Source organism: Rhizobium sp. P1_B8, from assembly GCF_056406515.1.
The window spans coordinates 165,812-220,113 of sequence record NZ_JBFTZZ010000003.1 but is presented as its reverse complement, the minus strand read 5'-3'; the positions used below and the strand labels follow the sequence as shown (position 1 = coordinate 220,113).

The following is a 54,302-nucleotide window of genomic DNA, read 5'->3' as shown; positions in this document are numbered from 1 at the left end:
TCCGAGCATTGGCTGAAGTACGAAGCTTGCTGACACCGGTTGACGGCTGGAGCCATCTGTATTGAGAGTAGCTCTCATCTTGCAGGAGGTCCCGATGGATGGAAGCGGCACGACGATCAGGCATATCCAGGCAGACGAAGTGGAGGCTTTCCGGCGCATCCGTCTGGAAGCGCTTCGCACCGAACCGTCTCTCTTTGCAAGCCGCTACGAAGACTGGGCGGCTCTTTCTCTCGAGGAGTGGCGCAACCGCCTGAACGAACCGGTTTTCATCGCCTTTCAGGATGGCGAACCCGTCGGCATAACGGGCCTGCTTCGGCAGCGGTCGAGCAAGATGGTTCATCGCGCGACGATCATCATGGTTTACGTCAGACGGAGCCTGCGTGGAACGGGGCTTGCCGCGAGGCTGCTCAGCGCGGCTGCCCACCATGCGCGCGATATCGGCATCCTGCAGCTGGAGCTCTTTGTCAGCGCGGAGAACCCGGCGGCAATACGGTTCTATCAGCGGGAAGGCTTTTCCGAGATCGGCAGAATTCCCGGCGGGGTTCTGGAGGAGGGCAGAGAGATCGACGACGTTATGATGGCTCGCCGTCTGGTCGGTTAGCTCTCACGCGATGTTTCGGCGCATATCGGTTTGCCTGAGCTATTGACCTCAAGCGGGGTTGGGGTTGCAGGATGCCGGTATGGGCTGGAGGGTTGGCTGTGACGAAAATCCTGAAAGACGAGGATCTTGTCGGTAGCGGGTTGATGGCGGTCGCGATCGATGCGCTCGAGACAGCTTTTCTCGCGAGAGCCGGCAATCGGCTGATCTCTCCGCCCCGGCATCATGTCTCGTTTCCCGATCGGGGCGATCTCGTCTTCACCGTCGGTGGCATCCTTGGCGAGAAACCGCTCGCGGGCTTTCGGGTCTATGAAACATTCGACGGGGTGGAGCATTCGCAGATCGTCGCTGTGTGGTCGGCCGACGACGCCAGGCTCAAAGGCATCGTTCTCGGAGCGCGCCTCGGTAGCCTCAGAACCGGTGCGATCGGAGGTCTCGCCATCCGCCACCTCAGCGCGCCGGATGCCAGGACCGTCGGGATCCTCGGTAGCGGAGCCCAAGCGCGAACCCAGCTTGCCGCCGCTGCCACCGTTCGGAAACTGGACCGCGCTCGCGTCTATAGCCGCGACGCAAAAAATCGCGCCGCCTTCGCAGCTGAGATGCAGCAGGCCTTGGGCATTGAGGTGGAGCCTGCCGGCAGCGCCTCTGAAGCCGTTGATGACGCCGACATCGTCATCTGCGCGACGACGAGCCAAACACCGGTCATCCATGCGCGGGATTTGAAGCCCGGGATGCACGTCAACACCGTTGGCCCGAAAACACATCAGGGATACGAACTGGGCCTGGATATCGCCGATGTCGCAGCCGTGATCGCGACGGACTCTCCCGAACAGACGCGCGCCTACGCTTCGCCCTTTTTCCTCGCCGGCTCCGGCAATGAGCATCGCATGGCCGATCTTGCCGATATCATTGCCGGGAAAGCGGCCGGTCGGGGATCGCCGGGGGATACGACCCTGTTCTGCTCCGTCGGGCTGGCTGGAACCGAAGTCGTCGTCGCCTCGGCAATCCTTGATAGCTTATAGGCCAGTTTCTCGGGCCAGCCCGAGAACATCTCCCATTGTGTATTCGCCGGGTGCGCGCCCTGCGACCCAGCGGGCGGCGGCAAGTGCGCCGCGGGCGAACATGCCGCGATCGAGAGCCGAATGGGAGAGCGTCACGACTTCCTCGGCGGCGGCAAACAGGACGCTGTGTTCTCCGACGATCCCGCCGGCGCGCAAGACGGCGAAGCCGATTTCGCCGGTCGGGCGCTCACCGGTGATGCCGTCACGCCCGCGCCGCTCGACGGATGCTAGGGAAACCCCGCGGCCCTCGGCGGCGGCTTCGCCGAGCATCAGCGCCGTACCGGACGGCGCGTCGATCTTCCTGTTGTGATGGGCTTCGAGGATTTCGATATCCCAGGCATGCGCGGGAAGGGCGCGGGCCGCCTGGGCGACGAGGCCGACCAGCATGTTGACGCCGATGGAGAAATTGCCGGAGCGCAGGATCGGAATCGTGCGAGCAGCCTCTGCGATCCGTTCGAGTTCATCCGGCTCGAAACCCGTCGCCCCGATCACCAGGGCCGGTCCACCGGCCAAAGCGCACAAGCCGGCAAGTTCGGCGACCGCACTTCCCGTCGTGAAATCCAGGATCACGTCGTCCGCTCCGATCGCGGCCGACCGGTCGATCAGCCCGGCGCCGATGGCGCCCTCACGGCCGATGCCGCCGGCGAACGCAAAATCCGGATCGGCCGCCAGCAGCGGCAGGATGGCGCGCCCCATGCGGCCGTTCGCGCCGGCGACGGCTATTTTGATTGGTGAGGTCACGGTCTTTCCTTGGCTCGCGATGTTTTCGGCTGAGCGGCTATTTACATCCAGCATTCGTGCCGGAGAAGGCGACCTGCAACTATTGCATTCCGCTCCCGGCGCAAAACCGTATCTCCTGTGGTCCGTTTGGTCGTCTGCCGCTTACCAGTTGCCGGGATCGGCTGTGTGATCGATGCTGGCGAATTCGTCGGCCTTGTGCCGGTCCAGCTTCACCTCCGTTGTCGCCTTCGTCTCGTCGGTGACGGAGTAGCGGTCAGGGATCGGTCCCGTTGATAGTTCCTGATACATGAGCAAGGCGGCCTCCTCGGCGGTATCGGCCTCGATCTCTCGAGTGATTGATACGGTGAACTTGTGCATGGCTTCGGCCCTCTCGATCGATGCGGCGGCGTGCGCAGTTTGCATAGTCTGACACGAGTTTTGTGTCGATGACACTAAAACTGCTCGCTTAGAATTTGATTCATGCGATGGCTTCAGGTCTTTGTTTTTATGAATGTCGTGGTGCCCGGCCGCCAGACAGTTTCGGGCGAAGTCAGCTGAGGGGGGGATAGGTCATGCGCCTAAATCAAGTAACCGTTACGATGCCTGACCTTGATGCGGGCTGGAACTTCTACTGCATTCTCGGTCTCAGGCCCGTCGTCGACGCCCGTCCCCGGTATGCGCGCTTTGTCTGCCCGGACGGAAACAGCACCTTCTCCTTGCATCAGGGCGTAAGTGGTGGTGGCGGAACCACGGTGTATTTCGAGTGCGAGAACCTGGACGAGACGGTCGGCAGTCTCAGCGAAGCCGGTCTTCGTTTCGTGAGCGGGCCGGAGGACAAGAGTTGGCTCTGGCGTGAAGCGGAGCTGTTCGACCCCGGCGGCAACCGCATCATTCTCTATTTCGCCGGTTCGAACCGCCTCGATCCGCCGTGGCGGGTGGATCAAGGTCGGCCCGCTTGAGGTAGGTGCTCGGCCGTCCCCGAATTGACGAATCGCGGCCGCCTCGGCATCTTTGGCTCGGCGTGGCCTAACGCCGAACCTCTCCAGACCTTCCCCAGCAGGGTCTTCAACCGGAGGCAAAGGGACTCTCGTCTCGGGTCGTGATCCTGGTCCTGATGTTTCGGGCCTGTTGCTGGGGAGCGATGTCCGGAACGTGAGAGGCCCTGATATGACTGAGAATGGAAATTTCAAACGGCGGGTGCGTGCGCGCGCCGCCAAGACGGGTGAATCCTACACCACCGCCCGCATGCATGTTTTCCCCAAGTCGGCGAACGACGCAGCGCCTGAGGCAAGACGCCTGCGTCTGGCCGTGGCGCAGACCACCTATGCGGACGATCCCCGCGATATCGACAAGCTTCGCTGGAGCGGCCAGGAGATGCGCCTGCTGATGCGGCAGGCGCGGGAGGCGGGCGCGCGGCTCATCCATTTTCCCGAAGGAGCGACATCATCGCCCAACAAGCGCATCATGTCGGAAATCGGGCCGCGAGAGATCGGGCCCTCCGATTGGCGGCGGTTCGAATGGGCCGTGCTTCGCGAGGAGTTGGATTCAACGCGCAGGCTGGCGCGCGAGTTGGGGCTCTGGGCGGTCATCGGCTCGGTGCATCCGCTGACGGCGCCGCACCGGCCGCACAACAGCCTCTATGTCGTCTCCGACCGCGGCGAACTGGTGACGCGCTACGACGAGCGCCTACTGTCGAACACCAAGATCTCTTTCATGTACACGCCGGGTTCGATCCCCGTGACCTTCGAGGTCGACGGCATCCGCTTTGGTTGTTCGCTCGGTATGGAGTGCAACTTTCCCGAAATTTTCACTGAATACGAGCGGCTCGATGTCCACTGCGTGCTGTTTTCGTCGACTGGGGGGACGCCGGCCAACGATACCTCCTTCGCCGCCGAGGTGCAGGGGTATGCGGCGAGCAACAGGTACTGGGTGAGTTTTTCCATACTCGCACATCCCGGTTTAGCTGATCCGGTGTCTTCCGGGATCGTCGCGCCCGGCGGCCGGTGGGCGGCGCAATGCCCTGCGGATGGAACGGCGGCGCTATCGCTTGCCGATATCGACGACAATCCCGGCGATCTCGCCCGGCCGTGGCGGCGCAAGGCGCGGAGCGGCCTCTACGAGCCGCACCGCGTGGCCGGCGACCCACGCAGCGATGCGCGGGATAGGTTTTAGAGCCGTATCGACCCTCATCCATGCGACGCGCTTGCCCAGATTTTCCTGTGGCTCAGGCGCGTTAAATTTTATCACCGGTGGCGCGTCTCCACCGTGATGTAGCACAAAAAGAGCGGCATTCTGAAGGGTCCGAAGGTCGATGGTCGCAAGTCGAGGCGTCAATCTCTGGCATTGAGCCGCGTTATAATCAGCAATGACGTTTGGCGACCGGAGCCGTCACTCAGGGATGAACCCTTCCTAAGCGACAACGCCGGATATCATATCAGCCGAAGCGCTTACCAGGCTGAACTCACCGTCACAAAGACGATAAAACCCGTCTTGGGGAACGGGCAATTCCAGCATTTCCTGCCTCGAAAGGCCGGCATATACACCACGAACCAATCTGCCAAACAGCCCGTGAGAAATCGCAACTGTCGGCCCATGTATGCCTGCGATCCAGTCCTTTGCTCGCGCACAGGCAGCATCGAAGCTCTCCCCGTCTGGAGATTTGAAATACCAATCAAAAGCGTTGGACCCGTCCAGCATTCCCGGAAACTCGTTGTCGATCTCGAACTTGGTCATGCCGTCCCAAGAACCGACGGTCACCTCCATTAGCCGCGATTCCGGGCGAGCCGTCAGCGGCAATACACGTTCGATGCGAGCCGCAGTCTCCTGCGTTCTGCCGAGGGGGCTGACGTGAAGTTGGAACGATCGCTCGCTGTCCGCAATTTCCTTCTTCAGAAGTTTTGCCATTTGTTCGGCTTGTACGATGCCGCGCTCCGTCAGCGGTGAATCCATTTGGCCCTGGAACCGACCTAAGGTGTTCCAAATGGTCTCGCCGTGGCGAAGCAGGTAAATCATTGGTGTGTCCTAGATGTATGCAACAATTCGATGAACTACGGGCCGAAGGGGTGCTTGTAGCAGCTAAGTGATGCGACAGATTAATGATGACCGCAATTGATGCGATTCAGATGAGCCTGGTCTTCTGCTGCCGGCCGAAGCGGGCACTTCGACCACTTAGCAGCGTTCGGCAGTGCCGGCGTGAAATCGCTCGGACTGGGCTGGAGAAAGACGGTTTGCCTCTTATTTCATTGAAAAATGCGAAACGAAGAGCGAGAGGACCGCGCAATGGCAAAGAACACGATCTGCGTATGGTACGACAAGGATGCTGAGGCGGCTGCCCGCTTCTATGCCGCGACTTTTCCCGATAGCGCCGTGGGTGCCGTTATTCGTGCACCGGGAGATTATCCTGACGGCAAGCAGGGAGACGTACTGGTCGTGGAATTCACCGTTGCGGGCATTCCTTGCATCGGCCTGAATGGCGGCCCTGTATTCAAACACAACGAAGCCTTCTCATTTCAGATCGCGACCGACGATCAGGAGGAAACCGATCGCTATTGGAACGCCATCGTCGGCAATGGCGGCCAGGAAAGTGAGTGCGGCTGGTGTAAAGACAAGTGGGGCGTGTCCTGGCAGATTACGCCGCGCGTCCTCTCCGAAGCGCTCTCGGCAGGCGGTGGCCAGGCAAAGCGCGCTTTTGACGCGATGATGACCATGAGGAAGATCGACATTGCGGCGATCGAGGCGGCGCGGCGCGGCTGAGGCAGCTTCGCGCAGAACGATCCTTTGCCAGGGCTCGGATCTGGTGTGATCCGGCCCGATGTCGATCTTCGCAGTCGGCTCAGAACCAGAGGTCGCGTACGCAGCGCCCTTTGGAAGGCAGGTCCTCAAACGTGTCCAGGCCGTCGAAATGATCGATCGGCAGGTCCTGAACGAGATCGGCCGGCGCAAGCCGCATGTTGACGGCCATACGCCGACGGCCATCCTTTCGAAGCCGCAGGCCGCGCCAGCTCAAGACACAGGCGCAAGATGGGCAGAACAAGATCTCGAGAGACGGCTCGTCCCTGTCGGCGCGGGTGTAGGAGGCGGTCTCACCGGTGAGAGCGATGCGCTCTCCTTCGTAGTCATAAGCCCACAGTGTGCCGTAGCGTCTGCAGAGCGTGCAGTTGCAGGCGGTGATCGAGCCGGGATCACCCTCAAGTGTCCAGCCCGCCTTGCCGCAATGACATGAGCCCGTCAGCATGAGCGTAGGTTCCGTCCTGTACCATACAGCGATCGCAATCTGCCCCAATCCCGTGACGACCGCAATTGGCGCTTTTCGCCGCCGCCTGCTTCCAACGCTTGCGAACCGATACCTCCAGGCGGCAGATTTTCTGAAATTTCTAATTGAGATTGCAGCCGGAAGATGTTTTTCTGCGACCCAGCGTAGCTGAGTCCACGCCTCCTCCCGATTTTTGATCCGAGTGGCCCATGTCGATTTCAGATGCGATCTATCGTCCCTTCGAAACCTTGATCCGGCCGCTCGACATCCCCTACCGGCCGATGCCCACCAAAGGGCCCGTGGCAGTCCTCATACACTTCATCGCGATGTTTCGGGGCGTCATCATCACCATGGCGCTAACCTCGATGGCCATCGAAGCCATCAACCTTACGATCATCTGGGGTCTTTCGGTCATTGTCGACGGCGTGACGACACAAGGCGTAGAACTCTTCGTCGACAGTAATTTCCGGCTGCTGGCAGTCCTTGCCTTTCTGCTTTTTCCGGTGATGCCCATTCTCTTCTACATCACCAATATTCTCAATTCGCACACGATCGGCATCAGCCTGCCCGTTGCGATTCAATGGCAGGGGCACAAGGCCGTCGAGCGGCAGGACCTCGCCTTCTTCCATGATCTTTTCGCCGGCCAGGTCGCATCCCGGCTCGGTCAGGTCGCCAATGCCGTTCAGCAACAGATCCTGATCGCATTCCAGACGGCACCGCGCTTTCTGCTTCAGATCATCGGCTCCGTTGTTCTTCTGCTCGCGCTCTCCTGGCAGCTTGCGCTGCCAGTCATCGTCTGGGTTGCCTTCAACGTGCTCTTTGCGATCAAGGTCGTTCCGGATTTTACTGAGCGCGCCCGCCGCTCGGCAAAGCAGAACAGCCTCATCTCCGGTGCCCTGACGGACATCTACGGCAACATCCAGATGGTCAAGCAGTTTGCAGCTGAAGACAGCGAGGCAGGTGCGCTAAGAAAGATCATGTCCAAGGGGGTCGATACGCTTCACCACGAACAGCGCATCTACCGGACAACCGAACTCGTCGTCATCAGCCTTAACATGGTGCTCTGGCTTGTCATGCTCGGCATTGGTTTCTGGGGGCTGTTTGACCGATTCCTGACCGTGGGCGATTTCGCCGCAACGGTTTACATCCTCCAACGCCTCTCGGCAGGGTCCTTCACCTTCCTGCAAATGGGACAGCAGATCTTCCGCGCGCTCGGCACGATCAAGGATGCCATGCCGGTCATGACAACACCGCCCACCATCACCGACCGGCCGGATGCGGCCGAACTGACGGTCAGACGTGGGGAACTCCATTTCGAGAACGTCCGCTTCGCCTACAAGTCCGGCAAACCTGTCATCGATGACCTGTCGCTGACGGTTCGGCCCGGCGAAAAGGTAGGGCTCGTCGGCCTCTCAGGTGCCGGCAAGACGACGCTGGTCAGCCTGCTGCTGCGTTTTTACGATATAGAGGACGGCGCGATCCTGATCGACGGGCAGGACATCCGCGCTGTCACGCAGGCAAGCCTTCGCCGCGCCATCGGCGTCATCGCGCAGGACGTCGCGCTGCTGCATCGTTCGGTCGGCGACAATATCCGCTACGGCCGGCCGGAGGCGACGACGGACGAGATCGAAGCGGTGGCGAAGATGGCCAGCGCCGATGTCTTCATCGCCGATCTTTCCGACGGCGAAGGCCGCAGCGGCTATGATGCCTTCGTCGGCGACCGCGGGATCAAACTCTCGGGCGGCCAGCGCCAGCGTGTGGCGATCGCCCGCGTTCTCCTGAAGGACGCGCCGATCCTGGTGCTGGACGAGGCGACCTCTGCCCTTGACAGCGAATCCGAAGCCGCCATCCAGGAAAGGCTGAACCTCGTCATGGAGGGAAAGACGGTGATCGCCATCGCCCACCGCCTGTCGACCATTGCCAGGATGGACCGGATCGTCGTGCTCGATCACGGGCGCATCGTGGAGGAGGGCAGGCCGGACGAACTGGTCGAGCGCGACGGCTTGTTTGCCCGCCTGTGGAAACGCCAGACCGGCGGCTTCATTCCCGAAGACATCGACGAACCCTTGCCGGTCTCGCCTGCGACCTGACCGAGCGGCTGGCACTCCCGCAAGCTGGGGTGACATCAGCGAACTAAGAGCAAGCGGCCGCCGATCAAAATGAGCTCGGCGCCCATCACGCATTTGATGTTAGCCTTGAACCGCAGGAGGCTGGCGGATACGCGCCGCCATTCCGTAGCGAAGGCGCATGCCGACGAAATCGCCCATTTTGCCGCGGCAGACTGAGCAGGCCGGCGCCGAAAGCGTACGGGATCGTCACTTTATCGGTCGCCGCACCCTTGACGACCGCGGCGAGCGTCCTGCCTATTGCTGGCAAGGGAACCGAGGGGAAGGGCGGTCGTGAGCAATCCGTCGAGCAGGTCGGGCAGACGCGACCCCGATGTCACCATCCGTCGTATTCTGAAGGTCAACCATGCGGGCGAGTTCGGCGCTATCAGGATCTATGGCGCCCAGATCCTGGTGGCCCGGCGGCTGTTCCCGGACATCGTGCCGACGCTTGAAGAGATGCGTCGGGATGAGATCGACCATTGCCGCCTGTTTCGCGAGGCAATGCCCGCAAGGGGCGCCAAGCCCTGCCGCGTCATGTCATTCTGGAGCCTCGGTGGTTCTGTGCTCGGCCTCCTGACGGCGCTTAGTGGGCGCAACATGATCTGGATCTGTACCGAGGCGGTCGAAAGCACGGTCCATCGCCATCTCGAAGACCAATTGGCTTTCCTTCAGAAGCGCGATTCCGAGCTTCATGGCCTCATCGGGTCAATTCAGGAACAGGAACTGGCGCACCTCAGGAAGGCCGAAAACAGCCAGACAAGGCGGGGCTTGAGCCACGCGCTGTTCCTGCCCGTCGTTGGTGCCCTTACCGACGTGATGATCTGGCTCTCGACTTGGGGAGACTCGAGCTGGATGCGCGCCGAAATGGCGCGTGTGAGGAGAGGCTAGTCTCGCCGCGCAAACGACGATTGCTGCTGTCGGGCCTTTGGCCAAATGCGAGTGCGCTATTCGGCAAGCCCGAAGATAGGGCCGTAGCCGCCGTGCCAGGACCAGTCGTTGCGGCCCATTGCCGGATTGTAAAGTCCGACACCCCGTCCGCCATCGAGAAACAAGGCATCCGCGCATTTCAGATGGTCGCGGAAGAGCCGTGCGAAATCATGGAAATTCACTCCGTCTTCGCTGATCGCGAAACGAACCGCGCCGCGCTCGCAGGTTCCGACACCGCTGCGGCGGGTCCGGTCTGTCGAGCCGACGATGAAGATCGGGTTTAGCTTGTTGGCGATGACAAGCATCGGGCCGGACTGGGTGGCGAACCGCGCCTTGGGCCGGCGTTTCAGAAATTCATCGGTCGGGAGTATCCCGGCACTTGCTTCGCCCAGAAAGAACACGCCGTTCGGCTTCTTATAAAAATTCGGCACCTGACCCGAGGAGCTTTTGGCCTCCGTCGTATTGGCGGGGTTCAATTCCCTGCTGTTCTCGACATAAAGTCCTATCGGCGAAAAATCGGCCCGGTACATCCCGGCGTTGACGGCAAAAGTCAGCGTTCGCCCCTTGGCGCGAACGGCTTCGGCTAGGCTTGAAAAAGCGCGGTATGGCGCGCCATCGACGTTCTTCCAGAACAATCGCAGGTCGGCGTTGCCCGGTTCCAGAGTGCAAATGACGTATTTCGCCTCTTCGAAGCTTTCCTGCTCGCATGGTTGCGCATGCGCCTGATGCAGGGATGTCATCGTTGCTGCCAGCATGATGGCGGCGGCGAGCACGCTGTGTTTGAGATAGGTCATCGGTGCCGCGTCCAATCTTTCAAATCCATCAAGCCCCTTACCATGTTCCAGTGAATGCCGTGCAGGCGAGCAGCACCCCCGTCAGGATGTTCGTCAGGAACAGGCGATAATTCATGTCCGGGCGGGCAAGATTGATCCGCCGGGTCTGCCAGGCAAGATGGACGGCGATCACCAGCATTCCGATCGTATAAGGCGGCGACATTTCCAACAGCCAGCCCCCGAGCGACCACGCGCCGACCGCCAGAGCATAGAATAGGCCGATAAAGGTCTTGCCGTGCCGGCCGAACAGAATTGCTGTCGATTTCAGGCCAAGACGGGTGTCATCCTTCAGATCGACATAGGCATAGATCGTATCATAGCCGATCTGCCAGGCGATGGCCCCGGCCCACATCAGCACGGCGCCGACAGGGATATGTCCGGCAGCCTCGGCCCATGCCATCAGCATCCCCCAATTGAACGCCGCGCCCAGGACGGCCTGCGGCCAGTGGGTGAAGCGCTTGCAGAGCGGATAGACAAAGACGAGCGGCAGCACATATATCGCGATGAGGCGGGTGTGAGGCGTCAGGAAAAACAGAAGCGAAGCTGCCAGTGCGAGTTCAACGGTCAGGAAGATAAAGGCCGGCAGCGTGGCGATCTCTCCGCTTGCCAAGGGCCGAAAGCGGGTCCGCTCGACATGGCCGTCAAACTTCCGATCAGCGATGTCGTTGACCGTGGAACCGGCGCTTCTCATCAGAAGAGCGCCGAGAGAGAAGATCGCCAATTGCCTGAGGTCTGGGAGACCGTGGGATGCTTGGATAAGGGCGGCCCAGCACGGGAAGAGCGTCAGCCATATTCCGACCGGGCGATCCAGCCGCGCCAACCGCGTATATGGCCGCCATGCGATGGGCAGCCGGCGATCCACCCAGTCGCCACGGTGGATATCGCTGAGATCGGGGCGGCTCAGAGTCGTCATGATGTGATCCAAATTTCCTGTCGCAAATAGCCGTGAAGCCTCAGGTTTTAGTCGCCATCGGCGTTGCCCGGAATAGGAATTTTTGCAGACTCGGCAATAACCGTCCGTTTGCGATTGGTCGCTGACCTTCTGCGGAAAACGCAGCTATATGTTCTTGTTGTGTTCACATGCTTGCGATATGAATTCTCCCGATCTTGGAGCAGCGAAAGGGAAGATCATGAGTGTCTACGCAACCGTCGGCGCAATCGATTCCGTCAAATCGAATGGCTTCTATGATGCGAGCTTGGCAACGATCGGATGGAGCAAACATCGAGAGTTTCCCGGGTGGAGCGCCTATTCCGAAGGCGGGAAGGGTGAAGGTTTCGTTCTATGGGTTTGCACGCCGTTCGACGGCGAACCGGCGAGCGCCGGAAATGGCTCGATGGTTGGTTTCATGGCCAAGTCCCGCGCCGAGGTGGACGCTTTTTACGACGCTGCCATGACCAACGGCGGAACGGACGAGGGCGCGCCTGGTCTACGTCCGCACTACGGACCGAACTGGTATTCCGCTTACGTGCGTGACCCCGCCGGAAACAAGATTGCTGTCGTCTACGACGGCTGAGGCCAGCTCGATTGCCGTAACTCGACATCTCGGGGATTTCCCTATTTCCCGGCGAATATGACGTGGGGACCGGCGCCGCGACCCGGCGCATCCCTGGGGAGGCCGAAGAAGCGTTTTGCCATTTCGGTCGGACCGATATCCTCCAGGGATGTGAAGCCCAAGCTCAGCAATCGGTTCGCAAGGTCCTCGGGATCGAAGTGCGTCAGCCATGGCTCGCCGGCCGCGGCTGTGCGCGCTCCCATTTCCGCGGCGCGGGCACGGCGTTCGGGCGAATAGTTTTCGAGGGGTTCGCTATAGTCGAAGACGATGGATGCGCTCGGCAGGCCGACGACGAAGCGTAGCAAGGCAAAGACCGACGCCTCCCTGAGATAGGGCACGACGCCAAGCCAGATGAAGAAGGACGGCGTCACGGGCTCGAGGCCGGAATCGATGAGACGCGCTTTCAAATCCTCATGTTCGAAATCGACAGGAACGAATGTTGGTAGGCTCTGCGTCAGTCCGGTCTCGTCAAGCCGCATCTGCTTCCAGCTTTGCGTGGCGGGATGATCGACTTCGAAGACCTTCAGGCCGGCATGGGGATTGCGCAGCGCAAAGGTGTCGAGCCCGGCGCCGAGGATGACGGCTTGCCTGACTCCCCTTGTAAAGGAGAGGGCAAGGCAATCTTCGGCATATCGGCTTCGCGCCGCCATAAACAGGCGAAAGGATCGTGTAGAGGGGTCCTGGGCTTTCAGGTCTGCCTCGGCGCAGGCCTCCTCGCCGAGGATCCGGCGGGCATAGGGGTCTAAGAAGATGGCGCCGCCATCCACGCTCTGGTGCGCTGCTCGATAGGCGGCCGCGCCGATCGCGGTGCGGCTTGGTTCCGATGCTCGCATGAAAGCCTCTTTCTCTGTAAATCTGCCGCTGGCGCGGGCAGGAAGCTTGCCGGAACCCGAACCGCGGCGGATACCTTGTCATCGCGGGAAGGCTAGGGCATGATTTTAACGATGTAAAGATTAGATCGAGACATGGCCACGCACGACGGATCGACCCGCTACCATCATGGCAACCTACGCCCCACGCTGCTGTCCGTGGCGAGGGCGCTGCTGGAGGAGGGAGGCCCGGCTGCGCTGAGCATACGGGAGATCGGTCGCCGCTCCGGCGTCTCGGCTCCGGCGGCGTATCACTATTTCAACAGCCTGGATGCCATCGCGGCAGCACTCGCCGAACAAGGGTTTGTCGAACTCAGCGAAAGCATCGATGCCGCCCTAGCCGGTCCTCGGCGCAATCTGCTTGCCGGCGGCATCGCCTATGTCGCCTTTGCCCGCGCGAATCCCGGTCTCTACCGGCTGATGTTCGGGGAGGGTTTTCAGGCCTATTCCAAGGGAAACGAGGCAATACGCGCCCTGCGAATGCAGGTCTACCGGCAGATGAAGGACGACCTGGAAAAGCGCCTGACGCCCGAGGACGTGCCGAACGCCGCGCTCTTTCTCTGGTCTCTGACGCATGGCCTTGCCTTGCTGATGATAGACGGCCAGGTCGAACCCGGCGCCGATCCCGACGCAAAGGTCGAGGATATCCTGAAGCTCGCCGGCATGGGGCTGCCTGCCGCGAGATAAGCTGTCGACGCGCTCGGCTTCATCCATCTCCGCGTGGGCGATCCAGCCAGGATTGCTTCGATCCTATTGTCGACGGCGATGCGGCGACATTAATCCCTACCAGGCGGTACGGGCGGTGCCGAGCGCTGTTGTATGAGAGGATGAGACCTGGGCGACGTGCGCCTTGAGCGACACGACGCAGTTTCCCGGAAAGCTGAGATTGTGCAACGTCAAGTGTTTCAGCAATGTCTCCGCATCGCGCTTTTCGGTTAGCGGAAATGTCACAGTCATGTGAGTTCTCCAACGAATAAACTGAGCATCCGAAAAAATTAATGTCTAAATTCTTGTGCGCCGCAACAAGAAAATTTTAACGATAAAATTAAAATCGATTAGCTTGCCGAGCTGCTTTTTTAAAATCGTTTGAAATTGGATTCGCGCTTCTCCGTGGATGCCTTGACTGCCCGGTCAGCCACGAAAGGAAGGTGCCGTCAATGGGGGCATTAGTCGTGAGCGTTAGTGCGCTGAAGATCGAGCGGTCATCTGCTGTTGCGGGCCGCCCAGCTCCTGAGCCGCAATCCGTTGAGCCTGATGAAGCCTTCGGCATCATGATGATCGTAGGCGATGGCGCTTTCCTCGAAGGTGACGAGGTCGGCGGAGTAGAGTGACAAGGGGGAGGTGCGCGAGATGACCGAAGCGCTTCCCTTGTAGAGCCTTACCATCACTTCGCCGCTGACGAAGGTTTGGCTTTGGTCGATCAAGGCTTGCAGCATTTCCCGCTCGGGCGCGAACCAGAAGCCGTTATAGATCAGCTCGGCGTAGCGGGGCATGATCTCGTCCTTTAGATGCGCTGCGGCACGATCGAGCGTGATCGATTCAATGCCGCGATGCGCAGCGAGCAGGATCGTCCCTCCCGGCGTTTCGTAAATTCCCCTCGACTTCATGCCGATGAAACGGTTTTCGACCAGATCGAGCCGCCCGATGCCATGCCGGCCGCCCAGTCCATTGAGTTCGGTCAGCAATGCGGCCGGTGTCATGGACTTGCCGTTCACCGAAACCGGATCGCCCCTCTCGAAACCGATGGTGATGATCTCGGGCGTGTCGGGAGCGTCGACGGGATCGACCGTGCGCTGATAGACATGATCGGGCACGACCTCCGCCGGATTTTCGAGAATCTTGCCCTCGGTCGAGGTATGCAGCAGGTTGGCGTCGATCGAGAACGGCGCCTCGCCGCGCTTGTCACTCGGCACCGGGATATGATGCTTCTCGGCATATTCCAGAAGCTGCATGCGGGAGCGGATGTTCCATTGGCGCCATGGAGCAATGATCTTAATCGACGGGTCGAGCGCATTGACGGCCAGCTCGAACCGGACCTGATCATTGCCCTTGCCTGTCGCACCGTGGGCAACTGCATGCGCGCCAACCTCCCGGGCTATGCCGACCAGATGCTTGGCAATTAGCGGCCGTGCGATGGAACTGCCCAGCAGATATTGCCCCTCATAGAGCGCGTTCGCCCGCAGCATTGGAAAGACGAAATCGCTGACGAACTCCTCACGCAGATCAACGATACGGATGTCCTTGACCCCTGACATCTCCGCTTTGGCGCGTGCCGGCTCGAGCTCCTCGCCCTGGCCGAGATCGGCGGTGAAAGTCACCACCTCGCATCCGTAGGTTTCCTGCAACCATTTGAGGATGATCGAGGTATCCAGCCCGCCCGAATAAGAAAGCACAATTTTTTCTATTTTCGTCATTTACCCATCTCCATCTCAATGCTGGAACGATAGGCCAAGTCCTGCGCAATGAGCTTGCGAAGCATCCGTAAAATTGCGAAAGTTTGGCATATTATGCCATTGTGGAATCAATAGGAGCTATAAAATGCCAGTCATCCTGGACCCGATCGACCGTCATATCCTGCGCGTGCTTCAGCGTGACGGACGTATTTCGAACGTCGATCTGGCGAAGGAGGTAGGCCTATCGCCTTCGCCCTGCCTGCGTCGCGTCCGGCTGCTGGAAGAGGCCGGAATCATCGATCGCTACGTCGCCGTGCTGGATCCTGCAAAGGTCGGGGCGGGGCTGACGGTTTTTGCTCGCGTGTGGTTCAAGACCCAGGACGCCGAGGTGACGCTCCGGTTCGCCGAAGCCGTCAGGCGGTTTCCCGAGGTGATGGAATGCTACCTGACGACAGGGGAATGCGATGCCGTGCTTCGGATTGTCACCGCCGACCTGCACAGCTACTGGCGTTTTCAGGCCGATCACCTGACGCGCATCCCGAGCGTCCTCAGCGTCAAGACCGACGTGCCGATGGAAACGCTGAAGCGAAGCTTCGAGCTGCCGTTGGGATAGGCGTCGTGGCTTGATCCCTATCCTAGGGGAGAGGCGTTCCGGTTCCTTGCCAGCCAGGCGAGGCCGGTGACCAGGAGCAGGATCATCACGGCATGGGTTATATAGTCGAGCGTGGTTCGCGGGCCGACGCCGACGGCGATGGTGAAGGCGCCAACGAGGGTGCCGAGGAGGGCGAAGGACTGGGCCGAGATCGCAGCCATTCGGCTCCACGGTCGGTCAAGATTGAGCGAGATCAGGCCGAGGAGAAGGACGGCTGATATCACCGCTTCGGCGATCATCGCCTGCCGATGTTCGTGGCCTTCGAGGACGAACCCGGCATGGGTGAGGGAGGCAACGGCATAAAGACAGGTTTCGATCAGGAAGAGGATCGCGATGGCTGAACGCATGGCATGGCTCCTTAGCAAGGTGGAAGCGCAATGGGCTTTCCGGGGGAAGTCGCCAATAAGATTTGATTGATACGATAATTTGAGTAATAAAACTACTTTTCAAGTGCGCTTACGAGGATATTTGATGCCTTCCGCCCCCGACCGTCATGCCAGAGCCGCCGCCTCGGTGTGGCGGATGATGTTCGATCTGTTGATGAAATCGGCGCCGCAGCGGCTGGAAAGCCTTCAGAGAAGGGGGCTGACGCCAAACGATTCCAGGGCGCTGTTCACTTTGCACGACGAGGGGGAGCCGATCAGCGCGCTTGCCCGCCGATGGGGGTGCGACGCCTCGACCGCGACGTGGCTGGTCGATCGACTGGAGCGGGCGGGCCTTGCCGAACGGGTGACGCCGGCACGCGACCGCCGCGTCAAGTTGGTGCGACTGACCGGGAAGGGTGCGGCCACCAAGGACGAGCTGTTGACGGAGCATTATCGCCCGCCGGCCGAACTTCGGCACCTTTCGGCCGGAGAGCTCGAAGAGCTGGCCAGGCTGCTTGCCAAGACCGAAGGAGAGGGGTGACGGGGTTTTCGGGACCGATTGCCGTTTCCCGTGCTCTGGACGATCGCATAGAGATGAGGGCTGTTCATTGGAGTGCTTTGAATTGACAGGATCAATTACCTGACTAAAGTCAGATAATATGACCTACGATCCTGTCTCTCGTGTCCGTCGCTTCAACCGTGCCGTTACCTCCGAAGTCGGCGCTCTCGATACGTCTTTCCTCGGACGCGGCCGTCCGCTGGGTGTTGCCCGCGTCCTCAATTCGATCGGCCGGGGGCAATCGGATGTTGCGGTGATCCGCGATTATCTCGGTCTTCACTCTGGCTTGATGAGCCGTCTGCTGCGCAGTCTGGAAGAGGAGGGGCTTATCGAGACGGTGTCGAACCCGCAGGACGCGCGTCGCCGCGTTGCCAGGCTGACTGAAACCGGCCGTTCCGAGTTTCTGGCTTATGAAGCGCTTTCCAATGCGCAGGCGAAATCGCTTCTGGCGCGCCATCGTCGCCCGGACGAACTGCTGCGCGCCATGGATATCGTCGCTTCCTCGCTGAGACGTGAGCAGATCGTGCTCGAGGAGAAAGACCCTCGGCACGAGGACGCCAGCTATTGTCTTAACGAATACTACGGCGAACTTGCACGCCGCTTCGAGAAGGGTTTCGATGTGGCGCTTTCTCGCGATCCCGACGCCAAGGATATGATCCGTCCGCACGGTGCGTTCCTGGTGGCCATGTCGGATGGCCTGCCGATCGGCTGTGTCGGGCTGAAGGGCAATGGCGGTGAAGTCGCGGAGATCAAAAGGCTCTGGGTCGCCCCATCCGCGCGTGGCCTTGAGCTCGCAACGCGCCTTATGACGGCCGCCGAGAACATCGCGCGCGAGCTGTCCATCAAGCTCCTGCGTCTGGATACGAATAGCGCTCTGCCCGAGGCAACACGGCTTTATCGCGGAACTGGCTGGAGCGAGATCGACCGTTTCAATGATGACCCATACCCGGACACGTTCTTTGAGAAGCGCCTTTAAGCGAAGGTCACTTTGTGCTGCCCAAATGTCGATCGTGCGAACATCCGTGTTTTTGGCCCTTCGGCAATTTGAAACGGAACACCAGTCAAGGTGATAGCAGATGTTCCCCATTCTCCTCCCTCCTTCCTGTCGCGAGCACAGGAAGGAGGGAGGAAGGCGCCGCTGCCTGGCCCTTCGCATGGCTCAGGGCGTTCGGCTCTGCGATCGATTCACTGGATCGATCGCTCCTGCTTCGCAGGACCGGGCCTCGCCCCCTGAGGATCAGGCGGCGAAGCGCTCTGTTATCGGGCGGCGGCGCAGGTTGGGCTGCGTTACCGCAGGCGGGTTGTAGGCTGCCTCCAGCGGGCCGGTGTCGGTGCCGGGCGGGACGATCGCGTCGATCCGGTCGAGGATTTCGTCCGTCAGGCTCACCCCGGCGCCGGCAAGCAGATCGTCGAAGTGCTCCATCGTGCGCGGGCCGATGATTGCCGAGGTGACGGCGGGATGGGCGATAGCGAAGGCCATCGCCATGTGTGCCAGCGAAAGCCCTGCCTGCTGCGCGAGCGGGATGAGCCGTTCGACCGCGTCCAGCCGGCGCTCGTCGTTCATCTGCCTGGGGAAGCGTTTGGCGCGGGCGCTTTCGGGTTGCGGTGCACCCTTGCGATACTTGCCGGTGAGCATGCCCATCGCCAGCGGGCTCCACACCATCGCACCCATTCCGTAACGCTCGCAGGCGGGCAGAACCTCGCGTTCGATACCGCGGTTGAGGATCGAATAGGGCGGCTGCTCGACGCGGAAGCGGGCCAGCCCGCGGCGCTCGGAAACCCATTGCGCCTCGACGATTTCCGAAACGGGAAAGGTCGACGATCCCAGCGCCCGCACCTTTCCCGCCCGCATGAGGTCGGTGAGTGCAGACAGCGTCTCCTCGATGTCGGTATCGGGGGCTGGCCGGTGGATCAGGTAGAGATCGATATGGTCGGTCTGCAGGCGGCGGAGCGAATCCTCGACCGCGCGAGTCAGCCAGCGGCGTGAATTGCCCTGCCGGTTCGGGTCGTCGCCCATCGGCAGATGCGCCTTGGTGGCGAGCACAACGTCGTCGCGCCGTCCCTTGAGCGCCTTGCCGACGATCTCCTCGGATTCGCCGCGGCTGTAGATATCGGCGGTGTCGATGAAGTTTATGCCGGCATCGAGCGCCTTGTGGATGATCCGGATCGAATCCTCGTGGTCGGGATTGCCAGCGGCGCCGAACATCATCGCGCCGAGGCAATAGGGGCTGACCTTGATGCCGGTTCTTCCAAGCGTGCGGTATTGCATGGTCTGTTCCTTTTATTGGGGAGGCGGACTTCGTGCGCGTCGATGTGGCCAACACCGTCACGCCATGTTACATAAGCGGAACCGCATTCCGTTTATATACGGAACAATGTTCCGTTTCGCAAGTGAGTGAATGATGAGCGACGAGAGAAAAGAGCAGGAGGACGGCCGGCGAGCTGGGGAAAGAGCGGAGAAGCCCGTGCGCGCCGACGCCAAACGCAATCTCGACGGACTGCTTCAGGCGGCAATGGCGGTATTTGCGACCTCTGGCGTCGACGCCCCAGTGCGCGAGATTGCGGAGAAGGCCGGCGTCGGCATCGGCACCGTCTACCGGCATTTCCCCGAGCGTTCCGATCTTGTCGTCGCTGTCTTCCGCCGCGAAATCGATGCCTGCGCCGACGCCGCGCCGATCCTTGCAGCCGAACATGCGCCGGGCGAGGCACTGGCCAGATGGATGCAGCGGTTCGTGGATTTCATCGCGGCCAAGCGCGGGCTTGCGGCGGCCCTGCACTCCGGCAACCCGGCCTTCGATCCCTTACCCGCCTACTTCCAGCAGCGACTGCATCCCGCCCTTCGCTCGCTTCTCGACGCCGCCGCTGCCGCCGGCGAGGTGCGCACCGATATCGCTGCCGAGGATCTTCTGAATGCGGCTGCGAGCCTCAGCATGCACGCCTACGCCCAAGGGCCTGAACATGCCCGGCTCATGGTTTCCCTGCTGGTCGATGGGCTGCGCTACGGCGCGGTTCCGAGATGAAGATGCGCCGATGAAACGGGCTGTCGCCCGCCGCCGCTATGCGTTGGGGCGGGCGACAGCCTGGGATCATCAGGTCCGCATCGACAGCTCAATATCTTCTTCGAATGGCGTCGAGAGGTAGCCGGCTGCGGGCGAGCGTACGCGGGCGAGGTATTCCGGGCAGAGGTCGGCATTGTCGGCGACGATAAGGGCGCCTGGCCTCAGGCGGTCTTCGACCAGTTCCAGGATATCGCGATAGAGCGCCTTGGCGCCATCGAGGAAGAGCAGGTCGATCGTCTCCGGGAGATCGGTGCTCAGGGTCTTAAGGGCATCGCCTTCGCGGATCTCGACGAGGTCGATGAGGCCGCCGGCCGTCAGGTTGGCGCGGGCGCGGACCAGCTTCGACGGCTCGAACTCGCTGGTGATCAGCCGGCCGCCGCCATTGTCGCGCAGCGCGGCTGCGAGATGGAGGGTCGAGATGCCGAAGGATGTGCCGAATTCGACGATCGTACGTGCGCGGCTGCTTCGCGCCAGCATGTAGAGCAGCGCGCCGGCCTCCCTGGAGACGGGAAGCCAGAGATCCCTGAGGCGCCCGTAAAGGTCGAGATATTCGGTCTTGCTGCCGATCAGGCGCATTCGCTCATCACCTGACAGGGCCGACATTGCCGGGCTCGTCGCCGTGGCGGCCTCTTCGAATAGGCCATCGAGCAGGGGCGCCAGCGGGGCGGTGGTCAGTGTCGTCATGTCATATCTCCTTGGTGACAGGTTCTTGTGTGGAGTGAAAAATACGAGTAATTCGTCGCATCTGCTATTCGCATTGCGGAGCGCTGCCATGACCGATCGCCCAAGAGCCCGGATTTCCTCGCGAAAACAGCCCAAGCAGGCCCGCTCGGCGGAACTCGTGGCGGCGATCCTGGATGCCGCTGCTCAGGTTTTGGCGCGGGAAGGCGCGCAACGCTTCACCACGGCGCGGGTGGCCGAAAGGGCGGGCGTCAGCATCGGATCGCTCTACCAGTATTTCCCCAACAAGGCGGCGATCCTCTTCCGGCTGCAGAGCGACGAATGGCGGCAGACAACGGACATGCTCGGCGGCATCCTCGCCGATGCGCAAAGGCCGCCGCTCGAACGGCTGCGCCGCCTCGTCCATGCCTTCCTCCGCTCGGAGTGCGAGGAGGCGGCGATGCGTGTGGCGCTCCATGACGCAGCACCCCTTTATCGCGATGCGCCGGAGGCGCAGGCGGCGAGGGCATCGGGGGACCGCATCGTCGAGCTATTCATGCAGGAGGCTTTACCCTACGCGCCGGAGGCGACCCGGACCCTTGCCGGCGACCTGATCACCACGACGCTCGGCACGGTGGGCAAGCAGTTCTCGGAGGCACCCCGAAGCGCTGCCGAGATCGACGCCTATGCCGACGCCATGGCCGATATGTTCTGTGCCTACCTCGAACAGCTTGGGGCTGGCCGGGACGGGGCATGATGTTCCGGCTGCGCTCCATTGGGCCCGGTGCTCCCAACACCCTGGTACTCCGGGGCGCTGGCGCGAGGTGGCGGTGTGAGGGGATGGCAAGCGAAAGCGCTGCATTCCAGCGCCTGTCATCGCAGAATGCTATGGTGCCTCAATGGATGGAGTAGGTCCTACTGGTGGTCCAGTTGCTTCGACAGCGCGGCAAAAAGCCTGTCGCAGTCGGTGTTCATCTGGACGAGATCGACGGCGACGGTGATGGCGTGGCGTCCTTCGATGCTGTCGATGTCGAGCTTCCTCTCGCAGCACCATTGCCGAACGGCATCGGTGACGATGGTTATTTCATCATCATTGAGCGAGATGAGCGACAGGAGCATCTTCGTACCCTCCATGAAGCGGCAAGAGCACCTATGGTCTCTCAAGCGGTCGTGTCGATGTTCCGATGGCGTTTACTCTACGCTCATTCCGCGGCAATACCACGGCCATTTTGACACGGCTTGGTGACAGCCGAACGATCCCGGCAGGCGGCCGTGAGCGGGTCACCTGCCAGGATTGTTTGATCTTCTGCAATGGGATTTTCGTCTTGATGTTGCGGACGCCTTCGATGCGGCCGAGGTATTCCATCTGGACGCGCCTAGGATACCGACCGGGGCGCGTTTATTTCGCGAGCACGATATGCGTGGCGTGTTCGGTTGCGACATGCTCGGCAACACGGAAGCCGAGGGCCGGTAGGTCGATGCCCGTGAACATCGCTTCGCCCTTGCCGAGGACGACCGGCGAGATGGCGAAATGCAATTCGTCGATCAGGCCAGCCTGCAGATATTGGCGGACGGTGCTGACGCCGCCACCGATTTTCACGTCCTTGTCGCCGGCCGCAGCCACCGCCTTGTCAAGCGCTTCCTCGATGCCGCCGGTGACGAAGTGAAACGTCGTGCCGCCCTCCATGACGATCGGTTCGCGGGGATAATGCGACAGGATATAGGTCGGCGCGTGATAGGGCGGGTTCGGTCCCCACCAGCCTTTCCAGGCGTCATCCGGCCACTCGCCGCGGATGGGGCCGAACATGTTGCGCCCGAGAATGAAGGCGCCGAAATTGGCCATGCCGCGAGCCGCATAATCCTCGTCAACGCCTTCAGAACCGCCGTCCTTTCCGATCATCGCGCGGAAGGTGCGGGTGCGGAAAAACCATTCGAACATCTCCGTCCCCCGCTTGCCCAGCGGATCGCTCATGCTTTGCTCCGGCCCGGCGCCGAAACCATCTACGGAAAGGGAAAATGCTGCGACACGAACCTTGGGCATGCTCTCCTCCATATGATTGCAATTTGAAACTGGTTGCGTTGTCGCATAAGTGATCCTATATTGCAACCAGTTTTTAATAGGAGAATATCGTGGATATCGAACTGCGGTCGGGTTGCCCGATCAACCTGACGATGGAAGTGCTGGGCGATCGGTGGAGCCTCATCATCATCAGGGACATCATGTTTGGCAATCGCCGCCATTTCCGCGATCTTCTGACTCATTCGGAGGAGGGGATCGCCTCCAACATTCTCGCCGCCAGGCTGAAGCGTCTGCTTTCGCTAGGGTTCATCAGCAAGCGGGACGATCCGAGCCACAGTCAGAAAGCGATCTACAGCCTCCTGGAGCCGGCGATTCAGCTCGTTCCCGTCTTCGCCATGATCGGCGCTTGGGGGCGGCGCCATCTACCTGTGAGCGAGGAACTGAGCATCCGCGCGCAGCTTCTCGAAGAAGGCGGGCCGCCGCTCTGGGACGAGTTCATGGACGATCTCAGGCAGATCCACATCGTCGATCCGATCGGTGGCGCCAACGGAACATGCATCTCGCCCGTACTGGCGAAGCTGACGGCGGCATTCCTAGAGGTTCGCGCGAGATCGTTGTCACAGGCATTCTGAATATACAGGAAAGTAGTCAGCCCGATCAGCCTCCGGCGCCCTGGTATTTGCCTGTGGCGTAGCGCCAATGAGCGATTGCTATCAACACCCAAATTGGGCCGGCCACAAGAGATGCTGGCCCGGCCCAATTCCCGAGGATCGGGATGGGCTTGCCGAGCAGGGCGCCGACAGGGACGGAACTGGTCAGGGCGAGCGGAACCGCGGTTATGAGGATGGTTTGTATGCCGCCGGGGAAAATGTTGAGCGGGTAGCGCGTCAATTCCCAAAAGCCGAAGAAGATCGAGAACAGGTGGTTGGAGCGTACCCAGATCAGCGCCGTGGCGCCGATCATGGTAATAAGGGCAGCGGTCAGCAGCGTTGCGCTGATGAGCGCAGCAACGAGGAACGACACGGACCAGACCGACCAGGCGAAGTCGACGGACAGGACCGCCCAGCCCATCAGCACCACCGCGAGGATGACGTGGCCGGTATAGCCGATATTGAGGCCGGAAAAGACCAGATAGGCCCAGGGGCTGAAAGGCTTGACCAACAGTGTGTCGAAAGTGCCGAGCCGCACCAGTTCTTCGAGATCGCGCAGTTGCACGAAACTCATCGCGGCGCCGAGCGAATAAGCCAGCAACTGGAAGCTGAACAGCAGCGCAAGCTCCGGCCAGGTCCAGCCGCCAAGCGTGTCGAAGCGGGCGAGCAGGATGCCGATGGTGGCGAAGACGCTGCCATAGGAAAGGATCTGCGCAAGACGGTCGAGCCAGAAGGCGCCGCGATATTCCATCTGGGAGCGGACATGCATCCGGACCAGCAGCGGAAGGACGCGCAGGTGATGTATGAGCACGATCAACCTCCCTGCACGGTGATGCGGCCGGAGGCCCGGCGCCACAGCCAGAGGACGCCGGCAAGGAACAACGCGGCCCAGGCAAGGCCCAGGCCGAGATGGAGCCAGACATCGGCGGTAGAAAGCCTGCCGAGATAGACGGCATTGGGATAATAGACCACCCAGGCGAAGGGCAGGTGGCGGGCAATCGCAGCCAGCGGTTCGGGGAAGAACCAGAACGGTATCAGCAGGCCCGAGAACAATTGCAGAAGGGCGCCCAGGATCCAGTCCAGCGAGAAGCTTGTCATCAGCCAGAAGGCGACGAGGCCGAAGAGCGCCGACATCAGGAACAGCAGCGTAAAGGATAGCGCCCAGAAGGCGATGAACATCAGGCCATCGAACAGGCTTGCCGGCGGCAGCATGCCGTAAAACAACGCGGTGAAGGCGACGGTCGGAATGACCTGGGTCATCAGGCGATAACCAAAGCTGCCGCATTCGTTGGCGAAGAGATAGAGCGGATAGGATAAGGGCTTGAGCAGCCAGACTGCGACATCGCCTGTTTTGAGCGACCGGCCGATCTCGCCGATGATCCTTTCGGGGCGGGTTGCGCCCATCACAGCGCCGCCGAGCAGCGCATAGGTCACCATCTGCTGCAGGGAGACCCCGTCGACCACGATTGCGCCGACGCCGGAATAGGCCGCCTGCCAGATGGCGACACGCGCGAAAACCTGCACGAGTTTGCCGAAGATATTGGCCCATACTCCGTTGCGGTAGGCGAGTTGCGAATGGAAGGAACTGCGTGCGAAGGCGAAATAGGCGCTCATGATGCCTGGGCCTTGGCATTGCTACGCTGGGCGGCGTTGCGGCGCTGGTAGAAGGTGCGGATGACCTCTTCGATGTCGGGCTCGTGCAGCGCCACGTCCTTGAGGTCGCGGCCGCTGCCGACCTCCGACAGGACTGCGACCAGCGAGATGTCTTCACGCTCGATGAGATAGTTCTTGCGCAAGCCCTCGTCGCTGACGAGAGCCGCGGTGCGCAATGGCAGCGGTCCAGGGTCACTGGCAAATTCGAGTGTCAGCCGCCGGGCAGAGCCCAATGCCGCGCGCAGGCTCTTCAACTCGCCGTCGAAGATAAGCCTGCTGTGATCGACCATGATCAGCCGCGGGCAGATGGTCTCGATGTCCTGCAGGTCATGGGTGGTGAGAATGATGGTGACGCCGCGCTCGCGGTTGATCTCGGCGAGAAAGCGCCGAACCGCATCCTTGGCGACCACATCAAGACCGATGGTCGGTTCGTCCAGAAAGAGGATCTTGGGGTCGTGCAGCAGTGACATCACTATCTCGGCGCGCATGCGCTGACCGAGGCTCAGCTGGCGCACCGCGCGGTCGAGAAAGGGCGTCAAGTCGAGCAATTCGCTGAATCGCCGGAGATTATCCGCATAACGCGCGACGGGGATATCATAGATGCGCTGGTGCAAGGTAAAACTGTCGACCAACGGCAGGTCCCACCACAGCTGGCTGCGTTGGCCGAAGACAACGCCGATCTCGCGCGCATTGTCCATCCGCTTGAGATGCGGCGTCCGGCCGAGCACCGAGAGCGTGCCGGCGCTCGGCACCAGGATGCCAGTCATCATCTTGATCATCGTGGATTTGCCGGCGCCATTGGGGCCGAGATAGCCAACGGCTTCGCCCGCCGCGATGTCGAAACCAATGTCGGAAACGGCCAGGACTTCCGTATATTCGTTGGTCACCAACGTCTTCAGCGCGCCCAGCAAGCCCGGAAATCGCTTGTGCTGCCGGAAGCGTTTGCTGACGCCCCGTGCCTCGATCAAAGCCGTCATGTGTATTTCCTCGAGGGTAATTCCAGCCGATTCGGCAGCAGCATCCAGGCTAACGCGGGGTTCGGCCAGTTCAAGCAAAAGTCGCTTTTTTCGCGTTACTCAATCGAACCTGGCCTTTTGCGTTGACAGACATGATCAATCGATTCCTGTTAAGATCATGAGGATTCTCGCAATATCCGGCAGCGCCCGGCTCAATTCCACCAATACGGCTATGCTGCGGGCGATCCGTGCCATAGCGCCCAGTGATATCGAGCTTTCGATCTTCGATGGCGTCGGACGGTTGCCGGTATTCTCGCCTGACCTCGAGGGAGAATCTCTACCGGAGGCGGTGCGGGATTTCATAGATGTGATCGCCAAGAGCGACGGGGTGATCATTGCCAGCCCGGAATATGTGCGATCCATACCCGGCGGCCTCAAGAATGCGATCGACTGGCTCGTATCGGGAGATGAGATCGTTCATAAGCCGATCGCCTTGCTGCACGCCTCGCATCGAGGTGATGACATGCTGGCAGGTCTTCGCACCGTTCTTGCGACCATCACCGACCGTTTCGCGGAGGATATCTTCCTCCGGCTCCCTTTGATGAAACTGGATCCAGCCGAGGTGCTTCGAAGCATCGAGACAGCGGAGAACCGTTCCAGGGTGCAGGCCTATCTTCACGCATTCTCGGCCTATTGCAGGGCAGACGCCGAGACTGCCTGAGGCTCGCCTCTCCATCATCGAACCTCCATCAGAAGGCCGCTCTCGAACGCCGATTTGTCGTGAAGCGTGTGCAGAATGACGAGTGGGGCTGCGAGCAGTGCGGCGAGGATGAAGGCGGAGAGGAAGTGTCTCGTCAGGAGACGAAGGATAGGTCGGATCATCTTGATCTCCAGCTGCCGCGAATATTCTTTGTGCTGGACCTCAACAATTGCAGCAGCATGACCGGCTGCCTTGCAAGCTCCGCAATGCTGCCGCAACCCTTGTGGCGGACAGAGGGGGAGAGCGAAACAATGGACGGGCGATGCGGATACTAATGATAGAGGATGAGAGGGAGCTGGCCGAGGCGCTGTCGGCCGCGCTCGGCAAACATGGGATCGTCACCGACCACACGATGCATCTGGCAGACGCCGTCGAGTTGACGCGGCAGAACCTCTACGATGCGATCCTGCTTGACCGGCGCCTGCCTGACGGGGAGGGGCTGAGCTTCATTCCGGAACTCAGGCGGACGGGCAAGGATACGCCGATCATCGTGCTGACGGCGCGCAACGAACCGAAGGAGCGGATTGAAGGCCTCGACCTCGGGGCCGACGACTATCTCGGCAAGCCGTTCCTGGTCGAGGAGCTGATGGCGCGGTTGAGAGCCGTGCTGCGGCGATCGCCTGAACTGGCCGAACTCAAGATCACTGCCGGACGGATGGTGATCGACCCGCTGCATCTGAGCGTCACCGTCGATGCCGTGCCGCTGGACCTGCCCCGGCGCGAACTTCTGGTGCTGGCGGCACTCGCAAGGCGCAAGGAGAAGACCGTGCTGCGCTCGACGCTGGAAGCGGCTGTCTACAACTACGAAGAGGAAATCCAGTCGAACGCGCTCGACGCGCATATATCGCGGCTGCGCAAGCGGCTGATCGATGCCGGCGCCGGCGTCGCGATCCATAATATTCGCGGCGTCGGTTACCTCATGAAGGAAGAATGATGACCAAGGCGCAATTCACCAATCCGTCGCTTTGGTGGCGGCTGAGCTGGCAACTCAGCATTGTCTTCGTCGCCGTGGTGGCGGCGGTGATCTTCGGTCTCTGTGTTTATGGTGCGACGATCCTTTCTCCCAACGTCGCGCTGGAGGATCATGTCACCGCGGTACTGGCCCGGGCCGTCGCGCTCGATGCGCAGGGCCAGCTTGAAATACGAGATACGCCAGAGCTGGCGTCGCTCAAGGAGCAGTATGACGGGCTTTGGTATGTCGCCGCCACGACGAACGGTTCTTCGGTATCCTATGGCGCCATTCCTGCAGCCTATAGTGAACTTGCGCATCTCACCCATTTGTTCCAGGGCGCAGACATCAGGGGATCGGTCGGCACCAACGAGATCGCGTCCGTTGAAAACGTGGAGACTGCCATAGGCGAGCTCCGAGTTCTGTTTGGCGGCGTCGCCGACAAGGGTTGGCCCGTTCTTGTCCTTATGGGCGCCGTCTATCCGATCTATGTCTCGCTGCTCACCGTCGCCTTGCCGGCGGTTTTTCTTGCCGTTCCGCGAATTGTCAGGCGTGCCCTGGCCAGTGTCAGCGAGGTTGCCCGCAAGGCATCGGAGATCGAACCTCGCCGCTACGATGCACGCCTGCCTCTGGACGGCATCCCCAAGGAGGTGGCCCCGCTGGTGATTGCCTTCAACGAGGCGCTTGACCGGCTGGAAAATGAATTCCGCAAACGGCAACACTTCCTTATCGATGCCGCGCATGAACTCAGGACGCCGATCGCGATCATGCAGACGCGGATCGACGGAACACCCGAGGGCCAGGACCGCAGGCGATTGCTCGAGGACGTCGCGCGCCTCGCCGAGACTGCCGAACAACTGCTCGATTTCGAGCGTAACAATCAGGCGATCGATCTGCACGAAACGATCGATCTCGTCGAAGTCGCCCGAACGGTCGTTGCCGATCTCGCGCCGCTGGCGATTGCCGACGGCTATCAAATCTCATTTCTATGCGAGGCGGAGAGCCTTGAACGCCGGGGCAGCCCTTCCGCCCTGCCGCGGGCGATGAGCAACTTGGTGCGCAACGCCATCGACCACGGCGGCAACAGGGGGATGATCACGGTTTCGGTATCGCGCTCGCCTTCCGGCGGCGGCCGGATCAGTGTCGCCGACGAAGGGCCGGGTATTCCGGCCGAAAATCGAGAGCTGGTGTTCGAGCCCTTTTATCGCGTCACCCCGAAAAGCAGGGGCGCCGGTCTCGGCCTCAGCCTCGTCAAACAGGTCGCCGCAAACCATGGCGGCGAGGTCAGCATCGAGAGCAGTGCTGCCGGAACGCGGGTGACGATCGAACTCGCATAGGTCAGGCCTGCTTGAGTAGAATCCACCTTGGTTCTGATCAGGAAAGGCTCTAGGAAGCGATCTGTAATGTTGCGGCAATTGTCGACCGCCACTTTCGCCCGACACTAGAGCGCCGCGCGTCCGACAAGACGCGCTAGGACGCTCTAGCACTTTAAACTGCGCATGATCCTTTCCGAAAATCGATTTCGATTTTCGGGGTTATGCGCTATCGGCGACGGAGGCCAGACAGCGTGCGCAGCAATCCATTCCCATTTTCCTTCCCATTGGCGTCGAGAGGCTTGTCTCTCGCACTGCCCTTGGCGCTCGCCATGGCCGCGGCCGGTTGCAGCTCGGTGCCACTGAAGGAGGCCGGCACGCTTTCTTCCTATGGCAATCTCGGCGCGCCGAAGGGCAAGCTGTCGAAATCGCGCGTCTATGTCGATGGGACGCGCCTTAGCCCGGCAAAGACGGTGAGCATCGTGCCGACGACCTTCGCCTTCAACGCCGCGACCCGCGTCAAATCGGACGCCGACCGCGTGATGGTGGCGAACGCGCTGGACCGGGCGCTCTGCATTTCGCTCAGCGACAAATATCAGCTGGTCTCAGCCGGCCAGCCGGCGGACCTGACAATCCGCTCGGTCGTCACCGACATTGTGCCGACCAACAAGGCGATGGCCGGTGTTTCGACCGTCGTGACCGTCGGCACCGGTTTCGTGCTGCCGGTCGGCGTGCCGCGGCTGCCGGCCGGCCTGGGCGGACTGGCGGTCGAGGCGGAAGCCGTCGACAGCGGTGGCGTGCAGCGGGCGGCCATCGTCTGGTCGCGCGGGGCAAACTCGCTGCAGAACAACCCCCGCGTTTCCGAAGTCGGCGACGCCTATAGCCTGGCTTCGAAATTCAGCAGCGAGTTTTCCCGCATGCTGATCAAAGGCAAGGAGCCGAAGGGATTGGATATCTCGCTGCCATCGGGGCAGCGGATGAAATCGTGGCTCGGCGGAAAACCGAAATACGCCGCCTGCGACGCCTTCGGCCGACCGCCCGGACTGATGGGGGCTGTGGCTGCCAAATACGGCGCGCCGCCGCAATGGACCGAGAAGAAGCCGAAACCGGCCGCGACCTATTGAGAGACGATGTGCGGCGGCGCCGACTGCCCCGCGACCAGCACTCAGCCCGCCCCAGGCTGACGGGACGGACGGAGCAAAGGCGGGCAAGGCCTGTGCTCCGTCCGTCTGGAATTCCGTCGCGCTTCATTTCAGCTGGCGGTTCCGGGCCTCAGCCAGAAATACAGTTTGATCTGATCGGGCCTGTCGGAGGGATGCGGGCCGCGTATGAACAATTCGCCGCCATTGCGCTCGATCACCCGCCGCGAGGCGTCGTTGTCCTCGTTGCAGAGGACGACCAGGCGGTCGAGGCCTTCCTTCGATGCCACAGCCATCAGAAGGCTCAGCGCGGTGGTCGCGTGGCCATTGCGCTGTTTCCACGGTACGACGGAATATCCCACATGGCCAGACACCTCGGGCGGCAGCTCCTCGGTGCCCGCTTGAAAGCGGAGGCTGATGCTGCCGCAGAATTCGCCGTCCCAGATCCAGAACAGACGGGTGGTGAGAGGCGGCGATCCGGATCCAGCCCGCTGTCTACCATCAGGAATGAGATCGTGGAGAAACCCTAATCTGTTCTGGCGCAGCCGCTGAAGCTCGCCGTGAACATGGGCCTCATCGCCCGCGCGGCGCGGATCGGGAGACCAGCCGGCGGCAAGCGCCGCTTCGAAACCCGACAGGTTTTCCAGATCCGGCTGCAGCAGGACGACGCGGCCGGCGGACTTTGCTGTTTCTCCAGACGTCATCTAGCACCTAGGTTCGCGTCGCCTAACCAAGTGTGCGCCCCCCACTCGCGCAGACAAACACGCCCCACTGGCGATTGGAAGCCGTGCAACGGGCTTTCGGCCATCAAAAAAGCCCCGCATTTCATGCGAGGCTTGCTCTGATGGATAGGTCAGACTAGCGGCACTGGCGGCGCGGGCCGTAGTTCGGCTGGTAGGTATTGTCATAGGCGCGGTAGGACCGATAGCGGGAGTAGCAATAATCGGCATGTGAGCTGTACCCTTGCGAGGTATAGGCCCGCGGCTGCGAGGCAATGATGCCGTCGATGAGGGCGCCGGCCGCCAGACCGCCTATGATGGCGCCGGTGTTGTCATTATGGCGCCAGCCGCGATCGTAGCGTCGATACGAGCCGTAACGGTCGTCGCGATAATAATCCCGGTCGCGGTAGTGGTGACGGTTGCGATACCACCTGCGATTATTACCGAACTGACCCGGGCAGTTTGTGAAGTTATTGCAGCCGACGGTCATGATGCGGGCACCGGTATTTCCTGGTACCGGCTGCGCCGCCGATTGGACCGGGCTCGGCACGAAGGCCGGGCCTGCCGAGGCCGGCATTCCGGAGAAGGCCGTCGCTATCGACAGGGCAATGATGGCGAATCTGTTCATTTTACTCACCTTGGGTCAACGGATGTATCGAGGGGGTAACGCAGCGGAAGGGAATAGGTTTCATTTTGGGATGGAATGAGGCGGCGTATGTGCGTTTTTGCTAACATAATAGGCCTGTGCACCACTACCGGACGTCAGGAACCGACCGGTCCTAAAACGCTGGACAGCTTCGCCACCGCCAATGGGCGGGAATGTCTGAGAAGATCGCACCGACGACGCGGCGCAGACGAACTTTACTCTTATCGGAGCTCAATGTCGGACGGCTCGTTCGGGGGGCGGCATGTGCGTCGAAAGCGCGACATTGATGGCACCAGCGTGCGACACCATCCGTCGGGCATACGCCTGGCCCTTCGGCTATCCGATCATGCGGCAGCCAGCCGGCTCGTCAGCCTTTTCGACCAAGCCATCACTGGGCGCTCCACCATGATCCACGATACCAAAGCGGTGAGTACGGATAACGATCCAGCGACGAGCATCGTAAGCGGGCCGCGCGAGAAGAAGTCACCGACGCCAAAACGGGCGCTCAATGCAAAAAGAACCGCCCAGACCGGAAGATGGAAGAGATAGGCGCCGTAGCTGATCCGGCCCAAGCCGCTGAGAGATCTGTTCGCAAGGATTTTGAGAAACTGCCCTTTTGAGGCCACTGCCACGATTGCGGCCAGCGGCAAGACGAGGGCGGCCTCGAGGACGACCCATTGAACGAGGTTTCCCAAGTCAAAAGCGATTTGCATGATAGATCCAGCCAAACCGACCGGTACTGACAACCAGAGGAGCCATCGCGGAGCGCTCCACCCTTCTGCAGACAGGAACGACAAAGCGGCACCGGCCGCCAAAGCATCGATTGAATCGAAAGGCAGCGCATTGGCTTCATCAACCTTGCCGAGGGCAAATGCGCAAACGCGGTAGAGTACGGTGCAGGAAACAAGTGCGCCGCATAATTTCAGAAAATGACGGGACGGCAACGCCAGGATCACAAAAGGCCAAATCAGGTAGAATTGCTCTTCGACTGCAAGTGTCCAAAGGTGCCCTAGCGCCCAAGGCTCGGACCCGTGCGTTGCATACCAGATGTTGGAGAGGAACAATGCATGCCACGGCAACGACTCCTGCATCATCGGGAGACGTAACGGGCCTGCTGCCAGCCAACAAAATCCCAGCGTCAGGAAGTAGGGTGGCCAAATTCTCGCTGCTCTTCGCGCGAAGAACACAGTTATACCAGCCGTGTGATTATCGTGTCCCTTGACGTCTAACAGAATGTTTGTGATGAGGAATCCGCTCAACACAAAGAAGAACCGAACTCCGATGTGGCCAAGGTTCGAGCTTTCTTGCCAGAAATGAGAATAAAACACTGACAGAAGTGCAATCGCTCGTAATCCGTCTAGCTGAGGCTCCCGCAATCGACACCCCGATGCTTAAATCTCACAAAAGATACAGGACGTTTCCTTGGTGGCGATAATAAAGCTCTTCGAAAATTGCAATGTCAAATTACTCCTGCAGCGCATCGCTACCGGCTGATTTGCTAGAGCTACACAGCAGGCCGCTGGCGCAGCACTACTCGCTCTATAACGACAGGGGAAATCAACGGGCTGGGAGGCGCTGAGCGAGAGGCTGGCGCGGGCCGGGGTCTGACACGGGTGCCAGGGATATCGTCATTGGATGTCATCGAAGGACGTTGACGCCATAGCAATCTCTCTTGAAATCATAGAGCGGTTTCCGATGTTCAATATTAATACGGCGGTCAACCTCATGTGTAACGAAGTCTTAACTTCGTTTGGTAACCAGATATTAAGACTTTCCTTGAGCCGTGTTGCTGTTTCTGTTTTCGTACGCCGGCAAATACTCTGAGATAAGGGTCTTCCACATGGCGCAACCGACGCAATACATCATCATGGAGCCGCTGGGTGGCATGACCGATCTCGACTCCATACGCATGAGGCTTGCCGAGATCGGGCTGGCCCGCGAGGCGTTCTCCCTGGATTCGGATGTAGGCCGGCTCAGGCTGACCTTCTGGGAGCCGGATCGAATTGAGGCATTGCGCATATTGGCGCGGCTGGATCATTCCAATCCATGTTGATCGGGCACCCTCCGGGAAGAGAGAAACGTGACGTGCGCGATCGGCAGAGAATAATTTTGAAGGGGAGCAAAGACAAAATGACAACGATCAGTTTTCAACGTCCGAAGCCATCGGTGTGGAGCCGCGTGGTCGAGGCGCTTCGTGCGCTGTTTTTCGCTGGCGTATCCGGAGAATGGCATTGGCACGGCAATGTCATGCGTCGCCGGCTTTCCGACGGCACGATTGTGACCAGAGAGCCGACTCCGGGGGAGATTTACAACAGGGACAGAGGTCTGGCTTCGTAGGGCCTTCCCCGCGGCGCGCTTTTCACCTTGCCACCATCGCCCGCTACCATCGCCCTCTCTTCGAGGGCACGATCACCAATGGCAGAACTGACGCCGAAGCAGCGCCTGTATGTGGCGGAATATCTGAAGGATTTGAATGCGAAGCACGCGGCGGTGCGGACGGGGTATAGCGGAAAGTCGCGTGCCAATGGCAATCGCTTGATGCGAATGAGGCTGTGCGGGCGGAGATTGAGAGAGCCTTAGCGCCACGTCTTGCCGAGATGGAGACTTCCGCCGAGTGGGTGCTTGTCGCCATTGCCTACGTCGCGTTTGGTGATGTCCGTGACGTGTTCGATGACCAGGCGCCGCTGAAGGCGCCTTCGGAGTGGGATGAGCGGACGGCGGTAAGCGTTGTGGGGCTGGAGATCGGCACCTCGGCCAAGGGCAAGGGGGAGGTGGTGCATGCGGCGAAGATCAAGCGGGCGGACCGGTTGCGGGCGCTGGATATGCTGGCGCGGCATCACTCGCTCTGTAACGACGGGATATTTTTACAATCATTCGCGATCCCGCAACGCGGTTTCAGCCGCTGCAGATTGCGGTCGCATCCGACCACGGCATCGGCAAATCGGCCCTCATGGGCGATGTCCTGCTGGAATGAGGCGACGCTGGCGACGGACGGCCAATACCGACACGCAGATGCACCAAGACGGCCGGAGATATCGGCAAATGGGTTCCGCTCTTCGATCGCGTGCAGGCGACCTCGGTCTGCGCCCGGGAAAAGGCGGTGTCGAACTCGCAGCTAGCTCGACGTCTCGCGCTATCAGGCTCACGTTCCGCCGGCCAGCAATCGGAGCTGGCTTTCGTCGTGCACACCCTGGCGGTAAAGCTCGATGATGAGGGCGCCCAGACGGTCGGCTTCCTTGCTTGATCTGTCGATCTTTGACCCGCTACAGAGAGCTTCATGAACACGCCTGCACACATCCAGATCTTCGGAGGCGAGCGGTTCGTCCCGTGTGCTGAACAGCTTGTCTGACATCGCAATTTGCCCTTTTTGGATGCCGTGAATCGCTTTCGTGAAAAAAAGATAATTTCGCGATGTTTGCTCTGCAAGATGGGCGAAGGTCCGAAATTCAAAAAGAATTCGGGGCACGCACGGAAAGACGCGGGCGTGGGCGGCAGGGCATGGATATGAGATCGATCGGCGTGCCGATCGGATAGTGCGAGTGTGGGATCTACTTGGTTGCGGGGTCCTTGGCGCCCTGCTGTGACAGGCGCAGCTCTTTCAGCCGCTTGGTTTTTTCCCGGCGGGCTCGCTGCTCCGCCTCGATGGTTTCCTTGGCGGCTCGCTCGGTGTTTTCGAAACGATCCTGCCGGTAAGCCTTTGATGAGGGTTCACGTTCTCTTTTCATGGCCGCTAAACGCAAAGCGGCGAAAACGGTTTCATGGGAAATGCGTAACTGGCCGTCAATCGATCGACGTGGCCCGGCGGCCTGGGTGTGGGACGGCAAACAGCCAGTCACCATTTATAATTCACTCTGCCGGTCGTATCCGTCACGTGCGTTCGCACCTTCCCCCGCTGCAGCTTGCTGTTTTGGCCGATCGACCTCTGCTGCACCGATTTGGCCGGGCATTTGACGGCGTGGCCAGCTGCGTTCCTGCAGGGTGCGGCGGAGGCGGGGTTGGCGGAGATCATGGCGATGGCGATTGCCGCATGCAGGTTGATACGGAGCATCGGAATTCACCCAGTTTAGCCGCGTGGAGATTAAATTTGGTCATGCCGATGTCAAGCCGTTCATGGCAACCGGGCGCCTCGTCAGCGCCCGGTAACATCACGGATCAACCTTTGATGAAGGCAAGGATGTCGGGATTTATGATGTCGGCATGAGTGGTGCACATGCCGTGCGGGAATTTCTCGTAGACCTTCAGCGTGGCGTTCTGCAGCAGCTTGGCCGAGAGCAGGGCGGAGTCGGCGATCGGCACGATCTGATCGTCGTCGCCGTGCATGACGAGGGTCGGTACGGTGATGATCTTCAGGTCTTCTGTGAAGTCGGTTTCCGAAAAGGCCTTGATGCCGTCGTAATGCGCTTTGGCGCCGCCGATCATGCCCTGGCGCCACCAATTGTTGATGACCGGTTCCAGGACCTTCGCGCCCGGGCGGTTGAAGCTGTAGAACGGGCCGGCCGGCAGATCGTAATAAAACTGCGCGCGATTCGCGGCGAGCTGCTTGCGCAGGCCATCGAAGACTTCGATCGGCAAACCGCCGGGATTGGCATCCGTCTTCACCATGATGGGCGGCACGGCGCCGATGATGACGAGCTTGGCGACACGGCCCTGCGGCTGGCCGTGGCGGGCGACATAATGGGTCGCTTCGCCGCCGCCGGTGGAGTGGCCGACATGGACGGTGTTCCTGAGATCGAGATGCTCGACGACGGTTGCGGCATCGGCGGCGTAGTGATCCATGTCGTGACCGTCGCCCACCTGGGTGGAGCGGCCGTGGCCGCGCCGGTCATGGGCGACGACGCGGTAGCCCTTCTCAAGGAAGAACAGCATCTGGGTATCCCAGTCGTCGGAGCATAGCGGCCAGCCGTGATGGAACATGATCGGCTGGGCGGTCTTCGGCCCCCAATCCTTGTAGAAGATCTCGATGCCGTCCTTGGTTGTGATTGTGCTCATCTTTCGGCTCCATTAGTTGGGGTTGGAATAATGCGGTCAGAAGTTTGCGCCGTTGCCGGCAGAATTGGCAAGGCCACGAGCGCCATTGCGCCGGAGGCTTTGGCAAGAAGGTCGCGCCTTAGGGGATAAGTCGGCCCTGAATATGCTGATGTGCTAATTGAATGGCTCTTTCTATTCTATTGATATGACAGACGTTTGTATGTCTCTGCGCGATGGGCGCACAGCACCGCCCATCTCGTATGAAGGGACGGGGATTTTGGCGATCCTCGCCTGGCTGCTTCGTGCAGCGAACATTCTTTTGATCCGCGGTATGTCGGCCTGTTGCACTCCTCAGGCAGGTTGGTCATGGGTAGCGAAGGTAGCTGATTTGACGGGCGAATGTCTGCAATGAGCCAATTTTTGGCCGTGCGTTCAAGATATCTATTCGAGTGGTTCAGCATATCTATCCGGGTAGGCGTGTTGGCATTCTCTGCGTTGCGCGCATTGCAGACCGCCGCCGGCGCTCACTTGAACGCGGGTCTAAGCCCAACCATCTAATCTTCACACAACAGCACAATGGCGAACCTTCGCAATCGCGACCGCTTCGCCGGCGGCGGGACGGCCGTTATTGCCGCCTGAGGATCAAATAATGGGTTACATGGATAAGGACATAGCGCCTCAGAATGATGGGGCGCTGATCGATGCCTATTCGCAATCGATCGCTGCAGCAGTCGATATCGTCGGGCCGGCAGTCAGCCGGATCGAGAGGGTGGGTGGCCGGCAAGGGCACGGGTCGGGCTTCGCTGTCTCGCCTGACGGTCTGATCATCACCAACAACCACGTCGTCGACGACTCCAAGGTGGTTCGCGTCACCACGCCTGACGGCTTCGTTACCGAGGGCCGAGTGCTTGGCCGGGATGTGGATACCGATATCGCCCTCATTCGCGCCAATACAAGCACCGGCGCCTGGGCGAAGCTCGGAGACTCCCAGCACCTGCGCAGGGGGCATATCGCAATCGCGATCGGAAACCCGCTCGGCTTCGAATGGACGGTTACCGCCGGTATCGTCTCGGCGCTCGGCCGGTCGATGCGGGCAGCCAGCGGCCGGCTGATGGACGACGTCATCCAGACCGATGCGGCGCTCAATCCCGGCAACTCAGGCGGGCCGCTGGTGTCTTCGGGCGGAGAGGTCATCGGCGTCAATACCGCCGTGATCCAAGGTGCGCAGAGCATCGCCTTTGCTGTGGCGTCGAATACGGCCAATTTCGTGGTTTCGGAGATTCTCCGTTATGGCCAGGTCAGGCGTGCCTTCATCGGCATATCAGGCGATACGATTGTGCTGCCGCGCCGGGTGGCACTAGCCGCTGGCACGGCACAAACGACCTCCGTTCGCATCCGGCGCGTCGAAGCCGATGGGGCCTGCGGCAAAGGGAGGGCTGCAGGAGGGCGATTATATCCTCGTCATCGACGGCAGCCCGGTCGGCGGCGTCGACGATATCGTCCGATTGATGGATGGCAGCAGGATCGGCAGGGATACGGAGATCCTGGTGTTCTCGGTGGCGGGCCGGATCGAGAAGAAGATCTTGCTGCCGATGGCCCGCTCGTGACGCCGTGCTTCGGCGCCGTGACAAGATATCACGTAACGTCAGGCGCTGACTGCCTCCTGCTCCGTCCCTGAAAAATCCACCGCCGCAAAGGCCGCCGCCAGCACTTCCGGCCCGGCGCCGGCTTTTGCCGCGTCGGTCGACAGGATCTGGCGGTAACGGCGGGCGCCGGGCAGGCCGGTGAAGAGGCCGACCATGTGGCGCGCCACGTGCTGCAGCCGGCCGCCGCTGGCGATGTGGCGTTCGGCATAGGCCATCATCCGATCGCGCAACGCTTCCCAGTCCGGTTCGGCCGCAGGCGCACCGAAGAAGCGCTGGTCGATGTCGGCAAGGATCGCGGCATTCTGATAGGCGGCGCGGCCGAGCATGACGCCATCGACATGGGCAAGATGGGTTGCCGCCTCGTCGAGCGTGCGGATGCCGCCGTTGATGCCGATGAAGACATCGGGCCAGCGTTGTTTCATCCGGTAGACGATGTCGTAGTCGAGCGGCGGGATTTCGCGGTTTTCCTTGGGGCTCAGGCCCTTCAGCCAGGCCTTGCGCGCATGGATCCAGATCGCATCGGCGCCGGCATCCAGAACGCGGGTGATCAGCTCGGGCAGCGCCTGTTCCGGCTCCTGCTCGTCGACGCCGATCCGGCATTTCATCGTCACCGGCGCGGTCGCAACCCTCTTCATCGCCGCGATGCATTCGGCCACTGTCTCCGGCGTCAACATCAGGCAGGCGCCGAAGGTGCCCGACTGCACACGGTCGGAGGGGCAGCCGACATTGAGGTTGATCTCGTCATAGCCATAGGGTTCGGCGATCTGCACCGCGTCGGCAAGCTTTGCCGGGTCCGATCCGCCGAGTTGCAGCGCCAGCGGATGCTCGGTGGCGTCATGACCGAGCAGCCGCTCGCGCGGGCCGTGGATGATCGCATCGGCCACCACCATCTCGGTATAGAGCAGCGCCTCGCGGCTGATCTGCCGGTGGAAATAGCGGCAATGCCGATCCGTCCAATCGATCATCGGGGCGACCGCAAAAATTGGCCTCTTCTGCGTCATAGATGTTCCATCGTTCGTTGTTCCCGGGCGCCGCACTGCGGTGCCCCGCTGCCTCGATGCAGCGCCGTATGGGCGGGATCATCCATAAGCGCGCATATAACATTTGCCGATGCGATCGACAAATCGAACGCCAAAAACAGAAACAGCGCCCCTTGCGGAGCGCCGTTCATGCCGCGTGAGCGGAAGTCTGACTTACGAAGCCGAGATGTTGACGGCCTTCGGGCCCTTGCCCATGCGGTCCGGCTCGGTGTCGAAGGTAACCTGCTGGCCTTCGCGCAGCGACTGGATGCCAGAAGCCTGCAGCGCAGAGATATGGACGAAAACGTCCTTTGCGCCGCCATCCGGCGTGATGAAACCAAAACCCTTGTCCTGGTTGAAGAATTTTACGGTGCCCTTGGTGGCCATTGGGATCGTCCTTTTCCCTTAGTCTGTGTAGTATCCGCGCCCCCGAGAGGAAGCGGACGGCTTTAGCTTTCGCCCCGATCGATTGGGACGAAGGGTCAGTCGGAGAAGTCACGTACGGGGAAAGAACGTCTACGTAGGCGGGTATTCCCGCGCCGCCTTCCAAACGGAAGGGATTACCACATCAGTCCAGTCACCGGCATGCAAATGCCCGAGTAAGTCAATTCGTGCCAGCATTTCGGGCAAAAAGCAAGCGGGATTCTTTTGGCATACCTGCATCGATGTCGGGAAATGCCGAAGATTCAGATACTTGACGGTGGGTTAACGGATTCTTGCCCGACTGTGCCATCGTGGGATTCCGTGCCGAAACGGGATGACGGGCGGATTCGATAGCGGGCAGGGATTTTACGTTGGGTAGCTTGGGGCAAGGCGGGGTCGGGCGAACAAGATTGGGGGCACACCTGGGAGTGGTTGTGGCGGGTGCTGACATGGTCCACTCTGCCCCAAGGCGGGCTCTGGGTACGGAAAATTCGGATATGTCTCCGCAACGTTTGAATGACCGATACAAGATTGAATCCATATGCCTTGATCCCGAAAAGAATGATCGGCATCGAGCGTCAGCTTCTGGCTGCCTCGGGGCGAACAGGACGCGCAGGAATTCGATGTGGAAGTCTCAAGTTTCAGAGATTATCGGAACGCGATCGGGCAGGGGGCCGGATGGGATCAGGCTGGATCGAGCGGCCGAAGCCGCACGAGAATTGATTGGAGTTCGGCCAGGCTAGAGTGCCGGCTAGCCAAGCAGTCGGGCCGCGCGTTGTAGAGGGAAATCATGCGGCGCTATGGGCTGGTGGCAAGACACTTATGAGCCCTATCCGACAGCTCTTGACTTCGCATGATTCAACTTGAGATTAAACGCTGTGGTTCGCACTAGCGAGACGCGATTCATCAAGATCGGTGATCCGGGGAAAATCGAATGGATTTGCGGCAAATGATCATCACCTTCGCGCTGATCGGCATCGTTTATGCGCTGGGTTTGCATATCCCGCTTCCCGGGATCGATTTGGAGGCTTTTGCTAGCCTGAAATACAGTGTCGATTCCGATATGCTCTCTCGCATATCGATCCTAGCCCTTGGACTGACACCCCTCTTCGCCGCGCTGGGACTTGCGGAAATTGCACGATTGATTGCTTTCCCTTGGCTCAAGCAGAAGGACGAGCAAGATCGAAACACCGTCCTGGGAGCTGCGATCGTCATAGTGATCGCGCTGGCTGTTGCCGCTATGCAGGCTTACGCCATATCAGGTGGCCTGGGCGCGACACCTCTCGTCGCTGATAATATGACTGGCTTCACCATGCTCACGATCGCATCCTGCGTGGGCGCGACGGCGTTCACGATCTTCCTCTCCGATCGCATAAGGATCGCAGGCCTGCGCGACGGCCTCTGGCCGTTATACTCGATCCCGATCCTATTGAGCCTGCCAAACAATGTGATCGCTTCAGTCGAAATGACAAGAACTGGCGCCGTGCCTTCGACGCAATGGCTGATTGTCGCGGTTTATCTCGTCTTGTCGGTTGCTGCAGTGGTCGTCACGGCTTTCCTGTGGAGGTCGGCATGTCACGAGGCCGGCACCATTGCAGAAGAGACGATCGAGCCAAGGGAAATTCTCATCTGGCCGCCTGTGCTGGCAATCACCGCTGCAGGTTATGTGCTGGCCTTTTTCGCCTTCATTGCTCCAAATGTTATTGCTACGGTGCAAGGGTTGCCTCTGCAAATCATCGCTCTCGCAATGGCATCGATCCTGATCCCGCTGATCGTTTTCGCCTATATCAGGCGACTTGAGGTCAAGAATGGGGCGAATATTCGTCTGATTGCGATCGCAAGCATTATCGCCTTCATCCAGATCCTGCTGCTTGTCTCCGGCGCCCTCGTAAGTGCATTCATTCAGCTTCCGGTCAGCCCAGGCTCCATCGGCATCATCGTTTTGACGATAACAGCTCTGGGGTTTCTGAACTGGGATACAGTTGAAGTGGAAGGTTCATTGGAACCTCATGTCTCGGCCCAGACTGCCTCGTGAGCTTCTGAGTGACGGCCGAAGGCTATGCCGCTTGCTCTTTGGCACTATGCGTGCCCCCCAGCTCGGTGGTTGCGACGGGTGACGGCTGTTTGATCCGGCCGTATACAATGTTCACCTTGAACGGAGTCGAGCCAGCGAACCGGCGTAGGATCCGTAGTGGCCATCGCTGTACAGTGCATCCAGGTCCCTAGGCCTTGGGCGCGGGGAGTGACCTCGTTGCAAGAAAGCTATTCACGGCGCCGACGCGCCGTGGCTGGATTCCTGTGACGGGCACAGGAATGACGGAAGAGAGGTCGGCACCGCCTCGTTCGCCTTGTCCCAACCACCTACTGCGCGTCACCCAGCAACGCGCTCAGGCTCCATGGATTATCACCCTTCTGATTAGCGATGTCGTCGACCTTCCAGCCGCCATGTTCACGCACCAGGGTGTAGAAGAGCGTCACCTCCTCGCCGTTTTCGAACTGCACCTCCACCTCGGCCTTATCATCCAGCAGGATCGGTTGGCCGATCCTGACGTCGCTCGCGGCGCCATCCTGGCCAGCGATGACGGGATCGAAGTCGATCGCGCCGACATCGCCCTCCGCCGTGTTGTCGAGATCGGTCTGGAGGAGTTCGTTCAGGTGGTCAGAGAAGAAGGCGGAATAGGGCGAGGGCGCCTCGGCGTCGCTGTTGTCGGTGTCGTAGCTATAGAGCGCCTTGAGCAGCGCCTTCGGCGTCTTGTAGGCCGCCGCTGATGCGGGCAAGGCGGCAAGCACCGCCACGGCGAAGGCGAGGATGATTGTGGGCAGGCGCATACGGGCTCTCCTCGGATGAGCGGGAAATCATAGCCGAATCGGGTGCGAAGGGGGAGCCGCAATTTGGACCGGGCGGTCAGCCGAACTCCCTCTTCTACCCAGTGGGGACAAGAGATTCGGTGGGGTACCTTGTTCCGCCTGATCGACACGGGGGCTTGCTGACCGCAAGTCCCCCGTTCTGAAGGCCATTGGCGACGCATTTCTGCGTCGCCTGGAATCCAGTCGCAGTTAGATCAACGCCTCATGCGACAAGCTCGAAACCGACGCCTCGAAGACGTCCTTCACGGCGAGTGTGAAATCGTGGCTCGTGACGTTTCCGGCCGCGTCGTAGGCTTCGGCGGTGAAGGTCAGGCTATGGGTGCTTTCATAATCGATCGCCGCCTTTGTCTGAATCTTGTTGCCGACCAGCTTGAAGATGCCGTCGGCATCGTCCGTCAGACGCCATTTCACGGAGTCGCCTTCCGGATCCTTTGCCGTGAGCAGGCCGACGGAGGTGCCGATCGCGACATTCTCGGAGATCGAGTTGCGCGAGAAGGCGAGATTGGTCGGCGCCTTGTTGACGGGGGCCTCGTTGACGTCGAGCACGTTGATCGTGATGTCCTTTTCGACCGTGACCTTGCCATCCGAAACAGCGACCTTGATCGTGTGCGACTTGGTGGTCTCGTAGTCCAGAGCCTTCGAGGTGACGATGCGGTTGCCATTGATCCGGAAGTGGTCGTTGGCTCCGTCGAGCAGCGAATAGGTCAGCGTGTCGCCATCGGCGTCCTTGGCGCTGAGCAGGCCGACCGTGGTCCAGATCGGGGTACTTTCCAACAGGGAGGTTTTCGAAAGCTGGATATTGGTGGGAGCGCTGTTGCTACCGTCGGGCGTGAATTTTTCCTTGGCGAAATCGTAGACGCCGTCGGCAAAGCGGGCGAATTCAACGTCGGTCAGCGTATCCTTGCCCTCCAGGGCGCTCGTCAGGATGTGGCTGCCATTGTTCAACGCGAAGGAGTATTTGGCGAAATTGCCGGAGAAGACCGCCGTATCGATGCCTGCACCGCCAAGGAGCACGTCGTTGCCGGCGCCGCCTTCGAACCTGTCGTTGCCGTCGGTCCCGAAGAAGTAGTCGTCGCCGCCGCCGGTCTTGACGTCGATGCCGAAGGCGGTGCCGAAGATGTCGACGTGGCGGTTTGCCAGTTCGTCGGAGAGGTCGGCATGGGCGCTGTCCGTCAATGTCAACGCCAGGACATCATTCTCGTAGCCCGGCTTGTCGTATTTGACGATCTTGTCGAAGCTTTCGAATTGGGCGGCCGAAGCGAGAACCTCGGCTCCTGCCGTTTCGAGGATTTCGACGCTCTTGATCGTGAAACCGGCAAGCCCGATGGATTCCTGCCCAGGGCCTAAAGTAGGTTTGATGACCTGTAGCGTGTCCGTGCCGGCGCCGCCATCGATTACTCCGGAAAGCGCGGAAGAGTGTGACTGCAAGTTGATGGCATCATTGCCATCGCCGGCATCAATATCGAAGGCCTCAGGGGCGGTGGACATATTATCGCCATCGGTGATTTTATCGTCGCCCGCTCCGCCTTTGATGACGTCATTTCCGACGCCGCCGAAGATCTGATCGTTGCCATCGCCGCCGGTCAATTTGTCGTTGCCGGCATTGCCGTTGATCGTGTCGTTGCCGCCGCTACCATCGAAAATATCGTTGCCGTCGGTTCCCGTAAATATGTCGTCACCGGCGCCAGTCTTGACGTCAATACCGGAGACCGTGCCAAATATACTAGCCCGACTGTTTCCAAGCTCGTCGGAAAGATCGACATGGGCCTTGTCCGTCAATCTCAAGATGGCGATGGAGGAGCCGAAAGCGTCCTTCGTTCCCGAGATTTTGTCAAAGCTTTCTAACTGCGCGGATGAACCGGTAAAGCCATACTCATTCGTTTCAAGAATTTCGAAATTCTTGATCGTCAGCCCGGCTAGCCTGGATACGCGCAGTGTATCAATGCCGGTACCGCCATCGATCGTGCCGGAAAGGCCCTGAGACTGTGTCTGGAGGGTTACGATATCGTTTCCGTCGCCGGCATCGATATTGAAGACTTCTGATGAAAGACTCGAAACATCACCATCGACGATTACGTCGTCGCCCTTGCCACCGATCAACCGGTCATTTCCACCATTGCCGTTGATGTAGTCGTTACCGTCGCCGGCGTCGAAGATGTCGTTGCCGGCAGTTCCGGTGAGAAGGTCGCGAGCGCTCCCGGTCGTGACGTCGATGCCGGAAACGTTAGGGCCGCCAAAGATGTAGTTTAGCTTGCCTGCCAACTCGTCGGAAAGATCGACATGGACGCCGTCTGTCAAGACCAACTGCACGGAAGAATCGGAGCCGGTACCGATGATTTTATCGAAGGATTCGAATTGTGCCGTCGATGCGGTCACGCTGGATGTCGCAGGCTGGAGAATCTCGACGTTCTTGATCGTCAGGCCTGTCAGATCATTGGCTTGCAGCGTGTCGGTGCCGGCCCCGCCGTCTATCGTTCCCGATATCTTGGCGAAAGAGCCGGTGAACAAAATCACTTTGTCGTTGCCATCGCCGGCATCGATATTGAAGGTTTCAGCGACATCGGAAAAATAATCTCCGTCGCTAATCGTGTCATTACCCGCGCCGCCCTTGAGGACGTCATTGCCGACGCCGCCGTAAATCTCGTCATTGCCATCGCCGCCATTCAGCGTGTCATTGCCTGCTTCACCATTGAGCAAGTCGTTACCGGCGCCGCCGCTCAGCGTGTCTGCGCCACCACCACTCACTATGGTGTCGTTGCCGGCGCCCGTCGTGATCGTATTGGGGCCGCTCGAGCCCCTGACGCTCGCGGAAACCGAGCCCAACTCGTCGGCGAGGTCTGCCACGCTGGAATCTGAGACGGTGAGGGCGACGGCGGAGAGAGGATTAGCGGCGGAGTAGCGGATAACGTCGTAAGCTTCGAACTCAGCGCCGGTCTTGGTAACTGTGGCGCCGTTCGTGTCCAGAATATTCAAGGCCATATATATCTTTCCCCAAAAGATGCGTTGTACTCGGCAATACGAGACATCCCCGAAACAACTGTTTTATTGCTCGGCGGACGACAACCCCTGGGGATCTATGCCAATCCCCGATTAAGTTTTCAATGCAAAATTGTGTCTTTTCATTGCTTTTTTAATGAAAAACTAAGGATGAAATACTGGGGAAACGAATTTTAATTTGAGAACTCAACGTCATACTTTGGTTTCGTAAATAGTATTATCTTTCATTTTCGGGCAGGATACTCTCGCAAAAATTGTGCTTTCAGCGGGTTCGTCGGTAGTGCTGCGCCGCGCGACCATTCGCGTCACTATCGCAGGTTGGTGTTGGCTTCGACTTGTGCAGGCTTCCCGCGCGGGGAACTACACGAGCTTGATGAGTCCTGCCTTCGTTGGCCTGAATCCGCAGGCGCGGTAGAAGCCGGTCAGATGCGGTTCGAAATCGACATGCAGCCACGCAGCGCCCCGCTCCCGCGCAATCCGCGTCGCTTCCCTGACCAGCCGCGTCGCGATCCCCTGCCTTCGCATATCAGGGTGAACCGAGGTGTCGAGGATGAAGGCATGGATGCCGCCGTCCCATGCGACGTTGACGAAGCCGACGAGCTGGTTGTCGTGGTAGGCGCCGATATGGGCGAGGCTGCGGGACAGGATGGGGGTGAATTCGCGCGGGGCGGGCGCGCCCCAGGCGGCGGACCAGAGGGCGTTGAATTCGCCAGCGGAGGGGAAGGGGTCGATGCGGAGTTCTGGCATTGGCGGTTCCCTTCATTCAGCGGAGCATGGCGCGGAGGCCTTCCCGATAACGGGCCACGTCGGCGTCGCGAGCTCATTCCGTCACAGTGACGAGCCGGCCGTCGCGTCGCTCGAATATCCTGTCGCAGAGAAAGTCGATGCCGCGCTGGGCTGGAGCTCGTGGAGGGCCATGTCCGTCTTGTCATAGGCCGGTGGCGAACTTCATCTGTCGCTACGAAGCTGCTCCTTACAATGCGCTGCTGACCGGCCGATACGATGAACCATTTGATCGACGACCAACTGAGTGGCAGACGTTTGGCAGCCTCACCGTCCCGGCCGCCCGGTCTTCCCCTTCGTCCGCCCCTTGCGCTTCTGCTCGCCCTGGTCCTCATAACTGCCCACGCCCGTCTTCCCGCGCACGACCGGCCGCACGTCATCGCGCTCCGGCTGGCCTTCAAGCAGCGGTGAAAACCGCTTCGTGCCCTTGGCGGCTTCCGGCTTTTCCGGCAGCGCCCCAATGACCGGTTTTTCCGTTCGGCCGACCGTCATTTCGTCGAGGTCGTTCTTGCGGAAGAGGGTCTTCTTTGCAGGTTCGGCGATGTCGCGGCCCATCTCATCCAGGGCGGGTTTGCGGAAGAGAGGGGTGGTGGTGTCGGTGCCTGGGCCCATGTCGTCGATTGAGGGTTTGGCGAAGTAGGAGGGGGCGGCCCCCTCATCCGCCCCGCGAGCACCTTCTCCCCGCTGGGGAGAAGGGGACTCGCGGCCCGCTTTTCCGTTCCTTTTGCCGCCTTCCATTGCCTTCGCTTCTTCGCGCGCCATCGGGTCGTCCATAGCGGCGAGTTCCACGGCCTTGAGGCGTTTGATTTCGTCGCGGAGGCGGGCAGCTTTTTCGAAGTCGAGGTCGGCGGCGGCGTCGCGCATGCTCTTTTCGAGCGCGTTGAGATGGGTCTGCAGGTTGTTGCCGACGAGGTTGCCGCCATCGGCGAAGCCCTTGCCCGAAACGCCTGATATATCGGCGCGGACGTGGTCGCGTTCGTAGACGGAGTCGAGGATGTCGGAGATCCTGGCCTTGACCGATTCCGGGGTAATGCCGTGTTCCTGGTTATAGATCATCTGCTTTTCGCGGCGGCGGCCGGTTTCCTCCATCGCCCGCTTCATCGAGCCGGTGACCTGGTCGGCATAGAGGATGACCTTGCCGTCGACGTTGCGCGCGGCGCGGCCGATCGTCTGGATCAGCGAGGTCTCCGAGCGCAGGAAACCTTCCTTGTCGGCGTCGAGGATGGCGACGAAGCCGCATTCGGGAATGTCGAGGCCTTCGCGCAGAAGGTTGATCCCGACCAGCACGTCGAAGGCGCCGAGGCGGAGATCGCGGAGGATCTCGATACGTTCAAGCGTGTCGATGTCCGAGTGCATGTAGCGTACGCGCACGCCCTGCTCATGCAGATATTCGGTCAGGTCCTCGGCCATGCGCTTGGTCAGCACGGTGCAGAGGGTGCGGTAGCCCTTGGCCGCGGTTTCGCGGATTTCGCCGAGCACGTCGTCGACCTGGGTGCGGGCCGAGCGGACCTCGACTGGCGGGTCGATCAGGCCGGTCGGGCGGATCACCTGTTCGGCGAAGACGCCGCCCGACTGCTCCATCTCCCAGCCGCCGGGGGTGGCCGAAACAGCGATGGTGTCGGGGCGCATGGCGTCCCATTCCTCGAAGCGCAGCGGCCGATTGTCCATGCAGGAGGGCAGGCGGAAGCCGTATTCGGCCAGCGTCGCCTTGCGCCTGAAGTCGCCCCGGTACATGCCGCCGATCTGCGGCACGGTGACATGGCTTTCATCGATGAAGACGAGGGCGTTGTCGGGGATATATTCGAACAACGTCGGCGGCGGATCGCCGGGGTCGCGGCCGGTGAGGTAACGCGAATAGTTCTCGATGCCCTGGCAGGAGCCGGTCGCCTCGAGCATTTCGATATCGTAGCGGGTGCGCTGCTCCAGGCGCTGGGCCTCCAGCAGGCGGCCGGCCTTCTCCAGCTCGGCCAGGCGCAGCCTGAGTTCCTCCTTGATCGACTTGATGGCGCCGTTCAGCGTCGGGCGCGGGGTGACATAGTGCGAATTGGCGTAGATCTTCACCGATTTCAGGTCGCCGACCTTCTGGCCGGTGAGCGGGTCGAACTCGGTGATGGCGTCGATCTCGTCGCCGAACATCGAGATGCGCCACGCGGCATCCTCCAAGTGGGCGGGGAAGAGCTCGATCGTGTCGCCGCGCACCCGGAAGGAGCCGCGCGTGAAATCCATGTCGCGGCGCTTATATTGCTGGGCCACGAGGTCGGCCAGCAACTGGCGCTGGTCGAGCCGATCGCCGACCGACATCTGGAAGGTCATTGCCGTATAGGTCTCGACCGAGCCGATACCATAGATGCAGGAGACCGAGGCGACGATGATGCAGTCGTCGCGTTCGAGCAGAGAGCGCGTCGCCGAGTGGCGCATGCGGTCGATCTGCTCGTTGATCGAGGATTCCTTCTCGATATAGGTGTCGGAGCGCGGCACATAGGCTTCCGGCTGGTAATAATCGTAGTAGGAAACGAAATATTCCACTGCATTGTCGGGGAAAAAGTTCTTGAATTCGGAATAGAGCTGGGCGGCCAGCGTCTTGTTCGGCGCCAGGATGACGGCCGGGCGCTGCGTCGCCTCGATCACCTTGGCCATGGTGAAGGTCTTGCCGGAGCCGGTGACACCGAGCAGCACCTGGCTGCGGTCGCCATTCTCCAGCCCCTCGACGAGGTCGCGGATGGCGGTCGGCTGGTCGCCGGCCGGCTCATAATCCGACTGCATGCGGATGGCGATGCCGCCTTCGGATTTGTCGGGCCGGGCAGGGCGATGCGGGGTCCAGATCTTGCCGTTCTTGTGCAGCGGATTGCCACTCTCGATCAGCGCCGACAGCGCCTCGACCGTGGCGGTGACGGCGGTGCCGGCCTGCAGCGACGAGGCCTCCTCCAGCGTCGTATCCATGCCGGAGACGGGATTGAGGCCGGCGGCCGCGCGCGTCTTCGGATCGGTCGAGCCGCCCATGGAGGTGCCGCGCGCCGATTTCGACGCGCTGACGCCGCCGTCGCTGGTTTTCGTCCTGGCGGCGATTTCCACCTTCTTGCGATGTTTGCCGGCCTTGGAGGCAATCTGGCGCTGGGTCTCGACGCCCGAGGTTTCGGCATCGGCCTCCAGCTGCTTCACCCAATCGGCAACCGAGCCTGAGAGGGGGGCTCCCTCAAAAGACGATTGAGGGGCTTCCTCGAAGCCATTCGGGGCGGGGGATTTCTTCGGAGATTTGGCCATGGCGCGAATATGGAGAGAGTCAGCGCGAAAGTGAAGAGGGAAAGAGTACAAAAGGGAAACGAATGAATCGTTCGGATTTTTGAATAGTGGGGTGGTGTCTCTTAAGGGCGCTAACCTTGCCTTGGGCAGTGACGGCGACGGCAGCTTCCCCCATTCCTGTGACAAAGTACAGGAATGGGGGTGGAGGGATGTCGCCGCCGCTGCCTCACCACTACGCCAAGTGTTCTTCCGCCGGTCTCCCATTAACCAAGCAGAGCATATCATCAAGCCGAACGCTGGTCCGCCGGCCCCTCCAGCCGCGCGAGGTTCAACGCACTGTTGATCAACCCGACATGGCTGAAGGCCTGCGGGAAGTTGCCGAGCATGCGGCGGGCGGCGGGATCATATTCTTCCGCCAGAAGCCCGACATCGTTGCAGATAGAAAGCAGCCGCTCGAACAGGCGCAGCGCATCGTCGCGGCGGCCGATCATGCCGAGGGCGTCGACGAGCCAGAAGCTGCAAGCGAGGAACGCGCCTTCGCCTGGCGGCAGGCCGTCGTCCACCTCCTGCGTCTCGTAGCGCAGCAGCAGGCCATCGCGCAGTAGCTTGCGCTCGATCGCCTCGACTGTCGCGACATAGCGCGGATCATCAGGCGGGATGAAGCCGACCATGCCGAGATGCAGCAGGCTGGCATCAAGCGCCTTGGAGCCGTAGGCCTGCACGAAACAGCCGAGTTCGGGATCGAAAGCCTTCTCGCAAACCTCGGCATGGATGTGATCTGCGAGCGTGCGCCAACGTGCGGCGGCCTCGGGCTCGCCGTCCGCCTCGGCAATCTGGACGGCGCGGTCGAAGGCCACCCAGGCCATGACCTTCGAATAGGTGAAATGCTGGCGCTGGCCGCGCACCTCCCAGATGCCTTCATCGGGCTCCACCCAGATTTTTTCGAGAAAGGGCAGAATGGCCGCCGCCAGTTCGCGTTCGCGGTGATGCGGCGGAAGCCCGCCCTTGCGGGCCTGCAGTATGGCGTCGGCCACCTCGCCATAGACATCGAGCTGCACCTGTTCGGCAGCGGCATTGCCGATGCGTACGGGTGTCGAGCCCTCGTAGCCACTCAGCCAGGGAACCTGCCATTCCAGCAGATTGCGCTCGCCAGCGACGCCATACATGATCTGCATCTGCGCCGGGGCGCCGGCGACCGCCCGCAGCAACCACTTGCGCCAGGCGCTGGCTTCCTCGTAATAGCCGAGTTTCATCAGGGCGAGCAGGGTCAGCGTCGCGTCGCGCAGCCAGCAATAGCGGTAGTCCCAGTTGCGCGGCCCGCCGATCTTTTCCGGCAGGGAGGTTGTCGCCGCGGCGACGATGCCGCCGGTCGGCATGTAGGTCAGTGCCTTGAGCGTGATGAGCGAGCGTTTGACCTGTTCCGTCCACCGGCCTACTTTCGGGCAGGTCGCGGCAAAGGATTGCCAGAATTCCTCCGTGTCCGGCAGCGCATATTCCACCTGCCGCTGAGCCGGCTGCGGCATATGCGAGGGGGACCAGGTCAGGGTGAAGATCTGGCTCTCGCCAGCGGCAACCTGGAAGGAGCCGACCGTGCTCAGGCCGCGGCCTTCGAGCGGGACGGCGCAATTCAGGGTTAGCCTGTCCGGGCCGGCAATGGCGGTGATGCCGCCATCCTCGCCATGCGTGACCCAGGGAACGGTTCGGCCGTAATCGAAGCGAAGGTTGAGCTCCATATCGAAGGCGACAGTGCCGCTCTTGCCCTCGACGATGCGCATCAGATTGCTCGTGCCATCGCGAAGCGGCATGAAGTCGATGAGAACGGCGGTGCCGGTCTCTGTCTGAAACTCGGTTTCGAGAATGAGCGTATCGTTGCGGTAGCGGCGCGTGACGTGGACATTTTCACCTGACGGTGACAGCGACCAGAAGCCGTTATCCTCGGCGCCGAGCAGGGCGGCAAAACAGGCGGGGGAATCGAAGCGCGGAAAACAGAGCCAGTCGATCGAGCCGTTCTTCGAGACGAGTGCGGCGGTTTCGCAATCGCCGATGAGCGCGTAGTCCTCAATGGGTACCGACACCGGAGCCTCCTTTGCATAGCAGTCGGGCTTTTAGGTAGAGGCCGTGCGCGGAGGTCAAGCGCGGAAACTACCGGGGCGGTAGGCGTAGCGGCTATCATGGAAACTCCGGATATCAATTGTGGGAAGATCTCCGACCGCAGCTTTGACTGCCGCGCTCTGACGGATGATATCTGCACGGAGAGCGCGTTTCCCTTGTTCGCCATTGCCCAGGTGAATTCCGACGACCGCCGCGCGTCCGGTCGCCGTCGTGGTCAAGAGCGGACCTCCACTAGCGTCACTGCCGGAATCGCAAAGGTGGCGAAGCTCCGGACCACCCGACGGATTGACCTGACACAGGCTGAGGACGAATTGGTTACGGTCGCTTACGAAGCCGGTAAACCGAGCCGAAAAGCGGCGCGGACTCGTCTGCCGGGACTCGCTTGTCCTTCTCGTTCCACTCGAAGGGCGTCCCGGTGAAGGACGATTGAGGGGCTTCCTCGAAGCCATTCGGGGCGGGGGATTTCTTCGGAGATCTGGCCATGGCGGGAATATGGAGAGAGTCAGCGCGAAGGGGAAGTTTCTTCGCCGAGGTCGACGGCATTCGTGAAATGCCGCGCGGCAATCGTCCGACCCTCGTCTCGGAACCGGAATCGGCCTTCCGCAGTTAGTTTCCTGTCACTGCAGCTTCAGGTGCTACTGCCATTAGCGATCATTCTGCCTTCTGGGAAAACCCCATCTCGATCGACCTCGATACCGGCGAACGGTTGGTTCTTCGCTCACCGCAGGATGCTCTGCATGCACTCGTCTCCGACTGGCCGGTCAATGGCGGCGTTCATCAGCAGAGGGCGATTGATTTCTGCCGCGCCTGGCTTGCCGGGCGGATGCCGGCCGAGACGGTGCGGCAGGCCTTCATCCTTGCCGCGCTGGAAGCCGGCGTGTCGATCAACGATGATGAAGACGGGGCCGAAGCCGCGGTACCCGTTTCCTGATCTGTCGGAAGCGTCGTCCATCGGTTCGGGGACGGGCACCGGTTTACTGCCAAGCGATGTCTGCCTTTGGAAGTGCATTGCGGAAGCAGCCATGCAGCGGCTGCATCCGCCATCAGCGCAATGACGCTAAGCAGTACCCCGCACTGCGAAGGCCACGCTCTCAAACCCCCGAGGACCATCCTCACACTCGCCGGCGAGATAGGCTGCTCTCAGCGCATCCCGAAGGCGATCGCGCCTCGGCTCGGACAACCCGTCAAAAAAGGCTGCGAAGGTTCCTTGCCCGTAGACTTTCGGAAGCCAGAAATCTTCGAAATTGGCGTAGTCCATGATGATCGTGAGCGTGGTTTCGGCAATATCCTGGAAGCCGGCAGTCTCGAAGAGCTCGCGTAATTCGCCTTCGGCCGTCAGCGGCCGCCTGCCGGAGGGCACCCCATTGCCGGCGGCCTCGGGCTCCAGCGCAAGGATCGTATCCCAGAACAGGCGCCAGCTCGGCATGCCTTCGTAGGACCAGACTGCGGCGGCGGCAGCAGCACCCGGTCGCAGGACGCGGCGCATTTCCCGCGCTGCCTTATGTGCGTCGGAGACGAAGTGCAGCACCAGCAGGGAATAAGCAGCGTCGAAGGTCTGGCTTTCGAAGGGTAGGGCGCAGACATCGCCTTGTTGCACCCTTATCCTCGCATCATCCGTGCGCGAACGCAGGGCCGCCACGAAATTCTCCTCGAAATCAAGGGCTTCGATGGCTTCCAGTTCAGGGTGAGCGGAGAGGGAAAGCGTCAGGCTGCCGGTGCCACAGCCCGCGTCGAGGACACGGCCGCCGGATGGTACGCCGGCGAAATCAAGGAAGGGTGCAGCCAGCCGCAGGCTCCAGCGCCCCATGCTGGCTTCATAGGCCTCGGCACCCTTGGCGACGAAGGTGGATGGCATGGGCTCCGGAACCTCCCGATCACTTCCCGTGACGCGATAAACTCGTTGCACTGATATAGCGCTGTTCCGCGCGCTTGGCATCGGCAAGTCAATGCCGCCGTGCCCATCGCCGAATTGCCGAACTGGGGACTATGTGGCTGCCACTTTGAGGGCGGGATGATGCTCCGAATAAGGACGTGGCGCATCGCTCAGCGCTTGGCCAGCACCCGTGCCTGCACCGGCTGCTCGATGCCCTTCAGGGCAAGCATGCGCGTTTCAGCGCCTGCGGCGAGATCGGGAGCCTTCGCCGCCGTTTCGGCCGAGATCAGGATCTCGCCGGCTGCGGCCTGGGATTCCAGCCTTGCGGCCTGGTTGACGACGCCGCCGATGGCGGTGAAATCGCTGCGGAAGCTCGAGAATTCGCCGATCTGGACCTCGCCGGAATGGATGCCTACGCCGACGCCGAGGGTGCGGCCGGGCAATGCCTCGAGCGCCAGACTGGTCAGCGCGGCGGCGCAGTTTTGCTGGATCTCCTGCGCGGCCAGGACGGCGGCCCCGGCGTGATCCTTTCTGACGATCGGAAAATTGAAAATCGCCATCAGGCCGTCGCCCATCTGCTTGTTGACGATGCCGTCATGCGCCCAGATCGCCTGCGCGCAGCGATCCTGGAATAGGCTGACGATCTCGCTCAGCTGTACCGCCTCGATGCGTTCCGACAGATCCGTGAAGCCCCTGATATCGGCAAAGAGAATGGTGGCGTCGACGGTGATCTGGCGCTGCTTCTTGACATATTGGAAGGAGCGTTCGCAGATCGTGCAGATATCGGGGTTCATCTTGCTGCGGGTGATGCCGAAGGCGCGGAAGGGCAAGGCGAGGGGGCCGCCGATCGGGATCGGCATATGCATCTGGTCCCAGCAGCCGCGGCAGATCCTGGCGCTGCCATGCCTGGTTGGCTCCGTGGAAGAGGCTGCCGTCATATCTCCAAATCCATCGCTTGA

At 60.8% G+C, this 54,302-nt stretch carries 57 protein-coding genes and 2 pseudogenes; 25 read left to right on the top strand and 34 right to left on the bottom strand.

Annotated elements, in window-relative coordinates; translation table 11 throughout:
• Positions 1-94: 94 nt before the first annotated feature.
• Positions 95-601, top strand: coding sequence for a GNAT family N-acetyltransferase (locus tag AC1D2N_RS06750; RefSeq protein ID WP_113543587.1), 507 nt, complete (start codon positions 95-97; stop codon positions 599-601).
• A 98-nt stretch (positions 602-699) separates the two neighbouring features.
• A complete protein-coding gene (locus AC1D2N_RS06745; RefSeq protein ID WP_130729142.1) occupies positions 700-1,620 on the top strand; it encodes an ornithine cyclodeaminase family protein in 921 nt (306 codons plus the stop codon).
• Here the strand turns inward: AC1D2N_RS06745 and dapB are convergent.
• Together dapB and AC1D2N_RS06735 are read right to left on the bottom strand one after the other, a co-directional pair.
• The gene (dapB, locus tag AC1D2N_RS06740) at positions 1,615-2,454 is read right to left on the bottom strand and encodes a 4-hydroxy-tetrahydrodipicolinate reductase (protein WP_477980973.1); all 840 of its coding nucleotides are present in this window, start codon (positions 2,452-2,454) and stop codon (positions 1,615-1,617) included. The two genes, AC1D2N_RS06745 and dapB, sit on opposite strands and share 6 nt — an antisense overlap.
• 87 nt (positions 2,455-2,541) lie before the next feature.
• Positions 2,542-2,757 (bottom strand): hypothetical protein, encoded by a 216-nt coding sequence (locus AC1D2N_RS06735; RefSeq protein ID WP_028733211.1) that lies wholly within the window; start codon positions 2,755-2,757, stop codon positions 2,542-2,544.
• Between the two features lie 194 nt (positions 2,758-2,951).
• On the opposite strand from AC1D2N_RS06735, the gene AC1D2N_RS06730 reads away from it, so the two are divergent.
• Together AC1D2N_RS06730 and AC1D2N_RS06725 are read left to right on the top strand one after the other, a co-directional pair.
• Positions 2,952-3,338: a VOC family protein gene (locus AC1D2N_RS06730; protein ID WP_130748859.1), complete on the top strand. Its 387-nt coding sequence runs from the start codon at positions 2,952-2,954 to the stop codon at positions 3,336-3,338.
• Positions 3,339-3,546: 208 nt separating this feature from the next.
• Complete coding sequence (locus AC1D2N_RS06725; protein WP_130729139.1) at positions 3,547-4,551, top strand: carbon-nitrogen hydrolase family protein; 1,005 nt, start codon at positions 3,547-3,549, stop codon at positions 4,549-4,551.
• A 237-nt stretch (positions 4,552-4,788) separates the two neighbouring features.
• Here AC1D2N_RS06725 and AC1D2N_RS06720 read toward each other — a convergent pair whose 3' ends face one another.
• Positions 4,789-5,391: a histidine phosphatase family protein gene (locus AC1D2N_RS06720; RefSeq protein WP_130729138.1), complete on the bottom strand. Its 603-nt coding sequence runs from the start codon at positions 5,389-5,391 to the stop codon at positions 4,789-4,791.
• Positions 5,392-5,658: 267 nt separating this feature from the next.
• Here AC1D2N_RS06720 and AC1D2N_RS06715 point away from each other — a divergent pair, with 267 nt between their 5' ends.
• Complete coding sequence (locus AC1D2N_RS06715; protein WP_047621109.1) at positions 5,659-6,132, top strand: VOC family protein; 474 nt, start codon at positions 5,659-5,661, stop codon at positions 6,130-6,132.
• 79 nt (positions 6,133-6,211) lie between these two features.
• Here AC1D2N_RS06715 and AC1D2N_RS06710 read toward each other — a convergent pair whose 3' ends face one another.
• The gene (locus tag AC1D2N_RS06710) at positions 6,212-6,613 is read right to left on the bottom strand and encodes a GFA family protein (protein ID WP_047621108.1); all 402 of its coding nucleotides are present in this window, start codon (positions 6,611-6,613) and stop codon (positions 6,212-6,214) included.
• Between the two features lie 227 nt (positions 6,614-6,840).
• Here AC1D2N_RS06710 and AC1D2N_RS06705 point away from each other — a divergent pair, with 227 nt between their 5' ends.
• Positions 6,841-8,721, top strand: a complete 1,881-nt coding sequence (locus AC1D2N_RS06705) for an ABC transporter ATP-binding protein (protein WP_130729137.1) — start codon at positions 6,841-6,843, stop codon at positions 8,719-8,721.
• Between the two features lie 309 nt (positions 8,722-9,030).
• A complete protein-coding gene (locus AC1D2N_RS06700) occupies positions 9,031-9,627 on the top strand; it encodes a demethoxyubiquinone hydroxylase family protein (protein ID WP_047621106.1) in 597 nt (198 codons plus the stop codon).
• Positions 9,628-9,683: 56 nt separating this feature from the next.
• Here AC1D2N_RS06700 and AC1D2N_RS06695 read toward each other — a convergent pair whose 3' ends face one another.
• Both AC1D2N_RS06695 and ubiA read right to left on the bottom strand, forming a co-directional pair.
• Positions 9,684-10,460: a phosphodiester glycosidase family protein gene (locus tag AC1D2N_RS06695; RefSeq protein ID WP_047621105.1), complete on the bottom strand. Its 777-nt coding sequence runs from the start codon at positions 10,458-10,460 to the stop codon at positions 9,684-9,686.
• A 37-nt stretch (positions 10,461-10,497) separates the two neighbouring features.
• The gene (ubiA, locus tag AC1D2N_RS06690; protein WP_047621103.1) at positions 10,498-11,412 is read right to left on the bottom strand and encodes a 4-hydroxybenzoate octaprenyltransferase; all 915 of its coding nucleotides are present in this window, start codon (positions 11,410-11,412) and stop codon (positions 10,498-10,500) included.
• A 217-nt stretch (positions 11,413-11,629) separates the two neighbouring features.
• On the opposite strand from ubiA, the gene AC1D2N_RS06685 reads away from it, so the two are divergent.
• Positions 11,630-12,013: a VOC family protein gene (locus AC1D2N_RS06685; RefSeq protein WP_047621102.1), complete on the top strand. Its 384-nt coding sequence runs from the start codon at positions 11,630-11,632 to the stop codon at positions 12,011-12,013.
• A 41-nt stretch (positions 12,014-12,054) separates the two neighbouring features.
• Here the strand turns inward: AC1D2N_RS06685 and AC1D2N_RS06680 are convergent, their stop codons facing one another.
• A complete protein-coding gene (locus AC1D2N_RS06680) occupies positions 12,055-12,885 on the bottom strand; it encodes a class I SAM-dependent methyltransferase (RefSeq protein ID WP_130729136.1) in 831 nt (276 codons plus the stop codon).
• 132 nt (positions 12,886-13,017) lie between these two features.
• Here AC1D2N_RS06680 and AC1D2N_RS06675 point away from each other — a divergent pair, with 132 nt between their 5' ends.
• Positions 13,018-13,608, top strand: a complete 591-nt coding sequence (locus AC1D2N_RS06675; protein ID WP_047621099.1) for a TetR/AcrR family transcriptional regulator — start codon at positions 13,018-13,020, stop codon at positions 13,606-13,608.
• Positions 13,609-13,704: 96 nt separating this feature from the next.
• On the opposite strand, the gene AC1D2N_RS06670 is transcribed toward AC1D2N_RS06675, so the two are convergent.
• Both AC1D2N_RS06670 and AC1D2N_RS06665 read right to left on the bottom strand, forming a co-directional pair.
• A complete protein-coding gene (locus tag AC1D2N_RS06670) occupies positions 13,705-13,878 on the bottom strand; it encodes a hypothetical protein (RefSeq protein ID WP_018242568.1) in 174 nt (57 codons plus the stop codon).
• A 245-nt stretch (positions 13,879-14,123) separates the two neighbouring features.
• Entirely contained in the window at positions 14,124-15,335 is a 1,212-nt protein-coding gene (locus tag AC1D2N_RS06665; protein ID WP_018242567.1) for an argininosuccinate synthase, read from the bottom strand.
• A gap of 124 nt (positions 15,336-15,459) precedes the next feature.
• Here AC1D2N_RS06665 and AC1D2N_RS06660 point away from each other — a divergent pair, with 124 nt between their 5' ends.
• Positions 15,460-15,927: an Lrp/AsnC family transcriptional regulator gene (locus AC1D2N_RS06660; RefSeq protein WP_018242566.1), complete on the top strand. Its 468-nt coding sequence runs from the start codon at positions 15,460-15,462 to the stop codon at positions 15,925-15,927.
• A 17-nt stretch (positions 15,928-15,944) separates the two neighbouring features.
• Here the strand turns inward: AC1D2N_RS06660 and AC1D2N_RS06655 are convergent, their stop codons facing one another.
• Positions 15,945-16,313, bottom strand: a complete 369-nt coding sequence (locus tag AC1D2N_RS06655) for a hypothetical protein (RefSeq protein WP_130729135.1) — start codon at positions 16,311-16,313, stop codon at positions 15,945-15,947.
• A 124-nt stretch (positions 16,314-16,437) separates the two neighbouring features.
• On the opposite strand from AC1D2N_RS06655, the gene AC1D2N_RS06650 reads away from it, so the two are divergent.
• Complete coding sequence (locus AC1D2N_RS06650) at positions 16,438-16,872, top strand: MarR family winged helix-turn-helix transcriptional regulator (RefSeq protein ID WP_130729134.1); 435 nt, start codon at positions 16,438-16,440, stop codon at positions 16,870-16,872.
• A 118-nt stretch (positions 16,873-16,990) separates the two neighbouring features.
• Positions 16,991-17,866, top strand: coding sequence for a bifunctional helix-turn-helix transcriptional regulator/GNAT family N-acetyltransferase (locus AC1D2N_RS06645; RefSeq protein ID WP_130729133.1), 876 nt, complete (start codon positions 16,991-16,993; stop codon positions 17,864-17,866).
• Between the two features lie 261 nt (positions 17,867-18,127).
• On the opposite strand, the gene AC1D2N_RS06640 is transcribed toward AC1D2N_RS06645, so the two are convergent.
• The gene (locus AC1D2N_RS06640; RefSeq protein WP_130716915.1) at positions 18,128-19,159 is read right to left on the bottom strand and encodes an aldo/keto reductase; all 1,032 of its coding nucleotides are present in this window, start codon (positions 19,157-19,159) and stop codon (positions 18,128-18,130) included.
• 130 nt (positions 19,160-19,289) lie between these two features.
• On the opposite strand from AC1D2N_RS06640, the gene AC1D2N_RS06635 reads away from it, so the two are divergent.
• A complete protein-coding gene (locus tag AC1D2N_RS06635; RefSeq protein ID WP_130729132.1) occupies positions 19,290-19,910 on the top strand; it encodes a TetR/AcrR family transcriptional regulator in 621 nt (206 codons plus the stop codon).
• 69 nt (positions 19,911-19,979) lie between these two features.
• Here AC1D2N_RS06635 and AC1D2N_RS06630 read toward each other — a convergent pair whose 3' ends face one another.
• Positions 19,980-20,633 (bottom strand): O-methyltransferase, encoded by a 654-nt coding sequence (locus AC1D2N_RS06630; protein WP_018516424.1) that lies wholly within the window; start codon positions 20,631-20,633, stop codon positions 19,980-19,982.
• 88 nt (positions 20,634-20,721) lie between these two features.
• Here AC1D2N_RS06630 and AC1D2N_RS06625 point away from each other — a divergent pair, with 88 nt between their 5' ends.
• Positions 20,722-21,366, top strand: coding sequence for a TetR/AcrR family transcriptional regulator (locus AC1D2N_RS06625; RefSeq protein WP_018242558.1), 645 nt, complete (start codon positions 20,722-20,724; stop codon positions 21,364-21,366).
• Positions 21,367-21,524: 158 nt separating this feature from the next.
• On the opposite strand, the gene AC1D2N_RS06620 is transcribed toward AC1D2N_RS06625, so the two are convergent.
• Together AC1D2N_RS06620 and AC1D2N_RS06615 are read right to left on the bottom strand one after the other, a co-directional pair.
• Positions 21,525-21,728, bottom strand: a complete 204-nt coding sequence (locus tag AC1D2N_RS06620) for a hypothetical protein (RefSeq protein WP_047621227.1) — start codon at positions 21,726-21,728, stop codon at positions 21,525-21,527.
• Between the two features lie 280 nt (positions 21,729-22,008).
• Complete coding sequence (locus AC1D2N_RS06615) at positions 22,009-22,650, bottom strand: dihydrofolate reductase family protein (RefSeq protein ID WP_047621088.1); 642 nt, start codon at positions 22,648-22,650, stop codon at positions 22,009-22,011.
• A gap of 89 nt (positions 22,651-22,739) precedes the next feature.
• Here AC1D2N_RS06615 and AC1D2N_RS06610 point away from each other — a divergent pair, with 89 nt between their 5' ends.
• The gene (locus tag AC1D2N_RS06610) at positions 22,740-23,261 is read left to right on the top strand and encodes a winged helix-turn-helix transcriptional regulator (RefSeq protein WP_130729130.1); all 522 of its coding nucleotides are present in this window, start codon (positions 22,740-22,742) and stop codon (positions 23,259-23,261) included.
• A gap of 25 nt (positions 23,262-23,286) precedes the next feature.
• Here AC1D2N_RS06610 and AC1D2N_RS06605 read toward each other — a convergent pair whose 3' ends face one another.
• Genes AC1D2N_RS06605 through AC1D2N_RS06595 form a run of 3 tightly spaced genes read right to left on the bottom strand, consistent with a single transcriptional unit; the run spans position 23,287 to position 25,909 of the window.
• Positions 23,287-24,090: an ABC transporter permease gene (locus AC1D2N_RS06605; protein WP_130716913.1), complete on the bottom strand. Its 804-nt coding sequence runs from the start codon at positions 24,088-24,090 to the stop codon at positions 23,287-23,289.
• 2 nt (positions 24,091-24,092) lie between these two features.
• Positions 24,093-24,893: an ABC transporter permease gene (locus AC1D2N_RS06600; protein WP_130729129.1), complete on the bottom strand. Its 801-nt coding sequence runs from the start codon at positions 24,891-24,893 to the stop codon at positions 24,093-24,095.
• Complete coding sequence (locus tag AC1D2N_RS06595) at positions 24,890-25,909, bottom strand: ABC transporter ATP-binding protein (RefSeq protein ID WP_113543604.1); 1,020 nt, start codon at positions 25,907-25,909, stop codon at positions 24,890-24,892. Before AC1D2N_RS06595 ends, AC1D2N_RS06600 begins: the two co-directional genes overlap by 4 nt.
• Before the next feature lie 157 nt (positions 25,910-26,066).
• Here AC1D2N_RS06595 and AC1D2N_RS06590 point away from each other — a divergent pair, with 157 nt between their 5' ends.
• The gene (locus tag AC1D2N_RS06590; RefSeq protein WP_130729128.1) at positions 26,067-26,609 is read left to right on the top strand and encodes an NADPH-dependent FMN reductase; all 543 of its coding nucleotides are present in this window, start codon (positions 26,067-26,069) and stop codon (positions 26,607-26,609) included.
• 14 nt (positions 26,610-26,623) lie between these two features.
• Here AC1D2N_RS06590 and AC1D2N_RS06585 read toward each other — a convergent pair whose 3' ends face one another.
• Complete coding sequence (locus tag AC1D2N_RS06585) at positions 26,624-26,770, bottom strand: hypothetical protein (protein WP_018242550.1); 147 nt, start codon at positions 26,768-26,770, stop codon at positions 26,624-26,626.
• A 140-nt stretch (positions 26,771-26,910) separates the two neighbouring features.
• Here AC1D2N_RS06585 and AC1D2N_RS06580 point away from each other — a divergent pair, with 140 nt between their 5' ends.
• From AC1D2N_RS06580 to AC1D2N_RS06570, 3 genes are all read left to right on the top strand, one after another.
• Complete coding sequence (locus tag AC1D2N_RS06580; RefSeq protein ID WP_477980961.1) at positions 26,911-27,582, top strand: response regulator transcription factor; 672 nt, start codon at positions 26,911-26,913, stop codon at positions 27,580-27,582.
• Positions 27,579-28,934, top strand: a complete 1,356-nt coding sequence (locus tag AC1D2N_RS06575; protein WP_130729127.1) for a sensor histidine kinase — start codon at positions 27,579-27,581, stop codon at positions 28,932-28,934. The genes AC1D2N_RS06580 and AC1D2N_RS06575 overlap by 4 nt, the downstream gene beginning before the upstream one ends.
• A gap of 200 nt (positions 28,935-29,134) precedes the next feature.
• Complete coding sequence (locus tag AC1D2N_RS06570) at positions 29,135-30,034, top strand: DUF3313 domain-containing protein (RefSeq protein WP_112903742.1); 900 nt, start codon at positions 29,135-29,137, stop codon at positions 30,032-30,034.
• A gap of 128 nt (positions 30,035-30,162) precedes the next feature.
• Here the strand turns inward: AC1D2N_RS06570 and AC1D2N_RS06565 are convergent, their stop codons facing one another.
• From AC1D2N_RS06565 to AC1D2N_RS06555, 3 genes are all read right to left on the bottom strand, one after another.
• On the bottom strand, positions 30,163-30,753 hold the full coding sequence (locus tag AC1D2N_RS06565; protein WP_130729126.1) for a GNAT family N-acetyltransferase: 591 nt from the start codon (positions 30,751-30,753) through the stop codon (positions 30,163-30,165).
• Between the two features lie 154 nt (positions 30,754-30,907).
• A complete protein-coding gene (locus tag AC1D2N_RS06560; RefSeq protein ID WP_477980958.1) occupies positions 30,908-31,396 on the bottom strand; it encodes a BA14K family protein in 489 nt (162 codons plus the stop codon).
• Positions 31,397-31,758: 362 nt separating this feature from the next.
• The gene (locus AC1D2N_RS06555) at positions 31,759-32,790 is read right to left on the bottom strand and encodes an acyltransferase family protein (RefSeq protein ID WP_047621077.1); all 1,032 of its coding nucleotides are present in this window, start codon (positions 32,788-32,790) and stop codon (positions 31,759-31,761) included.
• Between the two features lie 464 nt (positions 32,791-33,254).
• Between AC1D2N_RS06555 and AC1D2N_RS06550 the strand changes: the two genes are divergently transcribed.
• The 3 genes and pseudogenes from AC1D2N_RS06550 (at position 33,255) to AC1D2N_RS06540 (ending at position 34,533) form a co-directional block, all read left to right on the top strand.
• Entirely contained in the window at positions 33,255-33,467 is a 213-nt protein-coding gene (locus AC1D2N_RS06550; protein WP_018447183.1) for a hypothetical protein, read from the top strand.
• A gap of 77 nt (positions 33,468-33,544) precedes the next feature.
• A complete protein-coding gene (locus AC1D2N_RS06545) occupies positions 33,545-33,751 on the top strand; it encodes a hypothetical protein (RefSeq protein WP_028733184.1) in 207 nt (68 codons plus the stop codon).
• Positions 33,752-33,829: 78 nt separating this feature from the next.
• Positions 33,830-34,533, top strand: a pseudogene (locus AC1D2N_RS06540) (terminase small subunit).
• Positions 34,534-34,556: 23 nt separating this feature from the next.
• On the opposite strand, the gene AC1D2N_RS06535 reads toward AC1D2N_RS06540, so the two are convergent.
• The 4 genes from AC1D2N_RS06535 to AC1D2N_RS06520 form a co-directional block, all read right to left on the bottom strand.
• Positions 34,557-34,766: a hypothetical protein gene (locus tag AC1D2N_RS06535; protein ID WP_018242541.1), complete on the bottom strand. Its 210-nt coding sequence runs from the start codon at positions 34,764-34,766 to the stop codon at positions 34,557-34,559.
• 196 nt (positions 34,767-34,962) lie between these two features.
• Positions 34,963-35,253 (bottom strand): hypothetical protein, encoded by a 291-nt coding sequence (locus AC1D2N_RS06530; RefSeq protein WP_080764096.1) that lies wholly within the window; start codon positions 35,251-35,253, stop codon positions 34,963-34,965.
• Entirely contained in the window at positions 35,247-35,462 is a 216-nt protein-coding gene (locus AC1D2N_RS06525; protein ID WP_028733182.1) for a hypothetical protein, read from the bottom strand. Before AC1D2N_RS06525 ends, AC1D2N_RS06530 begins: the two co-directional genes overlap by 7 nt.
• A 104-nt stretch (positions 35,463-35,566) precedes the next feature.
• Positions 35,567-36,403, bottom strand: a complete 837-nt coding sequence (locus AC1D2N_RS06520) for an alpha/beta fold hydrolase (RefSeq protein ID WP_112903734.1) — start codon at positions 36,401-36,403, stop codon at positions 35,567-35,569.
• A gap of 628 nt (positions 36,404-37,031) precedes the next feature.
• Here AC1D2N_RS06520 and AC1D2N_RS06515 point away from each other — a divergent pair.
• Positions 37,032-37,989, top strand: a pseudogene (locus tag AC1D2N_RS06515) (S1C family serine protease).
• Between the two features lie 38 nt (positions 37,990-38,027).
• On the opposite strand, the gene dusA reads toward AC1D2N_RS06515, so the two are convergent.
• Positions 38,028-39,029: a tRNA dihydrouridine(20/20a) synthase DusA gene (dusA, locus tag AC1D2N_RS06510; protein ID WP_112903730.1), complete on the bottom strand. Its 1,002-nt coding sequence runs from the start codon at positions 39,027-39,029 to the stop codon at positions 38,028-38,030.
• Positions 39,030-39,221: 192 nt separating this feature from the next.
• The gene (locus tag AC1D2N_RS06505; RefSeq protein WP_003540801.1) at positions 39,222-39,434 is read right to left on the bottom strand and encodes a cold-shock protein; all 213 of its coding nucleotides are present in this window, start codon (positions 39,432-39,434) and stop codon (positions 39,222-39,224) included.
• Positions 39,435-40,404: 970 nt separating this feature from the next.
• Here AC1D2N_RS06505 and AC1D2N_RS06500 point away from each other — a divergent pair.
• Positions 40,405-41,505: a preprotein translocase subunit SecY gene (locus tag AC1D2N_RS06500; protein ID WP_130729124.1), complete on the top strand. Its 1,101-nt coding sequence runs from the start codon at positions 40,405-40,407 to the stop codon at positions 41,503-41,505.
• Positions 41,506-41,831: 326 nt separating this feature from the next.
• Here AC1D2N_RS06500 and AC1D2N_RS06495 read toward each other — a convergent pair whose 3' ends face one another.
• The 5 genes from AC1D2N_RS06495 to AC1D2N_RS06475 form a co-directional block, all read right to left on the bottom strand.
• On the bottom strand, positions 41,832-42,299 hold the full coding sequence (locus AC1D2N_RS06495; protein ID WP_047621068.1) for a DUF3828 domain-containing protein: 468 nt from the start codon (positions 42,297-42,299) through the stop codon (positions 41,832-41,834).
• Between the two features lie 228 nt (positions 42,300-42,527).
• On the bottom strand, positions 42,528-45,317 hold the full coding sequence (locus tag AC1D2N_RS06490; protein ID WP_130729123.1) for a cadherin domain-containing protein: 2,790 nt from the start codon (positions 45,315-45,317) through the stop codon (positions 42,528-42,530).
• A 378-nt stretch (positions 45,318-45,695) separates the two neighbouring features.
• Positions 45,696-46,082 carry a GNAT family N-acetyltransferase gene (locus AC1D2N_RS06485; RefSeq protein ID WP_130729122.1) on the bottom strand — a complete coding sequence of 129 codons (387 nt, stop codon included), beginning with the start codon at positions 46,080-46,082 and terminating at the stop codon, positions 45,696-45,698.
• A 303-nt stretch (positions 46,083-46,385) separates the two neighbouring features.
• Positions 46,386-49,379, bottom strand: a complete 2,994-nt coding sequence (gene uvrB, locus AC1D2N_RS06480; protein WP_130729121.1) for an excinuclease ABC subunit UvrB — start codon at positions 49,377-49,379, stop codon at positions 46,386-46,388.
• A 263-nt stretch (positions 49,380-49,642) separates the two neighbouring features.
• On the bottom strand, positions 49,643-51,433 hold the full coding sequence (locus AC1D2N_RS06475) for a glycoside hydrolase family 15 protein (protein ID WP_130729120.1): 1,791 nt from the start codon (positions 51,431-51,433) through the stop codon (positions 49,643-49,645).
• Positions 51,434-52,176: 743 nt separating this feature from the next.
• Here AC1D2N_RS06475 and AC1D2N_RS06470 point away from each other — a divergent pair.
• On the top strand, positions 52,177-52,401 hold the full coding sequence (locus tag AC1D2N_RS06470) for a DUF982 domain-containing protein (protein WP_245472659.1): 225 nt from the start codon (positions 52,177-52,179) through the stop codon (positions 52,399-52,401).
• Between the two features lie 126 nt (positions 52,402-52,527).
• Here the strand turns inward: AC1D2N_RS06470 and AC1D2N_RS06465 are convergent, their stop codons facing one another.
• The gene (locus tag AC1D2N_RS06465) at positions 52,528-53,325 is read right to left on the bottom strand and encodes a class I SAM-dependent methyltransferase (protein WP_130748857.1); all 798 of its coding nucleotides are present in this window, start codon (positions 53,323-53,325) and stop codon (positions 52,528-52,530) included.
• A 188-nt stretch (positions 53,326-53,513) separates the two neighbouring features.
• Positions 53,514-54,281 carry an adenylate/guanylate cyclase domain-containing protein gene (locus AC1D2N_RS06460; RefSeq protein WP_112903711.1) on the bottom strand — a complete coding sequence of 256 codons (768 nt, stop codon included), beginning with the start codon at positions 54,279-54,281 and terminating at the stop codon, positions 53,514-53,516.
• Between the last annotated feature and the right edge of the window lie 21 nt (positions 54,282-54,302).

Bases quoted from the DNA above. Each gene is read 5' to 3' on its own strand.
- AC1D2N_RS06750 (WP_113543587.1), top strand. From the start codon at position 95: ATGGATGGAAGCGGCACGACGATCAGGCATATCCAGGCAGACGAAGTG.
- dapB (WP_477980973.1), bottom strand. From the start codon at position 2,454: ATGCTGGATGTAAATAGCCGCTCAGCCGAAAACATCGCGAGCCAAGGA.
- AC1D2N_RS06735 (WP_028733211.1), bottom strand. From the start codon at position 2,757: ATGCACAAGTTCACCGTATCAATCACTCGAGAGATCGAGGCCGATACC.
- AC1D2N_RS06730 (WP_130748859.1), top strand. From the start codon at position 2,952: ATGCGCCTAAATCAAGTAACCGTTACGATGCCTGACCTTGATGCGGGC.
- AC1D2N_RS06725 (WP_130729139.1), top strand. From the start codon at position 3,547: ATGACTGAGAATGGAAATTTCAAACGGCGGGTGCGTGCGCGCGCCGCC.
- AC1D2N_RS06720 (WP_130729138.1), bottom strand. From the start codon at position 5,391: ATGATTTACCTGCTTCGCCACGGCGAGACCATTTGGAACACCTTAGGT.
- AC1D2N_RS06715 (WP_047621109.1), top strand. From the start codon at position 5,659: ATGGCAAAGAACACGATCTGCGTATGGTACGACAAGGATGCTGAGGCG.
- AC1D2N_RS06710 (WP_047621108.1), bottom strand. From the start codon at position 6,613: ATGCTGACGGGCTCATGTCATTGCGGCAAGGCGGGCTGGACACTTGAG.
- AC1D2N_RS06705 (WP_130729137.1), top strand. From the start codon at position 6,841: ATGTCGATTTCAGATGCGATCTATCGTCCCTTCGAAACCTTGATCCGG.
- AC1D2N_RS06695 (WP_047621105.1), bottom strand. From the start codon at position 10,460: ATGACCTATCTCAAACACAGCGTGCTCGCCGCCGCCATCATGCTGGCA.
- ubiA (WP_047621103.1), bottom strand. From the start codon at position 11,412: ATGACGACTCTGAGCCGCCCCGATCTCAGCGATATCCACCGTGGCGAC.
- AC1D2N_RS06685 (WP_047621102.1), top strand. From the start codon at position 11,630: ATGAGTGTCTACGCAACCGTCGGCGCAATCGATTCCGTCAAATCGAAT.
- AC1D2N_RS06680 (WP_130729136.1), bottom strand. From the start codon at position 12,885: ATGCGAGCATCGGAACCAAGCCGCACCGCGATCGGCGCGGCCGCCTAT.
- AC1D2N_RS06675 (WP_047621099.1), top strand. From the start codon at position 13,018: ATGGCCACGCACGACGGATCGACCCGCTACCATCATGGCAACCTACGC.
- AC1D2N_RS06670 (WP_018242568.1), bottom strand. From the start codon at position 13,878: ATGACTGTGACATTTCCGCTAACCGAAAAGCGCGATGCGGAGACATTG.
- AC1D2N_RS06665 (WP_018242567.1), bottom strand. From the start codon at position 15,335: ATGACGAAAATAGAAAAAATTGTGCTTTCTTATTCGGGCGGGCTGGAT.
- AC1D2N_RS06660 (WP_018242566.1), top strand. From the start codon at position 15,460: ATGCCAGTCATCCTGGACCCGATCGACCGTCATATCCTGCGCGTGCTT.
- AC1D2N_RS06655 (WP_130729135.1), bottom strand. From the start codon at position 16,313: ATGCGTTCAGCCATCGCGATCCTCTTCCTGATCGAAACCTGTCTTTAT.
- AC1D2N_RS06650 (WP_130729134.1), top strand. From the start codon at position 16,438: ATGCCTTCCGCCCCCGACCGTCATGCCAGAGCCGCCGCCTCGGTGTGG.
- AC1D2N_RS06645 (WP_130729133.1), top strand. From the start codon at position 16,991: ATGACCTACGATCCTGTCTCTCGTGTCCGTCGCTTCAACCGTGCCGTT.
- AC1D2N_RS06640 (WP_130716915.1), bottom strand. From the start codon at position 19,159: ATGCAATACCGCACGCTTGGAAGAACCGGCATCAAGGTCAGCCCCTAT.
- AC1D2N_RS06635 (WP_130729132.1), top strand. From the start codon at position 19,290: ATGATGAGCGACGAGAGAAAAGAGCAGGAGGACGGCCGGCGAGCTGGG.
- AC1D2N_RS06630 (WP_018516424.1), bottom strand. From the start codon at position 20,633: ATGACGACACTGACCACCGCCCCGCTGGCGCCCCTGCTCGATGGCCTA.
- AC1D2N_RS06625 (WP_018242558.1), top strand. From the start codon at position 20,722: ATGACCGATCGCCCAAGAGCCCGGATTTCCTCGCGAAAACAGCCCAAG.
- AC1D2N_RS06620 (WP_047621227.1), bottom strand. From the start codon at position 21,728: ATGCTCCTGTCGCTCATCTCGCTCAATGATGATGAAATAACCATCGTC.
- AC1D2N_RS06615 (WP_047621088.1), bottom strand. From the start codon at position 22,650: ATGCCCAAGGTTCGTGTCGCAGCATTTTCCCTTTCCGTAGATGGTTTC.
- AC1D2N_RS06600 (WP_130729129.1), bottom strand. From the start codon at position 24,893: ATGAGCGCCTATTTCGCCTTCGCACGCAGTTCCTTCCATTCGCAACTC.
- AC1D2N_RS06595 (WP_113543604.1), bottom strand. From the start codon at position 25,909: ATGACGGCTTTGATCGAGGCACGGGGCGTCAGCAAACGCTTCCGGCAG.
- AC1D2N_RS06590 (WP_130729128.1), top strand. From the start codon at position 26,067: ATGAGGATTCTCGCAATATCCGGCAGCGCCCGGCTCAATTCCACCAAT.
- AC1D2N_RS06585 (WP_018242550.1), bottom strand. From the start codon at position 26,770: ATGATCCGACCTATCCTTCGTCTCCTGACGAGACACTTCCTCTCCGCC.
- AC1D2N_RS06580 (WP_477980961.1), top strand. From the start codon at position 26,911: ATGCGGATACTAATGATAGAGGATGAGAGGGAGCTGGCCGAGGCGCTG.
- AC1D2N_RS06575 (WP_130729127.1), top strand. From the start codon at position 27,579: ATGATGACCAAGGCGCAATTCACCAATCCGTCGCTTTGGTGGCGGCTG.
- AC1D2N_RS06570 (WP_112903742.1), top strand. From the start codon at position 29,135: ATGCGCTATCGGCGACGGAGGCCAGACAGCGTGCGCAGCAATCCATTC.
- AC1D2N_RS06565 (WP_130729126.1), bottom strand. From the start codon at position 30,753: ATGACGTCTGGAGAAACAGCAAAGTCCGCCGGCCGCGTCGTCCTGCTG.
- AC1D2N_RS06560 (WP_477980958.1), bottom strand. From the start codon at position 31,396: ATGAACAGATTCGCCATCATTGCCCTGTCGATAGCGACGGCCTTCTCC.
- AC1D2N_RS06550 (WP_018447183.1), top strand. From the start codon at position 33,255: ATGGCGCAACCGACGCAATACATCATCATGGAGCCGCTGGGTGGCATG.
- AC1D2N_RS06545 (WP_028733184.1), top strand. From the start codon at position 33,545: ATGACAACGATCAGTTTTCAACGTCCGAAGCCATCGGTGTGGAGCCGC.
- AC1D2N_RS06535 (WP_018242541.1), bottom strand. From the start codon at position 34,766: ATGTCAGACAAGCTGTTCAGCACACGGGACGAACCGCTCGCCTCCGAA.
- AC1D2N_RS06530 (WP_080764096.1), bottom strand. From the start codon at position 35,253: ATGGTGACTGGCTGTTTGCCGTCCCACACCCAGGCCGCCGGGCCACGT.
- AC1D2N_RS06525 (WP_028733182.1), bottom strand. From the start codon at position 35,462: ATGCTCCGTATCAACCTGCATGCGGCAATCGCCATCGCCATGATCTCC.
- AC1D2N_RS06520 (WP_112903734.1), bottom strand. From the start codon at position 36,403: ATGAGCACAATCACAACCAAGGACGGCATCGAGATCTTCTACAAGGAT.
- dusA (WP_112903730.1), bottom strand. From the start codon at position 39,029: ATGACGCAGAAGAGGCCAATTTTTGCGGTCGCCCCGATGATCGATTGG.
- AC1D2N_RS06505 (WP_003540801.1), bottom strand. From the start codon at position 39,434: ATGGCCACCAAGGGCACCGTAAAATTCTTCAACCAGGACAAGGGTTTT.
- AC1D2N_RS06500 (WP_130729124.1), top strand. From the start codon at position 40,405: ATGGATTTGCGGCAAATGATCATCACCTTCGCGCTGATCGGCATCGTT.
- AC1D2N_RS06495 (WP_047621068.1), bottom strand. From the start codon at position 42,299: ATGCGCCTGCCCACAATCATCCTCGCCTTCGCCGTGGCGGTGCTTGCC.
- AC1D2N_RS06490 (WP_130729123.1), bottom strand. From the start codon at position 45,317: ATGGCCTTGAATATTCTGGACACGAACGGCGCCACAGTTACCAAGACC.
- AC1D2N_RS06485 (WP_130729122.1), bottom strand. From the start codon at position 46,082: ATGCCAGAACTCCGCATCGACCCCTTCCCCTCCGCTGGCGAATTCAAC.
- uvrB (WP_130729121.1), bottom strand. From the start codon at position 49,379: ATGGCCAAATCTCCGAAGAAATCCCCCGCCCCGAATGGCTTCGAGGAA.
- AC1D2N_RS06465 (WP_130748857.1), bottom strand. From the start codon at position 53,325: ATGCCATCCACCTTCGTCGCCAAGGGTGCCGAGGCCTATGAAGCCAGC.
- AC1D2N_RS06460 (WP_112903711.1), bottom strand. From the start codon at position 54,281: ATGACGGCAGCCTCTTCCACGGAGCCAACCAGGCATGGCAGCGCCAGG.